This is a genomic window from Bradyrhizobium sp. (assembly GCF_052389815.1).
Taxonomy (GTDB): domain Bacteria; phylum Pseudomonadota; class Alphaproteobacteria; order Rhizobiales; family Xanthobacteraceae; genus Bradyrhizobium.
On the sequence record NZ_JBQTHN010000148.1, the window covers coordinates 1 to 55,433 of the forward strand.

Genomic DNA, 55,433 nt, shown 5'->3' on the forward strand with positions numbered 1-55,433 from the left:
TCCGGGTGCCCCCGGCGCGCCGCCGCCGGCCGCGGGCGCACCTCCGCCCGGCGCACCCAGTGCCGCACGACCGCCCGCGCCTCCGCCCGGCGCCCCCGCGCCAAGCGTCGTTCCCGGCACGGCAGCCGCAGCGCCGCCGCCCGACAAGGCGCAATACGCGCCGCCGACGGTTGCACCGGCCTTCCGGGCCGCGCCTCAGGTCACAGCGCCGCTGCCGCCACCGCCGCAGCCGCGGCGGGAGAATTTGACGCCGCTCGCCATCGGCGCAGGCGTGGTGGCCGGCGCTGTCGTCGGCGCGACCATCGCCAACATCCACAACCAGCGGCGGGAGGTCGTCGAAGGCGGCCGCACGGTCTACTACGAGCCGGACCGCGTCATCATCCGCGACCCGGGCGGGCAGCAATACGTCCGCGGCAACGATCTCTATCGCTTCCGCTACGGAGCCCGCGACATCCGCACCGAGACGATCGGCGGCGAAACCCGCACCGTGGTGATCCGTCCCGACGGCACGCAGGTCATCACCGTGGTCGGCTCCGACGGGCGGCTGCTCCGCCGCATCCGCCGCGACGACCGCGGCCGCGAGATCATCATCATCGACAACAGCTATCGCGACCCGCGTGCGATCGGCGGCTTCTATGTCGACCTGCCGCCGCCGGTGGTCCGCATTCCCTACGATCGCTACATCGTCAGCGCGGAGGAGGCGCCGCCGGAGGTGATCTATGAGACGATGGTGGCGCCGCCGGTGGAGCGCATCGATCGGCGCTACTCGCTCGACGAGATCCGCTACAGCCCCAACGTCCGCATGCGGATGCCGAGTATCGACGTCAACACCATCAACTTCGCCAGCGGTTCATGGGAGATTCCGCCGGACCAGGCCGCGAAGCTGCAGGCGATCGCCGACGGCCTCAACCGGGCGATCCAGGCCAACCCGCGCGAGGTGTTCCTGATCGAAGGCCACACCGACAAGGTCGGCTCCGACGTCGACAATCTCTCGCTGTCGGACCGCCGCGCCGAATCGGCCGCCACGCTGCTGACGCAACAGTTCGGCGTGCCGGCGGAGAACCTGACCTCGCAGGGCTATGGCGAGCAGTATCCGAAGGAGCAGATCGACGGGCCGAGCCTGATCAACCGGCGCGTCACCGTCCGCCGCATTACCCCGCTGCTCAATGGCGGCCAGGCCTCGCTGCCGCCGCCTCCGCCCGGCGTCGGGCCCGGGGGCCGGTAGCGCAAGGCACGCAGCAAATGGAAAATGGCCGGGAGCGATCCCGGCCATTTTTTTTCCGCGCCGCCGTCTTCCTGACGGCGCATCGGGCGCCCGGCGACGCTACCGCCCCACCGCGGCCAGGCCAAGCGCCTCCGCCATCACGCGAAAGACTTCGGTGTTGTCCATCGAACCCTTGACCCGCTCGCTGCCGGGCCCGATCGCGGTCAGGATGACGTCCTCGCCGGAATGCACGCTGGCGCCGACCATGGCCGGCAGGTTGCCCGGCCGCAGCACGGCGCCGGGAACGTCCTTGTACTTTTCATTGGCCTTGAACGTCGCGGAATCGTCGCCCTTCACCGTCGGCTCGTTGGGGCCGTCGAGCTTGGGCCGGAAGGTCTCGTAGTGGTCGGGCAGGCTGGCCGAGAAGATGGCGAGCCGACGGCTGACGTCGACGCGGGACGGATAGCCCTCGGCATCCGGCGCCGGATAGTTGGGGAAGCCGGCCCTGGCGTAAACGCCGACGCGCTCGCGGAACGGCACGTTCGGCGTCGCGCTCATGTCGTCATTGATGGTGCCGACGAGGCTGTTGGGGTGGCTGTGATCCGCCACCACAAGGATCAGGGTGTCATCACCGCGCTTGCTCGCCCAGTCCTTGGCCAGGCGCACGGCGTTGTCCAGCATGATGGTGTCGTAGACCGCACGCTCCATATCGAGCAGATGGGCGTATTTGTCGATCATGCCGGACTCCACCATCAGGAAGAAGCCGGCGTCGTTTCGCGACAGCACGTTCAAGGCGGCCTGAACCTGTTCGGTCAGGTCCGGCTGCTCGGGGAATTTGTTCACGCCGCCGCCCTTGAGGAACTTGCGGTCGAGCGCGCCATCCATGTTCCCGGCCGCGAACAGGCCGAGCAACCGGCGCGTCTCCGCCCTTGCCGCCACGGCATTGAGCTCGCCCGCGGTCATCGTCACGGGATAGCCGGCGTCGCGGAAGCGGGCGATGTAGTCGACGTCGTCCTTGCGCTTGCCGGATGCCGCCTTGGGCAGGAAGTTCGCGCTGCCGCCGCCCAGGAGCACGTCAGGCTTGGCTGCGAAATACTGCTCGACGATGGGGTCATACTCGGCGCGGCGGCGGGTGTGTGCGACCATTGCCGCGGGCGTTGCATCCTCGATTTCGGTGTTGCTGACGATGCCGACGGCCATGTTGAGCCGGCGCTTGACCAGGCTCGAGATGGTTTCGACCCTGGGATCGTCGAGCGGGTCCTTGGTGCGGTCGGCATAGACGCCCATCGCATTGACGGCGCTCTTGTGACCGGTGGCGTAGGCGCTGGCCGAGTTCGCGGAATCGGTGATGATGGAATCGGAGCCGGCGGTCGCCACCAGCGCCATATGCGGCATCTCATCCATCGCGAGCTTGCCGAGGCTCTTGCCTTCGGCGATGCCCTTGGAAAGCAGCCGCGCCGCGACGCGATGCGATAGCGACATGCCATCGCCAATGAACAGGATGACATTCTTCGCCTTGCGCGGGCCGGTGTCGTAGACGGTCCATGTCACCTTGCGGCTGCGCGTGCCGTCACTGGCTTCGACCACGACGGGACCGGGCGCTGACAGCGCGACGTCGCGCAGCAGCAGCGCCGACTGGTCCTTGCCATCCTCGCGCTCGACGAAAGTTCCAGCCCGGCCGAAAGCGGCGGCATAGTCCTGGCCGTTGACCGTCACCTTCAGCTTCGCCGGATCGACCTTGTCGGGGAATTCGACCTTGAAGTCGAACTGCGCGCCGGAAAGGATCTCGGCGCGGTCGATCGGGTAGATCGTCTGGGCAGCGGCCGCCGATGCCGAAAGCAGGAGACCGAGGGCGATGGTGACTGGCTTGATCATGGTGGAGGCTCCGCAACAAATTCCAGGCAAGCTAGCCGTTCCAGATGACGTGTCCATAACGGAGCCGCGACCACGCTGTCGTCGCCCCGGCGCAGGCCGGGACCCATAACCACGAGTGGATGTTGTGGAGAGAAAGCCGTCGCCCAGCGCGGTTCAACAATGTCCGCCGCGGCGTATGGGTCCCGGCTTTCGCCGGGACGACAGTTAGCCCTTATCGCTATCCAGCTTCGGAATGTACGAGCCTTCGCCGGCCGACAGCAGACCTGTGTCGGTGTAGAGCTTCAGCTTGGCGCGGGTGTCGGCGATGTCGAGGTTGCGCATGGTGAGCTGGCCGATGCGGTCGGCCGGCGTGAAGGCGGCATCTTCCACCTTCTCCATGCTCAAGCGCTCCGGCGCATAGGTCAGGTTCGGGCTTTCGGTGTTGAGGAGCGAGTAGTCGTTGCCGCGGCGCAGCTCCAGCGTCACCTCGCCGGTGACGGCGCGGGCGACCCAGCGCTGCGCGGTCTCGCGCAGCATCAGGGCCTGCGAATCGAACCAGCGGCCCTGGTAGAGTAGGCGGCCGAGCTTCATGCCGCTGATGCGGTATTGCTCGATGGTGTCCTCGTTGTGGATGCCGGTGACGAGGCGCTCATAGGCGATGTGCAGCAGCGCCATGCCGGGCGCCTCGTAGATGCCGCGGCTCTTGGCCTCGATGATGCGGTTCTCGATCTGGTCGCTCATGCCGAGGCCATGGCGGCCGCCGATCGCGTTGGCCTCGAGCAACAGCGCGACGGGATCGGCGAAGGTTTTTCCGTTGAGCGCGACGGGCTGGCCTTCCCCGAAGCGCACGACGACCTTTTCGGCCTTCACTGCGCAATCGTCGCGCCAGAACGGCACGCCCATGATGGGATTGACGATCTTGATGCCGCTATCGAGCTGCTCGAGGTCCTTGGCCTCGTGGGTGGCTCCTAACAGGTTGCTGTCGGTCGAATACGCCTTCTCCGCGCTCATCTTGTAGGCAAAGCCGTTGGCGGTCATGAACGCCGACATCTCGGCGCGGCCGCCGAGCTCGTCGATGAACTGCTGGTCGAGCCAGGGCTTGTAGATGCGCAGGGCCGGATTGGTCATCAGGCCGTAGCGATAGAAGCGCTCGATGTCGTTGCCCTTGTAGGTGGAGCCGTCGCCCCAGATGTTGACGCCGTCCTCCTGCATCGCTGCGACCAGCATGGTGCCGGTCACTGCGCGGCCGAGCGGCGTGGTGTTGAAGTAGGACAGCCCACCGGTCGAGACATGGAAGGCGCCGGCCTGGATGGCGGCGATGCCCTCGTGGACCAGCTGGGTGCGGCAATCCACCAGGAGCGCCTTCTCGGCGCCGAACTCACGCGCTTTACGCGGAATTTCGTCGTAGTCGGCTTCGTCCGGCTGGCCGAGATTGGCGGTGTAGGCAAAGACGCGCGCGCCCTTTTTCTTCATCCAGAGCAGCGCGGCGCTGGTGTCGAGACCGCCCGAAAAGGCGATGCCGACTTTCTCGCCCTTGGGCAGGCTCTTCAGGATCGTGGTCATCAAACGTCCAATCGGTCGAAGGTGCTGATCATCGGTGGTGGCTGGAGTGGGCGGATAACAAATTTCGCCGGTTTGAGCACGCGTTTTTGGGCACGGCTTCAATGGCGTTCCGGCAGCGCTCAGACGGTTTGGGCCGGACCTGCTTCGCGCCCCATCCAGCGCTGGCGGAGGCGGTAGCCCGGCCAGAACAGCTTGGTCAGCGCCGCGTCGATCCGCTCGTCGGACAGGCGGGTGCGCGGCCAGCGGTAGACAAGCGCATGGGCGAGCCAGATCACCAGGAAGGTGACGAGGCCGGCAATCGTCACGTCGGTGAAGAAGTGGCCGCCAAAGGCCATTCGCAGGCCCGAAGTGACGATGCCGAACACGGTGGCCGCAGTGTAAGCCAGCGGCCGCCATGGCGGCGGCGCCAGCGACGCCGGGGCATAGGTCCAGAAGGCGGTGGCGCCCTCGCCGGAAAAGAAGGAGCAGTTGCGGGCGCAGGTACCGCGAGGATCCCACCACGGCACGAACTCCTGGGGGCCGCTGAACTGCACCACCACGACCGGGCGCGGCCGGCCCCAATAGGTCTTGAAGGTGAGATTGGTGAGCACGCCCGCCGACAGCGCCAGCGTCGCCACCAGGAAGACGATGCTGCGGCCTTTCACCAATAGCGGCCGGTCCGGCCGGAACGCCTTCCAGATCAGCGCCGCGAAGGACGGGATCACGAAAGCCCAGGCGATCCACATCGCCGCATCGCGCGCAAAGGCCGCCACGCCGTTGACCTTGAGCGGGAAGGTTCTCGTGGCGACATCGTAGAAGGCCGCCGCCAGTTTCAGGTCGAGCTCAGGATAGAGCCCGAACAACAGGCCGATGACGAGGAAGAGCCCCAGCGCGATGAAGAGTCCGGTCCGGTTCATGGCGCGCGGTTTAGCCGAGGGAGGCGGGGATGAAAACCCCGTCATTGCGAGCGAAGCGAAGCAATCCATGGCGCCGCGAACGAAGCTGGATTGCTTCGTCGCGGAGCCTGTCATCGGGCGGCGCTTTGCGCCGACCCGTTGGCTCCTCGCAATGACGGAAATGGCCCCTACAGCGACGGCGGCCGCAAATTCGACGGCACGGGCGGCGGCGGACGGCGCGGCGGCGGCATGCGCCAGGCGCCGGCGTTGCGGCCGGCAATCATCCAGTAGACGAGGCCGGCGACGATGCCGGCGCCGGTCATGATCTCGAGATGGCGACGGACGATGCCGTCGAAATGCATGGTTTCGGGATCGAAGGGGATGAGGCCGAGATAGCAGGCTGCGCCGACCAGCCCGCCACCGACGGCATATACCAGCACGCTGCGGATGGAGAAGGCCTCGGTGATGACGGCGACGATCATCGCCGGCAACAGCGCAAAGCCGGAAATGAAGATGAAGCCGAGGCCGATGATGACGTTGATCGCCGGATCGACCTCACCGATGCCGAAATCGGTGAATTCCGGAAACAGCACCGCGCCGACCACGATCATCCCCGCCACGAGGCATGAGGCGAGGAAGGCGAAGAGGATGACTAACAGGCGGCCGATCAGGGCCATGGCGTCAGACTCCCGTCATTGCGAGGAGCCAACGGGTCGGCGCAAAGCGCCGCCCGATGACAGGCTCCGCGACGAAGCAATCCATCTATCCCCGCGCGGAGAGGTGGATTGCTTCGCTTCGCTCGCAATGACGGCGGAGGTGCGGCATCGCCTCATGTTCAATCCGTCATCGCCATGGCGCGCAGGGCCTGGCGCTCGCGCACCGAAAGCTTCTCCGTCTCCGACTTCAGCTGGCCGCAGGCGGCGAGGATGTCGCGGCCGCGCGGGGTGCGGACCGGCGAGGAGTAGCCGGCGTTGAAGATGTATTCGGAGAATTTTTCGATTCTATCCCAATCGGAGCATTCGTAAGCCGTGCCCGGCCACGGGTTGAACGGGATGAGATTGATCTTGGCCGGAATGCCCTTGAGCATCTTGACGAGAAGCTTGGCGTCGTCGAGGGAATCGTTGACGCCCTTCAGCATCACATATTCGAAGGTGATGCGGCGCGCATTGGAGGCGCCGGGATAATCGCGGCAGGCCTGCAAGAGTTCCGCGATCGGATATTTGCGGTTGAGCGGCACGAGTTCGTTGCGCAGCTCGTCGCGCACGGCGTGCAGCGAGATCGCCAGCATCACGCCGATCTCCTCGCCGGCGCGCACGATGTTCGGCACCACGCCCGAGGTCGACAGCGTGATGCGGCGGCGGGAGATGCCGACGCCCTCGTTGTCGGCGACGATCAGCAACGCATCGCGCACCGCGTCGAAATTGTAGAGCGGCTCGCCCATACCCATCATGACGATGTTGGTGACGAGGCGGCTGCCGTTCTCGCGATCGGCCCAATCATTCAGACGATCCCGCGCGACCATGACCTGGCCGACGATCTCGCCGGCGGTAAGGTTGCGCACCAGCCGCTGCGTGCCGGTGTGGCAGAACGCGCAATTCAGCGTGCAGCCGACCTGTGAGGAGACGCACAGCGTGCCGCGGTCGGTCTCGGGGATGTAGACGCACTCGACCTCGTGCGGCCTTTCGACATTGTCGCCGCTCGGCAGGCGCAGCAGCCATTTGCGGGTGCCGTCACTGGAGATCTGCTCGGCCACCACTTCGGGGCGGTCGACGGTGAAATGCTTCTCGAGCTCGGCGCGCATGTCCTTCGAGACGTTGGTCATCTCGGCAAAGGAACTTGCGCCACGAAAATACATCCAGTGCCAGAGCTGCTGGGTTCGCATCTTGCGCTGCGCCGGCGCGACGCCGATCTCGCCGAGGCGCTCGGCGATCTCGGCGCGCGATAGCCCGATCAGCGACGGCTTTGCCGGCGGCACGTAGGTTTCGAGCGGCTGCTTTTCCAAAGGCGCAGTGGCCGCAGTAATGGTGTCGGTCGAGGTCATCTGTCTTCTTGCGAGCTGCGAACCTGAGGGCTGTCGTTCCGGGGCGCGCGAAGCGCGAACCCGGAACCTCGAGATTCCGGGCTCGATGCTGCGCATCGCCCCGGAATGACGGGTGAAGCAATAGCCTTCAAATAGGCCTTCCACGGGCTCCAAACAACGCCGTTTTTGGCGTTACCGCCGGCAGTCCTGCGCGATGCGGTCGAGGGCCTGCGACAGGCCCTTCAGCGAGAAGATGTCCGTGGTCTCGGTGCCCTTGGCCGACATGCCCTTGACGGTGACGTCGGCGCCCTTGCGCATGGCGTCGACCATGCGCTCCTCCTCGGCGGCGTTCTTGATCCAGATGCCGTCGCCCTGGGTGTACATGGCGTAGCTGGCGCCGCCGACTTCGAGCGTGGATTCTGAGCCGGGCTTGAGCTGGTAGCCGATCATGATCGAGACTTCGTTGGTGACCTTCTCGGCCGGCCGGGTGGAGACGAAGGCATAGGCGGGATCGCGCGGGCGATTCGGCGGATTGGTCTTCGAGGAAGCGGGCTTTGCCAGGGCAAAGCACACCCGTTTGCCGTTCGGGGTCGCGGCGTAGGCGCCCCAGGTGCCGTATTGGCCGAGCAGGGTCGGCTCGGCGCCGCCGGCGGCCGCAGGCGGCGGTTTGGGCGCCTCCTTCTTGGCGGCCTTGGGCGCTGCTTGTGGCGCCGTGCCCTGTGCCAGCGCGAGGCCGGCGCCTGCGCATGCGAAGGTGACCGCCAACAGCGATGTGAGGATGTGCCGCACCATGATCCGGTCTCGTTCCCCCATCATTGTGACCTGAAGATGGCCCCGCCCCGCCATCATCGAAGCCGAGATGGATAGCCGGGAAAGACGTGTTTGGGAAGGCAGTTAGCCCGGCTGTACACGCCGTTCCGCACTCTATCGTGCCAAACCGCTGCCTCAGTTTTTCGCGCGGGCGGCGCGCTGATTCTCCCATTGCGCCTCGGTCCATTGCAGCAGGTCTTCGGCGCCGGAACTGCGCAAATGCGAACCGCCGTCCTGCACCACCATCTCGCCATTGATGAAGCCGGCCTGGTCGGAAATCAGGAAGCTGGCGAGATTGGCCAGTTCGGCGTGGTCGCCATGGCGGCCGAGCGGATTGCGGTCCGCCCAGCTCTCCTCGCGGCCCTTCGGGCGAAGCTGGCCGGTGGCTCCCGGCGTCGGAAAGGCGCCTGGCGCGATCGCAACCGTGCGGATGCCCTTCGGCCCCCACTCCACGGCGAGGCTCTTGGTCATCGCCAGCACTGCGGACTTCGCCATCGCCGAGGGCACGGTGAAGGCGCGGCCCGTGATGGTGGAGGTCGAAAGGATGGAGAGCACCACGCCCTTGTGCCCGCGTTCGATCCAGCGCCTGCCGGCCGCGAGCGTGCAATACATCGCGCCGTGCAGAGTGGGAGCAAGGATCGCGTCGGCGGCGCGGAACGACAGATGCTCGCTCTGCGCGATGAAGGTCGCAGCGGCGTTGTTGACCAGCACGTCGAGCGGCGCCGCGCCGAACACCCGATCCATCATCGCATCGACCGCGCCGCCGTCCCGGATGTCGCATCTTTCGACGCTGACGGTTGAGCCGTAATCGCTGCGCATCGCGGACGCCGTCTGCTCCAGCAATTCCAGCCGGCGGCCGCAGATGATCAGTTCGCCGCCGAGCTCGGCAAAGCGCCGCCCCATCGCCGCGCCAAGCCCCGAGCCGCCGCCGGTGATGAGGATGCGCTTGCCCTTGAGCAGGTTCTTTTCAAACATTGTTTCACTCCCCTCTTGCCCCCGTCATTGCGAGGAGCGCCAGCGACGAAGCAATCCACGCCTGCGCTTGCAGCAGTATGGATTGCTTCGCTTCGCTCGCAATGACGCAGGCTAGACCTGCAAGCAGCCAAAAACAGCCGATTCGGATTGTAGCCCGGCTTCAAATCCGGCATGAAGCAGGCAACCAATCAATCCAGCAAGCCCAGGGGTATCCATGAAGGCCATTCTCTGCTCGCAATACTGCCAACCCGACGATCTCGTGCTGGCGGATGTGCCCGATCCGGTGGCGGGGCCGGGCGAAGCCGTGATTGCGATCAAGGCGGCGGCGCTGAATTTTTTCGACATCCTGATGATCCAGGGCAAGTACCAGATCAAGCCGCCCTTCCCGTTTTCGCCGGCCGCGGAAGTGGCAGGCGTGATCGAGAGCGTCGGCGCCGGCGTGACCGATCTCAAGGTCGGCGACCGCGTGGTCGCCTCCTGCGGCCATAACGGCGCGCGCGAGAAGATCGCGCTGCCGGCGGCCTCCATCGTGAAGATCCCCGACAATCTCGACTACGACCGCGCCGCCGGCATCATCATCATCTACGGCACCGCGCTGCATGCGCTGGAAGACCGCGCCAGCCCGAAGCCCGGCGAGACGCTCGCGGTGCTCGGCGCGGCCGGCGGCACGGGGCTCGCCGCCTGCGAGCTCGGCAAGCTGATGGGGCTGAAGGTGATCGCCTGCGCCTCTTCCGACGAGAAGCTCGAATTCGCAAAACACCATGGCGCCGAGCTGACGCTGAACTATTCGAAGGAGGATCTGAAGGAGGGCCTGCGCAAGCTGACGGGCGGCAAGGGCGTCGACATCGTCTTCGATCCCGTCGGCGGCAGCTATGCCGAGGCTGCGCTGCGCTCGATCGCCTGGGAGGGCCGTTTCCTGGTGATCGGCTTTGCCGCCGGCGACATTCCGAAGATGCCGCTCAACCTCGCGCTGCTGAAGGGCTGCGACATCCGCGGCGTGTTCTGGGGCGCATGGACGCGCGTCAATCCGCAGAAGAACCGCGCCAATCTCGAGAAGCTGGTGAAGTGGACGGCGGAAGGAAAAATTTCGTCGCATGTCGACCGCACCTTCCCGCTGGCGCAGACGGCGGACGCGCTGAAAGTGCTCGCCGGGCGCAAGGCGATGGGCAAAGTGATCCTGCATCCCTGAAATCCGTGGGTTCCCGGTGCATCCGTAGTGTACCGGGGGCAGCACAAATTTCGCCGGAATTGAAACGACGTGGATGGTTAATCGCCGGCACGCCGCGCGATCGCGATCACCCGGATTCCACAGGCGTTAAACGTCGCGAGTCGGAATCAACGCGGCGCCAACAATGCATTTTTATGTGATTGAATTGGGCGAACACGCCTCAATCAAAACAAAATGTTTCCCGATTCGCGCCGATGAGCGTCGTTTTTTCAACCTAATCGCGAGGAGATTCATGACCCCAGTAGCGGGCGCTTGGGGCAGCAACACTACAACAAAATCGATGCCCCTCTCGTTCCCGTCGTTGCGTGTCAGTAGCGGGGAAGCATCACCATGGTGGAGAGTACCAAGCAGGTCCGGACGAGCGATCCGTTTGACCGCTTCGACGAAGCCATCAACGACCCGGGTCTTTATCCGACCTATCAGTACGAGCGTCCCGAATCGCGACAACTGGAACCGCTGCCGCAGGATCGGGTACCGCTCTTCCTCTCGGACTACGATCAGCAATACGAGCAGCCGCGTTACGAGGACGAGGCGGCGGAATACACGTTCGGCAGCAAGCGGGACAAGCCGCGCACCTCGCGCGTCGTGACCGGCGCAATCGCCGCAACCGCAGTGGCCGCAACCGTCGGTTTTTTCGCGATGGACGCGACGCGCTCGGTGTTCGTCAATGCCAAGGCTTCGCTTGCCGGCCTCGCGCCGGCCTCGTTCGGCGGCGGTGCGCCGCCTGAAGCCGCGCCGCCGCGCATCGCGCAGACCGCCGCACCCGAACCGCGGATCGCCGCGCCGGAAGCGCAGGCCGTCTATCGCGGACGTCCGGCGGAAGCCACCGTCGCGCCGGCCGCATTGGCCCCCGCCGCACCGGCTGCAGCAGCCGCGGTCGTCGCCAGGCCGGCGGATCCGGCCTTTGCCACGTCACCCTCGCGGCAAGACATCTCCGCCGCCTATCAATCGGCCATCAAGGGCCAGGTGGCTGCGCTCGCGCCCGCCGCGCCGCTTCCAGCAGCGCCGGCGCCGCAAATACGCCGCATCGACCCGGACGAGCTCGCAGGGCTGCTCACGCGCGCCAAGAGCCTGCTCGCGGTCGGCGATATCGCCTCTGCACGGCTGCTGCTCGAACGTGCCGCCGACGCGCAGGAAGCGGAAGCCGCGCTGATGCTGGGCACCACCTACGATCCGCAGGTGCTGGGCAACCAGGACATGCGCAGCGTCACGCCCGATGCCGCCAAGGCGCGGCATTGGTACCAGAAGGCCGCGACGCTCGGCTCCGCCGATGCCCGCCGGCGGCTGTCACAGATCCAGAACTAGAGCCTGATCCCCGAAAAGTCGGCACCGGTTTCGGAGAGGATCATGCTCGAAGATTAAGAGGCGCAAACGCGGGCGGAAGAATTCCATCCGCACAAAATTCTGGCGCGGGCTGACGGGTGGAAGACGCGCCGTCTCGCACCAGCAATCACCCGAAACCAAACCCGACCAGCAGGGGACTTTTATTGATGCGACGTTTGTTTGCGATGGCACTCGTTGCCGCGACCATGACATGCGGGCCTTCGGCACGCGCCAACGAAGCCGATACGGAATCGGCCAAGGTCAGCGACAGCCTCAAGGCAATCTTTCAGTTCGGTTCGGCCGCCACCAAGCAGGCGCTGAACGCGAACACGGTGACCGTGATCTCGGGAACGATCGGCGGCACCTATGTGCAGTTCGGCGCCGATCTGGCCTCCGTGCTCGACGACGGAAACAAGTTGCGCGTACTTTCGATCGTCGGGCGCGGTTCGGTCCAGAGCGTCGCCGACATCCTGTTCCTGCAGGGCGTCGACCTCGGCATCGTCCGCTCCGACACGCTCGACTATCTGGAGCGGCGAGGCTTCGCCAAGGACATCAAGAAGCAGTTCACCTACGTGACGAAGCTCTACAATGAAGAGATGACGGTGCTGGCGCCGAAGACGATCAGGAGCCTGAAGGACCTCAACGGCAAGCGGGTCAGCGTCGACCTGCCCAACGGCGGCACCTTCGTGACCGCGCACACCGTGTTCGAGCGGATCGGGGTCAAGCCCCAGTTCTTCTACATCGAGCAGCGCATCGCGATGGAGAAGCTCCTCAAGGGCGAGCTCGACGCCGTGATCGTCTGCGGCGGCAAGCCGTACAAATCGGTCAGCAACTTCAAGAACGACGGCCGCTTCCATCTCGCCAAGGTCGACTACGACAAGCCGCTGCAGAAGGACTACCTGCCCGCAACCTTCAGCTCGAAGGACTACCCGAACCTGATCGCCGAGGGCGAGACGGTGGACACCATCGCGGTGCCGGCGGTGCTGGCGGCCTACAACTGGGCGCCCAACACCGAGCGCTATCGCAAGCTCTCCACGTTCGTCGAAGCCTTCTTCACCAAGTTCCCGGCGTTCCAGAATCCGCCCTTCCATCCGAAATGGAAGGAAGTCTCGCTGTCCGCGCCGCTCGCCGACTGGCAGCGCCTGCCCTACGCCGAGCAGTGGCTGAAGTCGCACAATGTGGAAGCCGTCACCCGCACCCGCTTCGACGAATTCCTGAAGCAGGCGCCGGCAGCCGCCGCGACGATCAAGAGCGACGGCGATCGCGAGGCGCTGTTCAAGCAGTTCCAGGCGTGGGACGCCGAGCGCAATGCGCGGGCGCAGGTCCGCCCGGCGCAGGCGGCGAAGTAAGGCGGCAGCAAGTCCGCACGGCAAGTCCTGCAGGCGTGATCGCGATATCCGCGGTCACGCCTGTTGCTTTTGGCTAGACCAGGCGGACGGATCGGCGGCCTCGACGCCGCGCTTGAGCGCGGCCCGTGCCGCCTCGCGATGCTCGGAAGTGATGTTGCCGGCGACCATGCGGATGGCGGCGGCGAGCACCGCGGCATCGTCGGTGAAACCGAGGATCGGCAGCATGTCCGGCATGAAGTCAAACGGCAGGACGAAATAGGCGAGCGCGGCCAAGAGGGCGACCTGGACATGCCGCGGCGTCTGCCGGTCGAAGGCGCAGTAATAGGCCGCAAGCAGATCCTCGGCGAAAGGCAGCTGCGCCACCACCTTCTTGAACTTGATCCAGAACCGCCGGCGCACGCTGTCGCGATCCTGCGCCAGTCTGTCGGCCGGCTCGAACCCCACACCGTGTTCGCTCGTTGCCATCGCTCCAGCCCTCACGATGCGGCGGCCGGATCGCCGCGATCCGGATTCAGGTAGGGACAGCAAACGGCCGGCGCAAGCGGCTTTCAGAACACGCCGAGCTGGCGGGCGATGCCGTTCATCGCCTTGGCCAGCTCGATGTCGAGCCTGGTGACCCCGCCGGCGTCATGGGTCGCCAGCACCACCTCCACCGTCTTGTAGACATTGCGCCATTCCGGATGGTGGTCGTGTTTCTCGGCGACCAGCGCGGCGCGCGACATGAAGCCGAACGCCTCGTTGAAATCCTTGAAAGTGAAGGTGCGCTCGATCGCCTCGCGGCCGGATGCCTCCTCCCAGCCCGCCAGCTCGGTCAATGCCGCTTGCCTCGCCTCTGCCGATAACCGCTCCGCCATGTGCGCCTCCTCGTTTCACGGGAACTTTACCCTAACACCGGCCGCGGCCTCGCGATCCATGCCACAATCGGCCCCGTGTCGTGCGCCGGTAACCATGACCGCGAGGCCCCGCGCGCCGGCAACAAAATTTTGCTAAAATTTGCTGTCTAATCGCTTTCGTACTCATGAAATTGTCTTTGAAACGGTTGTTTGCGCGATCCATGGCCGGCGGACCCGACCTCGCTTATTCGACGATCCCTTCGCCGCGCTCATCGCGCTCGGTGAAGCGCCGGCTCGCCTTCGTCACGCTGGCCGGTCTGATGGCCGTGCTCGGCATTGCCGCCGCCGCCTATTATTTCGCTGTGCGACCGGTGATCCTGAAGGTCGCGGTCGGCCCCGCCAACAGCGACGATCTCAGGGTGGTGCAGACGCTGGCGCAGGCCTTCAACAACCAGCGCAACAACCAGATCCGGCTGCGGCCGCTGCCGACCGAAGGCGCCATCGCCAGCGCACAGGCGCTCGCCGACGGCAAGGCCGACCTTGCCATCATCCGCGGCGATCTCGATGTGCCGAAGAACGCGCAGGCCGTCGCCACGCTGCGCAAGAACGTCGCCGTGCTGTGGGTGCCGCCCACGACGAAGGCGAAGGGCAAGAAAACGCCGCCGAAGATCACCCGGATCGCGCAGCTCGCCGGCCACCGCATTGGCGTGATTGGCCGCACCCAAGCCAACGTCAACCTGCTGAAGGTGATCCTGAAGCAATACGGCGTCGATCCGAACAAGGTCGAAATCGTCCAGTTCCCGGCCAACGAGGCGGCGGAAGCGATCCGCAACCAGCGGGCCGACGCCTACATCGCCGCAGGTCCCGTCAACAGCAAGATCACCACCGACGCGATCCTGGCCTCCAGCCGCGACGGCGGCACGCCGACCATTCTCGCCCTCGACCTCGCAGAAGCGATCGCGCAAAACCATCCGGCCTATGAGGCTTCCGACATCCCCGCCGGCTCCTTCGGCTCGGTGCCGGAGGAAGAGGTCAAGACCATCGGCTTTGCGCATCACATCGTCGCGCGCAAAGGCTTGCCCGAATCGACGGTTGCCGCGTTCACCCGGCAGCTGTTCTCGATCCGCCAGGCCCTGAAGAACGAATTCCCGCTCGCCGCCAAGATCGAGACGCCGGATACCGACAAGGACGCCACCCTCCCGGCGCATCCCGGCGCCGCCGCCTTCGTCGACGGCGAGGAAAAGACTTTCCTCGACCGCTACAGCGACTTCATCTGGTGGGGGCTGATGGCGTTCTCGGCGATGGGTTCGGCTGGCGCGTGGTTTGCCGGCTACCTGAAGAAGGATGACCGCAACAACAACTCCTCGCTGCGCGATCGGCTGCTGGACATGATCGCCGCCGCCCGCAAGAGCGAATCGACCGACGAGCTCGACCAGTTGCAGTCCGAGGCAGACGACATTCTGCGCGAAACGCTGCAATGTTTCGAGCACGGCGCAATCGAGGAAGGCGCGCTGATCGCCTTCAACATCGCGCTCGAGCAGTTCCACAACGCGGTCGCCGACCGCCGCACGTTGCTGGTGAGCCTGCCGCAGTATTTGCAGCGCACGGCGCAGCTCCGCGCCACCGGGACGATTTGAGCGTTCCGGTGGCGTTGTTGCGCCGTCATGCGTTCGTCCTATAGCCTCGACCGACCGTTCGGTTCGCTCCGGACCATCCCCCGTCATTGCGAGCGAAGCGAAGCAATCCATGGTGCGGCAAGCACAAAGCTGGATTGCTTCGTCGCTTTCGCTCCTCGCAATGACGGGAAAAAGACGGCGAGGCCCCCATGACTGTGCGAATAACCCGCCGCCGCTTCGTCTTGACCGCCAGCGCCGCCGCGCTCGGCACGATCGCGATGCCCTATCTCAGCCGCGCTGCGGACCGGCCGCAGATTCCGCAAGGGGTGCAGTCCGGCGACGTCAGCACCGGCAGCGGCGTGGTGTGGGCGCGCGCCGACCGGCCCTCGCAGATGCTGGTCGAGGTCTCCACCACCGAATCCTTTGCCGGCCTTCGCGCGCTGCCGCCGGTCGCGGCGCTGCCCGAAAGCGACTTCACCGCAAAGATGCTGCTGGAGAATCTCCCGGCGGGGCAGGATATCTTCTATCGCGTGCGATTCCGCGACCTCGCCCATCCCACCATCCTCGGCGAGGCGGTCGTCGGCCGCTTCCGCACCGCGCCCGCGAGCAACCGCGACGTCAGCTTCGTCTGGGGCGGCGACGTCGCAGGGCAAGGCTGGGGCATCAACCCCGACGACGGCGGCATGGCGACCTTCGCCACCATGCGCAAGCACAACCCGGATTTCTTCCTGCATTCCGGCGACACCATCTATGCCGACGGCCCGCTGAAGCCGGAGGTGACGCTCGCCGACGGCGGGACCTGGAAGAACGTTCTGGTTCCCGAGAAGATGAAAGTCGCCGAGACGCTCGACGAGTTCCGCGCCGCGCACAAGTACAATTTCCTCGACGACAACCTGCGCGCCTTCAATGCGGAAGTGCCGATCTTCGTGCAATGGGACGACCACGAGGTCGTCAACAACTGGTCGGCGTCGAAGCAGCTGCCGCAGGCCTACAAGGTGCGCGACATCAACCTGCTCGCGGCGAGAGCCAGGCGCGCCTTCCACGAAATGTATCCGACACGCGAGAACCTTAGTGAGCCCGGCCGTATCTACTGCAACATCGGCTACGGCCCGCATCTCGAAGTGTTCATCCTGGACGAGCGCAGCTATCGCGGACCGAACGGCGAAAACCAGCAGACGGAATACGGTCCGGAGGCGTATTTCCTCGGTCCCGATCAGCTCGGCTGGCTGAAGCGCGCGCTCATCAACTCGCGCGCCACCTGGAAGGTGATCGCCTCCGACATGCCGCTATCCATCATCGTGCACGACGACTGGTCCAGCAAAAGCGGCTCGGAAGCGGTGGCGCAGGGCGATGGCCCGCCGCGCGGCCGCGAACTCGAGATCGCAGATCTGCTGCGCTTCATCAAGACGGCAGGGATCGTCAACACGGTGTGGCTGACCGCCGACGTGCACTACACGGCCGCGCACTACTACAATCCCGACAAGGCGCAATTCCCTGATTTCGAGCCGTTCTGGGAATTCGTCTCCGGCCCGCTGCATGCCGGCACGTTCGGCCCGGGCGAGCTCGACAACACGTTCGGACCCGAGGTGAAGTTCGTCAAGGCGCCGGGACCGGGCAGGCAGAACCTGCCGCCGTCCGCCGGCATGCAGTTCTTCGGTCATGTCCGCATCGATGGCGCGACCGGCCGGATGACGGTGACGCTGCGCGACCGCGCCGACACCGCGCTATGGTCGACGACGCTCGAACCGAAGCCGGTGTAGAACCGCATCTATCCGCGCTGCATGTGCTGACGCAGCGCCGTTATCAGAACCTCTCTGGTGCAGGGTTTCGGCAGCTTCGGCGTACCCTTCAACGCGGGCGGCAAGGCGATCTCGCCGTCATAGCCCGTGACGAAGACGAACGGTATCTGCATCGCATGCAACCGCTCGGCCACCGCAAAACTGTTTCCGCCGGCGAGGCCGACATCGAGCATGGCGAAATCAGGCGCGCGATCGGCAATCAGCTCCAATGCCCGCGCCACGCTGCCGGCGGTGCGCACCGTCTTCACGCCAAAACCGAGAATCGTATCCTCGAAATCCAGCGCGATGATCGCATCGTCCTCCACAATCAGGACGTCGTTCGGCAATCCCTGGGAATCGGCAGGTTCCATGATCTCTGGGTCAGGTTGGATTGGATGCCCCCGGCGGACGCCCGGAGGGGGCCCTGATGGCGGCGCCTCGATGGAAGCGCGCCGCCGGTTCCCTGCGCGAAGCCATCACATCCCATGTGTTGTTGTCTGTGCACTAGTGGACATAAAGCAGGAACTCTATCGCCTATCGTCGCTTATCGCTTGGAGGGAATCTGCGATGCTGATGCGACGCGACGAAAAAGCCGAAGTGGCCGACCGTCCGTTCAATAATCTGTTGCGGCGGCTGAATGCCGGTGACTACGCGCTGCTTGAACCACATCTTGCCGCCAACGAAACGAAAGCCGGCGACCTTCTCTACAACCCCGGCGACAACGTCCATACCGTGCACTTCCCCTGCGGACCGACGCTCGTCACCTACATGGTCCCGAACGAGGACGGCCGCGATGTGGAGACGATCCTGATCGGCCGCGAAGGCGCGGTCGGCGGCATCGTCAGCCAGGGTTTTCTGCCGGCCTATACCCGCATCACCGTCAAATTCGGCGGGCCGGTGATGCGGCTCGGCATTGCCAAGCTCGAATCCGCCAAAGCCGCCTCGCCGAGCCTGCGCAACATCTTTGCCCGTTACGCCGATTGCTTGCTGGCGCAGATGTTTCAGTCGACCGCCTGCAACGCCATCCATTCGATCGAGCAGCGCACGGCGAAGTGGATCCTCTCCGCAATGGAGCGCACCGATGGCGACCATATGGTGCCGCTCACCCATGAGCAGCTCGCCACCTTGCTTGGGGTCGGCCGCTCCTATGCCAGCCGGGTGATCCAGACCTTCAAGGCCCAGGGCGTGCTCGAGACCCGCCGCGGCGCCATTGTGGTGCGCGAGCCCGACGCATTGCGCCAGCACGCCTGTCTCTGCAACGAGGCCGTCAAATCCCACTTCGAGGAGGTCTTGCGGGGGGTCTATCCGGACCCGGCGATGGACAATTGAGCGGGCTTGGGCCCAAAAATGAGCTAACCAAACCCCCGAAAGACCGTTGTTTTTTGCCGTTTTCTGAATATATTGCGCCGCAACGAGCAAGGAGTGCCCGGTCGATTTGGCCGGGCTTCCTTTTTGGGGCCTAAGCCCCTCGAATTTCAAAGGTTTTGAGCGTCATCCGAAACCGGCGTCCCGGATTTTCCGGCGAGAGCGCCCATCACCTTGCATGACCTGACAAAGAAACGGCCCATGAACCTCCGCAACGTCGCCATTATCGCCCACGTCGACCACGGCAAGACCACCCTGGTCGACCGCCTGCTGCAGCAGTCCGGCACCTTCCGCGAAAATCAAAAAGTAGCGGAGCGCGCCATGGACTCCAATGACCTGGAGCGCGAGCGCGGCATCACCATCCTGGCCAAGGCCGCCTCGGTGCAGTGGAAGGACACCCGCATCAACATCGTCGACACGCCCGGCCACGCCGATTTCGGCGGCGAGGTCGAGCGCATCCTCAACATGGTCGACGGCGCGCTGGTGCTGGTGGACGCCGCCGAAGGCCCGCTGCCGCAGACCAAGTTCGTGGTGTCGAAGGCGCTCAAGGTGGGCCTGAAGCCGATCGTCGTCATCAACAAGGTTGACCGCCCCGACGCGCGGCCGACCGAAGTGATCAACGAGGTGTTCGATCTCTTCGCAGCGCTCGATGCCAGCGAGGAGCAGCTCGATTTCCCGATCCTCTACGGGTCGGCCAAGCAAGGCTGGATGGCGGAAAGCCCGGAAGGTCCGAAGGACAAGGGCATGCAGCCGCTGTTCGACCTGATCGAGCGCCATGTCGCGCCGCCGCAGGTCGAGGACGGGCCGTTCCGCATGATCGGCACCATTCTGGAAGCCAATCCCTATCTCGGCCGCATCATCACCGGCCGCATCACCTCGGGCTCGATCAGGCCGAACCAGCAGATCAAGGTGCTGAGCGCCGACGGCAAGGTGATCGAGCAGGGACGCCTCACCAAGATCCTCGCCTTCCGCGGCATCGAGCGCACGCCGCTGGAGGAAGCCGAAGCCGGCGACATCGTCGCCATCGCCGGCCTTACCAAGGGCACTGTCGCCGACACCTTCTGCGATCCTTCCGTCGAGACGCCGCTGCCGGCGCAGCCGATCGATCCGCCGACGGTGTCGATGTCCTTTATCGTCAACAACTCGCCGCTCGCCGGCACCGAGGGCGACAAGGTCACCTCGCGCATGATCCGCGACCGCCTGCTGCGCGAAGCCGAAGGCAATGTCGCGCTGCGCGTGGTGGAAGCCGCCGACAAGGACGCCATGGAAGTGTCCGGCCGCGGCGAATTGCAGCTGGCGATCCTGATCGAGACCATGCGCCGCGAGGGCTTCGAGCTCTCGGTGTCGCGTCCGCGCGTCGTGCTCAGGAAGGACGAGGCGACCGGACAGACGATGGAGCCGATCGAGGAGGTCGTCATCGACGTCGACGAGGAGCATTCCGGCGTCGTCGTGCAGAAGATGAGCGAGCGCAGGGCCGAGATGATCGAGATGCGTCCCTCCGGCGGCAACCGCCTGCGCCTGGTGTTCTACGCGCCGACCCGCGGCCTGATCGGTTATCAGGGCGAGCTGCTCACCGACACCCGCGGCACCGCGATCATGAACCGCCTGTTCCACGGCTATGCGCCCTACAAGGGCGAGATCCAGGGCCGCCGCAACGGCGTTTTGATCTCCAACGACCAGGGCGACGCGGTGGCCTACGCCATGTTCAAGCTGGAAGACCGCGGCCCGATGATGATCGAGCCGGGCTGGAAGGTCTATCGTGGCATGATCGTCGGCGAGCACACCCGCGACAACGACCTTGAGATCAACGTGCTCAAGGGCAAGCAGCTTACCAACATCCGCACCACCTCGAAGGACGAGGCGGTGCGCCTGACCCCGCCGATCCGGATGACGCTGGAAAAGGCGCTCGCCTATATCGAGGACGACGAGCTGGTCGAGGTCACCCCGAAGTCGATCCGCCTGCGCAAGAAGTTCCTCGACGCCAACGACCGCAAGCGCGCGGAAAAGGCCAAGGAAGCGGTGGCCTGATCAGGTCTCTTGCCCCGGACGCAGTGCAGCGCGTAGCGGTGCACTGCTGAGCCGGGCCCATGCCTCGGAAAAGACTGGGTCCCGGCTCTGCGGAGCAGCGTTCCGGGACACGATAGTATTGTCTTCGTTGCGCTGTCACAGCCGCTTTTGCGCGGCTTCTGGCACGGCGTCGAACGTGCTAGAGCGCTCGCATGACCTCCCTCCCCTCCACCGTTGATGTCGCCATCATCGGCGCGGGCGCCGCCGGCCTTGGCGCGGCGAACGCGCTGAAGGATAGCGGCCTCTCCGTGATCGTGCTGGAGGCGCGCGAGCGCGTCGGCGGGCGGGCGCACACGATCCAGGCCTCGCCCGACGTGATCTTCGATGTCGGCTGCGGCTGGCTGCATTCGGCCGACGAGAACTCGTTCGTTCCCATCGCCGAGCAATTCGGCTTCGAGCTCGACAAGACGCTGCCCCCCTGGCGCGAACGCGCCTATGGCAACGCGTTTCCGCAAAAGGAGCGCAACGCATTCATCCGCGCGTTGGACGAATTCTATGACCGCGCCGAAGAGGCCGCAGAGAAAGCGCGCCGCGCCGGGCGCGACGAGCCGGCCAGTCGATATCTCGAGCCCGGCAACCGCTGGAATCCGATGATCGATGCGATCTCCACCTACATCAACGGCAGCGAGCTCGACCGCGTCTCCATATCAGACATGGACGCCTACGAGGACAGCAACATCAACTGGCGCGTCCGACGCGGCTATGGCGCGCTGGTGGCCGCCTACGGCGCCGCCTGCCCGCTGGCGCTGAACTGCGCCGCGACGCTGATCGACCATTCCGGCAAGCGCGTGCGCATCGAGACGTCGCGCGGAACGCTCAGCGCCGACAAGGCGATCGTCACGGTGCCGACCAACCTGATCGCCGACGAGACGATCCGCTTCCATCCTGCATTGCCTGCCAAGCTCGACGCCGCCCGCGGCCTGCCGCTCGGCCTCGCCGACAAGGTCACAATCGCCCTCGCCGGCCCCGAAACCCTGCCGATCGAGGGCAACCTCCGCGCCGCCACCATGCGCACCGAAATGGGGACCTATCATCTGCGCCCGTTCGGCCAGCCCTGCATCGAAGGCTTCTTCGGCGGCCGTTTTGCCCGGCAACTGGAAGACGCGGGCGACGGTGCAATATGCGCCGCGGCGATCGACGAGATCGCGGGCATCCTCGGCAACGACTTCCGCCGCAAACTGAAACCGCTCGCGGAGTCGCGATGGGCCCACGATCCATGGGCGCGAGGATCGTATTCACATGCGCTGCCGGGACATGCCGGCGATCGTGCGGCGCTAGCTGCGCCGGTGGACGGACGGCTGTTCTTCGCGGGGGAGGCGACCTCGCCGGACTTCTTCTCGACGGCGCATGGGGCGAGGGACAGCGGCGAGCGGGCGGCCCAGGAAGTCATGGCTAGTTTGAAGCCAGGACAGGGCTAGACGGCCGCTGCCATTTCATTCATTTTTTCGAAATGGCGGACGGGGAACGCAACGAGGACTGGACGGCCAAGGAGCTCGACCTGATCGTTGCTGACTACTTCGCGATGCTAAATGCCGAAATACGGCGGGCATCCTACGATAAGACCCAGCATCGGAAGGCTCTCATGGGCCAAATTGATCGCAGCAATGGCTCGATCGAATTCAAGCATCACAACATTTCAGCGGTGTTGCAGCTACTCGATCTACCCTGGATCAATGGATACAAGCCGAGAGCACACTTCCAGAAGTCCATCGTAGATGCGGTCGAGCGATACATACTGAAGCATCCGGCCGCCCAGCGTCCGGAAGCGCTGGCTCAGGTCTTTTCAGAAAGACCCCACCTTTTTGTAGAGCCTCCGCCTCAGCTCGAACCCAAGAAGGATCATCCGGAATTTGTTCAGCGTCTCGTTCGGAAGTTTAACCCCGCCGATAGAGACTTCTTGAATCGCCAACTCGGTTACAATGGCGAAGAAATGGTCTTCAAGTTTGAGCAGCAGCGCTTGAAACAAATGGATAGATCCGATCTCGCCAGGAAGGTCCGATGGATATCCCAAGAAGATGGTGATGGCGCCGGTTACGACATCTTGTCCTTTGATCAAAAAGGCAGCGAGCGATTTCTCGAAGTCAAGACAACGGTGGGCTCGCAGACGGCTCCTTTCTATCTAACGAGGAACGAACTTTCCTTTTCGAAGGAACGGCCGCGGGAGTTCCGAATTTGCCGCCTGTACGACTTCTCCAAAATCCCGAAGATGTTCGAGCTTGCTCCTCCTCTGGATGAGTTCGTTCACCTTGAGCCGCTTTCATTTGAAGCGTCCTTCAAGTAGGGAACACGGTCTCTACTCCAGCACCCGCGCCCGCATATCCTCGTCCGGCACGAAGCACTCGTCGTACTTGCCGAAGATGCGATAACGGTTGCGGGCGATGAGGTTGTAGACGAGGTCGCGCAAGGGCCTCGGCACTGCGAACAGGACCATCACCCATTGCCAGCCCGGCAGTTGGCTCACCACCGTCAACGCGGCGTCGGACTTGAACCAGGCGACGCCGCCATGGATCACGGCGTTGGTAGTGGGGGCGGCCGGCTTGATGCCGAAGGCCTGCGCCAGGCGCGTGCCGTAGGGCGACTGGATCGCGGTGAAGCGGAATTTCTGGTTGACGTCGCGCGTGGCCACGAAGCGTACCCAGCGCGAGCAGAACACGCAGACGCCGTCGTACAGGATCACGTTATCGTCCGGCCAAATGCTCATCGGTTGTCCAACGTCAGCAGCGCGACCAGCATCAGCACGATCGCGGGACCGGTCTTCACCAGCGCGCCGAGCGGCTCGATCCAGAGATCGGGCGTCAGGACGGCGGCGCCGGCCATGTAGCCGAGGGAGGCCATCATACCCGCGACGAGCCCGAAGGCACAGGTGCGGCGGAAGGCGATGAGCACGCCGATCGACATATCCATCAGGCTGGTGGCGATGGTGAGGGGATCGACGAGCGCCGGCGGGAAATTGTGGGTGCGCAGGATATTCGCGGCGGCCTCGTAGGACACCACGAGCGCGATAAAGCCCGACATCAGCCAGAACAGCACCAGGCTGGCGATCACCAGCGCCTTGACCAGGAACAGCCGGGAAAACCACTTGTCCTGGATCGTGGCCGTGCCGCTGCCCACCATCTGCCCGATGGTCCTCGGCGCAATGCCAGTCGCCGCGATCCAGCCTCCGGGATCGCCGGCGACGCCGCGGCGGAGTTCCGCAATCGCCGTGCTCCGCATCGGCGGCATCCAGCCGAGGAGATTGGCGAGATCGCCGAGCCTGGCGCCGAGATCGAGCAGGAAGGCAGGCAGCCGCAACCTCGGCCATGCCGCGGTGCCGAAGGCATGGCGGAACTGCTTGATGACGCCGCCGAGCGTGACCGGCTCCTTCTGCATCAGGTCCCACGTCACGGCAGGCGCTTCGCTCCCATCGCGCCCGGCGAGCCAGGCGATGGTTTTCGCGATGTCTTCCACCGCAACCGGCTGGAACGGCGCCGCCGCCTCGCGCGCCGGCAGATCGACCGGCAGCGCCGCCAGCGCGCGCAGCATGGCGCTGCCGCCATAGGCTGCGGGCGCGACCACAAAGCCGGGGCGCAGAATCGCGTAGGCGATGCCGGACGCCGCGATCAGCCTTTCGGCCTCGCGCTTGCTGGACGCAAAGGCGGTGCGGTCGGTCTCGGCGGTGCCGGGGATCGAGATGTGAACGAGGCGAATGGCGCGGCCGCTCTCGCGGATGGCCCGCAGCAGCCGCGCGACGAAATCGCGGTGCACGGCAGCGGTGTCGCTGCCGGGGCCGTCCTGCAGCACGCCGAGGCAGTTGACGACGACGTCGATGGCACGCTCTCGCAGCAGTCGCGCAAGCGCCGAGGCGTCCATGGACATGACGGGCAGCTCCAGGTCGAGCGGGCCGTTCGCTTGCGAGGCGGAGAATTTCCGGGCGACGCCGACCGCCACGAAACCTCGCACGCGCAGATCGTCGGTGACGAAGCGGCCGATCAGGCCGGAGGCGCCGAGGACGAGAATCTTGCGCGAAGTGCCCATCGAAGCTCATCTAGTTGTTTGAGCATGATCTTGTCCGAAAACCGGTTCCCACTTTTCGGGATCATGCTCTAGAACGGCTTTGCGATCATCAGCCAGAGGATCGCCATCACCGAGCCGAACCCGGGAATGCCGAACAGGAACCAGCGGCGATACAGCGCAAAATAGCGCGGCGGCAGCGGGGTGCCGCCGGTGACGGCGACCCGGGCGAGATCGCGCATCTCGATCTGCATGAATACGACCGGCACCCAGAACGCGCCGGCAATCACGTAGAGCGCGAGCGCCGTCATCAGCCAGCCCTCCGTGGTCGAGGTCGAGGACAACCACATCAGCAGACTGCCGGTGACGGGCTGCAGCAGCGCAGCGGACAGCGTGAAGATGAAATCGGCGATGACGACGACGTCCGCCGTCCTGGCGATGAAGGCGGCATCGCCCGTGCGGTGCGCCATCAGCATGAAGAAGGCGATGCCGGTGCCGGTGCCGAGGATCACGATGGCGCCGAGCACGTGCAGATATTCGATGAGGAGGAACGGCATCAGCGTTTTCCCGCCGCCGCCCGGATCGGCTTCAGCGCGCGCTCGAGTTCGGACGCGGCAAGTCTGACCCCGCTTTCGCTCTCCGGCAACCAGTGCCCTTCGCCGCCATGCGCGGCAAGCGCGGCAAAACTCACCTTGCCGCCGGCGCCGCGAAAGGCATCGGCCAGCTGCTTCGAGAAGGCAGGCGCAAAATAGCTGTCATTGGCGGCGACCAGCCAGGTCACCGGGACGCGCGCGCCCTTGCCGAACTCCGCCGCGACAGCCTTCAGCATATGGGGCGCGCAGACCTGGTTCGGAAAGTCGTTGGCCCGGCCGCCGCGCCCGGCGGCGAACGCGACGATGGCCGAGACGTCGGTCCGGCCGGCAAGCGCCAAAGCACCCCAGCCGCCGGCGGAATGGCCGACGACGACGACGCCATCGGGCTTGATGAAGGGCTGCCGGCGCATGAAATCCATTGCCGCGGCGATCGCCTGCCCCGTGGCGCGGCCGCTGCGCGCGTAGTCCGCCTCGTCGCAGCCGCCCTGGTCCTCCAGATACTTGCCGCCGGTCGCACCATGGCCCGGACGTTCCGGCACCAGCACTGCAAATCCGCGCGCGACCAGAAAGGCTGCGAGCGCGCGGTACTCCGGCTGCTTCATCTGCGCCCGGCGCAGCACGTTTTGCGTCGTCGCATGCGCGATCACGGCAAGTCGAAACGGTCCCTCGCCCGCGGGGCGAAACAGCAGCGCGTGCGCGGCGACGTCCGCCAGCGGCGTCGGCACCCGCCATGGCTGCATGCGGTGGGGCCCGGCCTCGTCGCCGCCAGGGCCGAATCGGCTCTGCGCGAGCGCGGCATGCAGGGAGACGACCGCAAGCACGACCAGCAATAACAGCGATTTGACCGCGCGCATGAAGCTGCCGGACAGAGCGGGGGAAAACCGCCCGCAGAATACCGACAACGAATCACTTTGCGCGGATTTTCCGGGAGGTTTTGCTCGCCATGAGCGAAGCGATGAGGCCGTGCTGATTGCTGATACATCAGCGGAATCCGGGTTAGGTCAGCAACCTGTCCTCTTTCGGCACACGGTTAACGAAAGACTGATGCAAAAAGTCCACAGGTTAACCGATAATTAACGATGGACCTTGAAGCGAAGGCGGCGACTTGCTTTGATCGGCGCATGAGCACAACCCTGATCGAGGTACGGCCTGCCAAAGCTGCGGATGCTACCGCGGTGGCGTCCACGCATGACGAAGCCTGGCGCTCGGCCTATCAGGGCATCATCCCCGGCGCGGAGCTGGAGAAGCTGATCAATCGCCGCGGCCCGCAATGGTGGGACAGCGCGATCCGCAAGGGCAGCCGCGTCAGCGTGCTGGTGTTCGGCGACAAGGTCGCCGGCTACGCCAATTACGGCCGCAACCGCGCCCGCAGCCTGCATTTCGACGGCGAGATCTACGAGCTCTACCTGCGGCCGGAATTCCAGGGGCTGGGCTTCGGCCGCCGCCTGTTCAACGCGGCGCGGCGCGACCTCATGCAGAGCGGCCTGAAGAGCATGGTGATCTGGGCACTGTCCGACAACGAGCCGGCGACCGAATTCTACCGCGCGCTCGGCGGCCGCATGGTGGCGCGTTCTTCGGAAAAGTTCGGGCCGAAGTCGCTCGACAAGGTCGCCTTCGCCTGGACCAACTGAGTCTCCTCTGCGGTCATTGCCGGGCTTGACCCGGCAATCCATCTTTTCCTAAAGCGCTCCTTGAAAGTGCGATGGATACGCGGGTCAAGCCCGCGTATGACAGTCAGACTGACCTCGCAACGGCGGAGCCACCCATGCGCATCGACGCCATTTCGATCGGAAAGAACCCGCCGCACGACGTCAATGTCATCATTGAGGTGCCGGTCGGCGGCGAGCCGATCAAGTACGAGATGGACAAGGAAGCCGGCACGCTGGTAGTCGACCGCTTCCTCTACACGCCGATGCGCTATCCCGGAAACTACGGCTTCATCCCGCACACGCTGTCCGGCGACGGCGACCCTTGCGACGTCCTGATCGTCAACACCCGCGCCATCGTGCCGGGCGCCGTGATGAGCGTGCGCCCGGTCGGCGTGCTCTTGATGGAGGACGAAGCCGGCGGCGACGAGAAGATCATCGCCGTGCCGTCGTCGAAGCTGACCCAGCGCTACGACAAGATCAGGAATTTCGGCGACCTGCCCGAGATTACGCTGCAGCAAATCCAGCACTTCTTCGAGCACTACAAGGATCTCGAGAAAGGCAAATGGGTAAAGGTGCTGAAGTGGGGCGATGCCGCCGAAGCGCAGCAGCTGATCATGGAAGGCATCGAGCGGGCGAAGAAGAAGTAGGGATCTTGGCTCCTCATCCCGAGGAGCCCGCACTTGCGGGCGTCTCGAAGGATGAAGGCCCGAATGCCGACAGACCGATGGCCTCATGGTTCGAGACGCGCGAAGACGCGCTCCTCACCATGAGGGGAGAGCCAGCATGCGACGCCTCATCGAAATCATCCGCAACGTCTTCCTGGTGCTAATCGCGGCGGCCGTCGTCCTCGCTGCCGTGCTCGCCTTCAACGTCGTTGGCCACGGCTCGCGGCAGCTGCAGGTCGCGGCCGTGCCGAAGGCGCAGGTCGATGCGCAAGGCGCGGCGGGGCGGCTCGCCGAGGCGATCCGCTTTCGCACCATTTCCTCCTACGAGAAACCCGAGCAGCACGCCGATGCGCTGCGCGACATGCACGCGCATATCGAAAAGAGTTTTCCGGCATTCCATGCCGCGGCGAAGCGCGAGCTGGTCGCCGAACTGAGCCTGCTCTACACTTGGGAGGGCTCCGACCCCAAGGCCCAGCCGATCGCGCTGCTGGCGCATCAGGACGTCGTTCCGGTCGCGCCGGGCACCGACAAGGATTGGCAGCATCCGCCCTATGACGGCGTCGTCGCCGACGGCTTCATCTGGGGGCGCGGCTCATGGGACGACAAGGGCAACCTCTATTCCATGCTGGAAGCCGCCGAGGCGCTGGCGAAAGCCGGCTTCAAGCCGAAGCGCACCATCTATTTCGCCTTCGGCCATGACGAGGAGATCGCGGGCCTGCGCGGCGCGAAGAACATCGCGGGCCTGCTCGCCTCGCGCGGGGTGAAGCTCGACTTCGTGATCGACGAGGGCTTGCTGATCACCGACGGTCTCCTCAAAGGTCTCGACAGGCCGGCGGCGCTGATCGGGCTCGCCGAGAAAGGCTATGCGACCCTGGCGTTGCATGCGGAGGCCACCCCCGGACATTCCTCGATGCCGCCGCGCGATACCGCGATCGGCATGATGGCCGCGGCGCTGGCGCGGCTGGAAGATCACCGCCTGCCGCTGCAAATCCGTGGCACGGTGGCGGAGATGTTCGACACGCTGGCGCCCGAGATGCGCGGCGTCAACCGCGTGGCGCTGTCCAATCTCTGGCTGTTCAAGCCGCTGCTGCTGCGCGAACTCGCCAAGACCGGGCCGACCGAAGCCGCCGTGCGCACCACGACGGCGCTGACCATCTTCAACGCCGGCGACAAGGACAATGTGCTGCCCGGCCATGCCGATGCGACGGTGAATTTCCGCCTGCTTCCCGGCGATACGCAGGCGAGCGTCACCGAGCACGTGCGCGAGACCATCCGGAACGAGCGCATCGCGATCAAGCCGTTCCCCGGCAATTTCGATCCGCCCGCCGCGACGGGTACCGCGAATCCGTCCTACCGGATGCTCAACCGCACCATCCGCGAGATCTTTCCCGACGTGATCGTCGCGCCCGGCCTGATGGTCGGCGCGACGGACTCGCGGCACTATGCCGGCGTCGCCGACAAGATCTTCCGCTTCTCGCCGGTGCGCGCCAATGGCGAGGACCTGAAGCGCTTCCACGGCACCAACGAGCGGCTGTCGATCGAGGGCTATGCCGACATGATCCGGTTCTATCGGCGGCTGCTGGAGAATGCGGCGGGGTGAGACTCCCGCTTCCGTCATTGCGAGCGAAGCGAAGCAATCCATTGTGCAGCAAGCACGAAGCTGGATTGCTTCGTCGCTTCGCTCCTCGCAATGACGGCGGAGACTAGACTCCCGGCGCGGGCAGCTTGTGAATGGCACACGCCGCGCGCAGCGTGTTCACCAACAGGCACGCCACCGTCATCTGGCCGACGCCGCCGGGCACCGGCGTGATGGCGCCGGCAACGCCGAGCGCTTCCTGGAAGGCGACGTCGCCGATCAGCCTGGTCTTTCCTTCGGCCGTCGGGATGCGGTTGATACCGACATCGATCACGGTGGCGCCGGGCTTCAGCCAGTCGCCGCGCACCATCTCGGGTTTGCCGACGGCAGCGTAGACCAGGTCGGCCTGCGCGCACAGCTTCGGCAGGTCGCGCGAGCGCGAATGCGCGATCGTCACCGTGGCGTTCTCGTTGAGCAGCAGCTGCAATAGCGGCCGTCCGACCAGGTTGGAGCGGCCGATCACGATCGCGTTCATGCCCTCGAGCGAGGGATGCACGCTCTTGGTCAGGATGATGCAGCCGAGCGGCGTGCATGGCGACAGCGCGGCAAAACCGCCGGCGAGGCGCCCGGCATTGTTCGGATGCAGGCCATCGACGTCCTTGGCGGGGTCGATGGCGTTGATGACGGTCTCCGTATGCAAATGCTTCGGCAGCGGCAATTGCACGAGAATGCCGTGCACGGCGGGATCGCGGTTGAGTTTTCCGATCAGCGCCAGCAGATCGGCCTGCGACACCTCGGCCGACAGCTTGTGCTCGAAGGAGGCCATGCCGGCGGCTTGGGTCTGGGTGTGCTTGCTGCGGACATAGACCTCGCTGGCGGGATCGTTGCCGACCAGCACCACCGCAAGCCCCGGGGTCAGGGAATTCTCGCGCTTGACCCGCGCGACCTCGTCGGCGACGCGGGCGCGCAGGTCGGCGGCAATGACTTTTCCGTCGATGATGCGGGCGGTCATCTCAATCCTTCCGTTCAGAACTTTTGGCGGTTAGCGCACGCAGGGCTTCGCCTAGCGATTTGGGGTCGCCGTCGACCGCAACCTGCTTGAGGCGCGAGGTCGCCCCCGACAGGATCTTCACGTTTCCCTTGGGCACGCGCAGCGCTTTCGCCAGCAATTCCGTCACCGCCTTGTTGGCGGCCCCGCCGTCCGCAATCGCCCGGACGCGGACCTTCAGCACCGACCGGCCGTCGGCCAGCGTCTCGATGCCGTCGACGTCGTCACGGCCGCCGCGCGGGGTCACGCGCAAGGCGATGCTGATGCCGGTGCCCGAATAGCGCCAGGGTTCAACCAACGACCCGCTCAGACGACGTTCGGATAAACGTAATAGGTGATCACCCGCTGGATGAACATGATGGCCAGGATCGCGATGATCGGCGAGATATCGAGCCCGCCAAGCGACGGGATGAACGAGCGTATCGGGCGCAGCACCGGCTCGGTGATCCGCCACAGGAACTCGGAAACCGCCGCGACGAACTGGTTGCGGGTGTTCACGACGTTGAAGGCGATCAGCCAGGACAGGATCGCCGAGGCGATCAGCAGCCAGACATAGAGGTCAAGGACGATCAGGAGGATGTCGAGAACAGCGCGCATGGCGGGGGGAGCTCGCGAGGTGTGATGCCCTGCTAAATATCGGTTCGCCCCCCGGCAAACAAGGGAAGTTCCCGGCAAAATAGTGCGGAAAACCGCAGATTGACCGTCCTTGACTTGGCATGTCCGCAGCAGGTAAATGGCGCCGATTGTCGACCGCCTTCAAAGGCGGTCGCGACGGGGCCATAGCTCAGCTGGGAGAGCGCGTCGTTCGCAATGACGAGGTCGGCGGTTCGATCCCGCCTGGCTCCACCAGCCTTCGCTGGCTTCGCCAGCTACGGCTCGGCAAGCCCGGTACCCTCTCTCGTAGCGAAGTGAGCGAAGGCTGCCCGCCATAGCCCGACTCGTCACGCCGAAGCTCGCTGAGCGGAGGCGGAAGGGCGACGGCGGGCCTGGACAGGCCTTGACCCCTCTCCCCCCTCACTTCCCCGTAAACCTTGGCGGCCGCTTCTCCATGAAGCTCGCCACGCCTTCCCGGAAATCGCTACCCCTGAGCGCGATCACCATTTCCCGATTCGCATCGATCGTCGCCTCCGCCAGCGTCTGGAACGGCACGTCGTAAAGCTGCCGCTTGATCACGGCGATCGCGCTCGGCGAGACGAAATCGGCGAGATCGCGGGCGTAGGCATAGGTCTGCTCGGCCAGCTGCTCCGGCGGATAAATCCGGTTCACGAGCCCGATGCGCAGCGCCTCGTCGCTAGTGACGCGGCGCGATGACATCAACAGGTCCAGCGCGTTGGCGTGGCCGACGATGCGCGGCAGCATCCAGCTGATGCCGTGCTCGGCGATCAGGCCACGGCGGGAAAAGGCCGTGGTGAACACCGTGTTGTCGGCCGCAAAGCGCAGGTCACAATAGAGCGCGTGCACGAGGCCAATGCCGGCGGTGGCGCCATTGAGCATGCCGATAACAGGCTTTGCGATCGACGGGTAATAGCCGTAGCGCGTCTGCCAATCCGGCCCGCGGTTCATGTCGAACGGCGGCAGGGTCGCGGCGCGCCTGATGTCGTCGGGATCGAGCGTCTTCAGCGCATCCATGTCGGCGCCGGCGCAGAAGGCGCGGCCCGCGCCGGTGAGCACGACCACCCGCACATTGTCGTCGGCCGCTGCCGTCTCCATCGCCTGGCGGACGTCGCGCTCCATGACCGGCGTCCACGCATTCATGCGGTCGGGCCGGTTCAGCGTGATGGTCGCGATCTTGTCCTTTGCTTCATAGAGGATGTGCTGATAGGTCATCTCGTCTCCCTTGCTCGCGCCTTGGCCGGCGCGCGTTTCATTGATTTCAGGATTTCGCGCGCGAGCCCTTCGGCCGCGTCAGATAGTCCTGCGTTTCCGGACGCTCGATCAGCCAGCCGGTCCAGCGCCTGAAGACCTTCGCCATGCGCTCCGGCTCGACGCCGAGCTGCGACATCGCAACGCCTCCATTGACGGACTCGCGGTACTCCGCAATCAGCCCGTCACGGACGATGAACCGGCTCATGCCGTCGATCACCACGCGCTGCCCCTTGAATTGCGGGACCGTGGAGGTGAAGCTCGACAGCGACCAGGCATAGCCCATGCTGCCGTCGAACACGGGATCGAACATCTCCCAGCGATAGTCCGTGGCGTCGCGGTGAAACAGATCCTGCATCATATGCGCGATGTCGGCGCGGCCTTTGTGCGGGCCGTAGATGTAGTCGTGATAGATGCCGTCTTCGGTGAAGTTTCGCGCGAAGCGCGCACCATCGCCGCTCTCCGCCGATAACGTGAAGTCGCTCAGGAGTGTTGCGAATTCCTCGCGCGTCATGCCGCCTCCCAATTTCTTTTGGGAGCGAGATTAGCACAGCTGCGGAAACGACAAGCCGTCTCCGCCTTCGCTCTGCGGGCTCTAGCGGACAGGCTGCACGAGGCGGATATTTTGCGTCGCGGACTATTCCGCGGCTTGCGCCAGCATCGGATGCGGCCGGCGCGCGAGCCAGCCGTCGATGAACCGCTTGAGCCAGGCGCGCTCGGCGAAATCGTACACGGCGCGATCGGCAAAATGCTGATGCCGCGCCCGCGCGCCCGGCGAATCCATGTTGTCGTAGCCGCGCGTGGTCCAGCAATGCATCATCGCGTAGGTCACATCGGGATGAAACTGGAAGCCGAAGGCGTGGCCGCTCCGGAACGCCTGCACGGGGAAGTCGTCGCCTTCGGCAAGCAACTCGGCGCCACAGGGCAGCTCGAAGCCCTCGCGATGCCAGTGATAGACGTGAGCGGGCCAGTTCGGGCACACGGCCTCGCCCGCCGGCGTGGGGCGGATCGGATAGTAGCCGATTTGCGCAACGCCTTGCGGATGCGGCGCGACCATCGCTCCGAGCTGCGTGGCGAGCATCTGGGCCCCGAGGCAGATGCCGAGGAACGGCCGTTGCTCGCGTAGCGCAATTTCGATCCAGTCGATCTCGCGGCGAACGTAGTCGTCGGGATCGTTGGCACTCATCGGTCCGCCGAAGAAGACGGCGCCGGCATGCGCATCGAGCGTCTCCGGCAGCGGATCGCCAAAGCGCGGACGGCGGATGTCGAGGGTATGGCCGAGCGCCCGCAGCGCATTGCCGACGCGGCCGGGCGTGGAGGTTTCCTGATGCAGGACGATCAGCACGGGAAGCAGGTCGCTAGTCGGCTCGACGGCGCACGCCGCTTGGCCCGGAAAGGGCAGGACATTGGCGCTCAGCGTGGCCGGCCGAAAAGACATGGTCCTTGCTTCTGACAGCACTCGGGTGAAATCGTACCTAAGTGGTCGTTAATTTGAGGTGAGTTCGGTCACACCCGGAAAAATCCAAGCAAATCACGGGCCAGTGATGTGGGAGGAGCCGATAGCGGTCGGATTTCAGCGGTTTCGCAGCTGGAAACCACCGACCGCCGCCAGGATGAACGAGCGGGGAAAGAGCCGTAGCAGGAAGGGCACCATCTTGATGCCGAACCCGGGCAGCACTGCCCGCTTGTTGGCCATCAGGCCCTCATAACCCTGCCGCGCGACCTCGGCGGCGGAGACGTTCAGGATGGCGGAGTCATAGCCGGGCGCGAACCCAGCCCGGGCCTGAAACTCGGTCAAGACCGGGCCGGGGCAGACCACGGTGACACGCACACCCAGCGGCGCCAGCTCGTGACGCATCGCTTCGGTAAACGAAAGTACGTAGGCCTTGGTGGCGTAGTAGACCGCCATGCCCGGCCCCGGCAGGAAGCCGGCGATCGAGCCGATATTGAGTATGCCACCACGGTTGCGGATGAGCTGGTCGGCAAAGCGCAGCGTCAGGTCGGTCAGCGCACAGACGTTGACGGCGATGATCCCGAGCTGGTCGTTGCGGTCGCGCTTGATGGCATGGCCGAAAACACCGAAGCCGGCGTTGTTGACGAGATATTCGAGCTCTGCTCCCGCCGCGGCCAATGCGCGCTCGATGGTGTCGCAGGCGTCCGCCCGTTGCAGATCGCAGGGAATGACGAGGGGCTGCTTGCCGCCGGCCGCAACGATCTCGGAGGCAAGCTGATCGAGTCGCTCCGCGCGTCGCGCGGTCAACGCCACGCGATGACCCTTTGCAGCGAAGATACGCGCAAGTTCCTTGCCTATGCCGGCCGAAGCACCGGTAACCAGCGTCACACGATCGGTCACGATCCAAATCTCTTATTCAAAATCAGGGAAGCGTCGCGGTTGCGGGCGGACAAGACCATAGGCGGAAAGCGCGGGCAAGCCATCCGCCGCATGGCCGGCATCGGCAGTGCGGCGCGCGACGGCGCCAAGCGGGGCATTTGGTGGCCGGTTGCACGCCCGGGCCACGTTAAATTTTGGTCATGTGCAAATGGGCAGCAGCGGTTCCCGGTCCCGCGAGATCAGACGGCCGCGCCGGCACTGTCCTTGTCGCCTCCGGTACGGGCCGCCTGGCGCTCCTGCACCAGGTGCTTTAGCTCGACGCGATCGCGCCCGGAAATGCCGAGCAGGTCGGCCGCGCGCCACAGCACATTGTCCTCGAATTCGGTGACCTTGCCGTCGGCGAACACCATCTCCCACATCATCTCGACGATGCGGCGCCGGCCTGCCTCGTCCAACTCGCGCATGATCACGCTGGTGAAGCTGTAGAGATCGACGGCATCGCTCTCGGCATGCGTAGCCGAGACGATCAACCGATCGGCGGTGCCGGGATCGAGCTTGAAGCTGGTTTCGATCAGGCTGTGCAGCTTGCGCCTCTCGACCGCCGTCGGCTCGCCGTCGAGCGAGACGATGTGGATGAGCAGAGCCGTCGCGGCAAGACGGTAATCGGCCTCGTCGAAAACACGCTGCTGGGCGTCCGGAGAAACGATCTCGGTGATGAATTGGCGAAGTCCGTCGAGCATCAATTCTCTCTGGGGAACATTGTTGAGGCTGCTTGCCACTATATGGGCGGGAACGCGCGGGCTGCAATCGGCCAAAAGTCCCCGCCGGGGATTACGTTTTGGCAATCCGGCACTGTTAAATGCCGTCATTGCGAGGAGCAAAGCGACGAAGCAATCCATCTTTCGTCTCGCGGAGATATGGATTGCTTCGCTGCGCTCGCAATGACGGAGAGAGAGCGCGCGAACTCACTACGGTATCTCGTACACCACCATCTTGTCGGCGATGCCGCGCAGCGCGGCCTCCTTGCGGATCGGGTTGATCGCCTCGCGCTCGATGATGGCGGCGACTTCCGGCGCACCGATCACCGGCTGGGTGATGTGGATCTCCTGATTGGTCGAAAGGCTCTGCACGCGTGCCGCGACATTCACGGTCTGGCCGAAATAATCCTGCCGCTCGTTCAGCATCACCGCGAGGCACGGCCCTTCGTGCAGGCCGATCTTGACGATCAGGTCTTCGGTTCCGCGCGTCCTGTTGAGTTCCTTCATCGCCGTACGCATGCGCAAGCCCGCCCTCAGCGCGTGCTCGGGACGGATGAAGGTCGCCATCACGGCATCGCCGATGGTCTTGACCACGGCGCCCTTTTCCGCGGCGATGATCTCGAGCAGCGCGCGAAAATGCGCGCGAACCAGATCGAAGGCGGCGAGGTCGCCGACGCGCTCATATAGCGCGGTCGAGCCCTTCAGGTCGGTGAACAGGAAGGTCAGCGAGGTGATCTTCAGCCGCTGGTCGATGTTGAGGTTGTCGGCCTTGTAGAGATCGCGGAACGTCTGGTTGGAGAGCATCCGCTTGGCCGTGAGGATCGGCTTGCGCTTGCCGATCATGTCATGCATCGCGTCGCCGGCGATCCAGACGCCCGGCAGCACACGGACGTCCGACTGGTTGTCCAGCGTCAGGCGAAGCGGGCCCGGGCGCATCACCGTCGTGCCGGTCGGCGCGTGCACCTTGTTGAACACCATGGATAGCTGCTGGCGCTCTTTGATGGGCTCGCCCTGCACGTCGATAAAGTGCGCGGCATGCGTGACCGGCTCGAACACGATGACGAATTGCTTCGGCAGTTGCAGCGACAGGACCGCCTTCTCGCCCGGCGGCAGCTCGATCGCCTCCAGCGTTACCTCTTCCGTCAGGCGCGTGAACGATTCGTCGTCGACGTCGACGCCAGAGCTCCAGAAAATCTGGCGGTAGTATTCCCAGATCGGCAGCGTGTTGGGATCATGCGCGGCGATGCGCCGCACGCGCGGGCTGACGGTGAAGGCAACCTCGACCAGCTCATCGACGGAGGCCTCATAGCCCGCGGCACACAGCGCGCAATTGTAATCGTCGGGCCGAAGCGATTTCAGCGTGGCGTGCGCATCGAGCACGCCACCACAGCCGGGACAAAGCACATTCCAGCCGAGATCGAACACACCGAGCCGGGAGGCGTGCAGGAAGCCGGAAATCACCTTCTCTTCATCGAGGCCGGTCTTGCGCGCGAAATCCAGCAGGTTGATGCGGTTGAGCTCGCGGTCCTCGCCCTTCTCGACCAGATCCTTGATCGCATCGACCACGTCGGCGTCGGCGGTCTGCTTCAGCACCGAGAACAAGGCCTGGGTTTCACTCATGATTGATGGCCTCGATGAGATCAACGCGGAGAGATCGCGAACATCGGCGAGCGGTCGGGTTGCGTGGTGACGACGCCGATCGGCATCACCGGCGCCATGTCGAGCAGCGTGATACGGAATTTGCCGATGATCTGCGCCAGCGCCAGCGTCGCCTCCACCAGCGCGAAATGCGCGCCGATGCAGATGCGCGGGCCGACGCCGAACGGCAGATAGGCGAAGCGGTCCGGCGGCGGCGCCGGCGTCATGAAGCGCGCGGGGATGAAGGCGTTCGGATCCGGCCACAGCTTTTCGTGGCGATGCAGCAGCCATGGCGAGATCAGGATCACGTCACCTCTGCGCACGGGACGGCCGGCGACGACGTCGGGCCCCGCGGCGGTGCGCGCGATCAGGAACGCCGGCGGATAGAGGCGCATGACCTCGTCGAGCGCGGCGCGGGTGAATTTCAGCCGCTCGAGCTCGAGCCCGCCGCCTGCGACGGCCTCACGCGCTTCCGCTGCCACCTGCTCCTGCGTCGCCGGATCGAGCGCGAGCAGATAGAGCGACCAGAACAGCGCGGTCGCAGTGGTCTCGTGACCGGCCAGGATCATGGTGGCGACTTCGTCGCCGAGCTGCTCGTCGTTGAACGCCTGTCCCGTCTCGGGGTCGCGCGCCTCGCCCATCAGGTCGAACAGGTCGCGCGGCGGCGCGCCGTCCTTCTTGCCGGCGGCGCGCCGTTCCACCATCAGCATGGCGACGAACTTCGTCCAGCGCTTGCGGAAACGAGCGCGCTGGAAGTCCTGCGGACTCAGCCAGTTCAGCGGCAGCAACAGATCCAGGAAATGCGGCCGCGCCAGCCGCTCGCCATATTCCATGACATAGTCGCGCAAGGCGGTGCCGTGCTGATCCATTCCGAACGAGAACATGGTGCGGCCGGCGATCTCCAGTGTCATGCGCTGCATCACCTCGCGCAAGTCGACGGGTGCATTGCTCGCGGCCATCAGCTTCGCCACGGTCTCGTCGATGGCTCCGGTCATATGCGGGATCAGCGTGCCGACCGCACGCGGCGTGAAAGCCGGCGCCAGCGTGCGCCGCTGGTGCTTCCAGGCGCGGCCTTCCGCGATCAGGACACCGTTGCCCAGAATCGGGCGCAGCACGCGGATGCCGGCCGGGGTGCGGGTATAGTTCTCGTAGTTGTCGACCAGGACGTGCTTGATGGCGTCGGGCGTGTTGAGGATGAAGCTGCTGCGGCCGACGAAGCGGCCCTGGACGATGTCTTCCGCGTAGGCGCGATTGCCCCAGGTCTGGATCGGGTTGACGCGCATGGTCCGCATGCGGCCGAACGCCGTCATGCTGTCGGGCGCGCGCGGCGGGGTCGGCGGCACCAGGGGCCGGCGGGTGAGCGGCGGATCGATGATTTCGGCAATGCTCATGATGCCTCGCTGGGGCTCAAGGTCCACCCCCAATGTAGGTCCGCAATCCCGCCGCTTCAAAGGCCGCGCCTGGCGGCAACAGCTAGTAAGTCAACTCGGCCATCACAATCCGGTTTTCGGAGACCGGCCAGGCTCTCGCCACGATACGCTCCTGGTTGAACATTGCTACCACGGGCCGTCCCACCTCCGCTGCCGGAAGCCGCAAGGTGGCGGTGGAATCGGTCGGCACGCCCGGTTTCACATCGGCCGGCTCCTTGCCGTCCAGCAGCACGACGTCGCGCGGCAGGCCGAAAAAGCCGCGCGGCCGCGTGAGGATCACGACGCTGCCGGCATTTGCATCGGCCGGACCCGGCGCCCTGGCGGCGCGCAGATGCACGACGTCCGACGAGCGCGGAAAGGGCGAGCGGTAGAAATGCGTGATCGGCGCGCCCGGCGAGGTCAAGACCATCTCCAGATACCAGGCGGGATCGACCTTCGCCGGCCCCCAGCGCCCGTCCGCGCCAGTCTGCGAGGAATGGACCGGACCGCCGAGCCGCTCGCCGCTATCCGGCGACACCCGATAGATCTCCACCGCAGCACCGCCCACCGGGCGATTGGTCTGGACGCCGCCGGGCGTCGCCGTGACGAGCCCGCTCAGCCTCACCTCGGCCTCCGGCACGATCTCGATGCGTGACGGCTCGCGGCCGGCGACGAATTTGTAGATCTCGCGGAAGCCGCGCGGATGGAACGCGGTCTCGCGATGATCGACCGCTCCCAGCATCAGATTGGTCGCGCCCTTCAGCGCCGGACCGTCGTTGGTGACGTTGGTCGGCGTGCCCGGCTTGCCGACGAAGCGGCCGTCGGCTTGCGCGTATTTGTCCATGCCGTCGCTGCGCAGCGTGAGGAACGCCGTTCCCGGTGTGACGTCGCTCTCGCCTGCGTTGAGTCCTCGCAGGAACGGAGCGCGGCCGTTGAACTCGTTGCCGGGATTGGCTTCCCAGTCGAACACGCCGTGATTGGGCACGCCGCACAGCACCGCGTGGCTGACATCGGCGCCGCCCCCGGTCTTGACGACGTTGCGGATGGCGTAGCCGCCGCGCGAATTGCCGATCAGCGCGACGCGCGAGGCCCCGGTGCGGCGCTTCAGCTCCTTGATGGCCTCAGTGAGCTCGCGGCGCTGGTCTTCGGTCGAGGAGCGGTTGCTCTGCGCGACCGCATCGTCGCTGCGTGCGAGCGGATCGGTGAAGTTGATGGCGTCCATACGCTGGCGCGGCACGCCGTTCGATTCCATCCGCCACAGCGTCGTGATCCACAGGGCGGCATGATCGCCGTTGCCGTGGACGAACAGGATCGGCGGAATTTCGGACGCCGGCGGGCTCGCCGGCGCGGTCTGGGCAAAAGCGGAATCCGCCACGCCGCCAGCCCACAAGGGCAGGGTTCCCGCAGCTCCCAACAGCGTCCGCCGTGAAATGCCCATCTTGTGATCTCCCTCGTGTTTTCAGCAGTTTAACGGAGCCGAATGAGCGCGGAAAGCACGCTTTAGGCACTGGACAGGAACGCGCATTCGCAGGCATCTCTGGTGCCGGTGGCGCCTGAGCTGCCTGCCATAGCAAGCCAGACGGAACGGGATATGACGAAATCGCCGCCACGTACGACAGCCGATCACGGCATCATCGCGCCGCTGAAGTTCTCGGTCTTTCGCCGCATCTGGCTCGCCAGCCTGCTGTCCAACCTCGGCCTGCTGATCCAGGGCGTCGGCGCGGCCTGGGCGATGACGCAGATGGCGTCTTCCGCCGACAAGGTAGCACTGGTGCAGACCGCGCTGATGATGCCGATCATGCTGATCTCGATGCCGGCCGGCGCCATCGCCGACATGCACGACCGCCGCGTCGTCACCATGGTGGCGCTGTCGATCTCGCTGGTCGGCGCCACCGCGCTGACCGTGCTGGCCTGGCTCGGCCTGATCACGCCCAACATCCTGCTCGCGTTCTGCTTCGTCGTCGGCACCGGCATGGCGCTGATGGGCCCGGCCTGGCAGTCCTCGGTCAGCGAGCAGGTGCCGCCGGAAGCCCTGCCCGCCGCGGTGGCGCTCAACGGCATCAGCTTCAACATCGCGCGCAGCGTGGGACCTGCCGTCGGCGGCGTCATCGTGGCGACCGCGGGTGCCGTGGCGGCCTTTGCCGTGAACGCCATCATGTACGTGCCGCTGCTGATCGTGCTGTACCTGTGGAATCGCGTCAGCGAGCCGTCGCGGCTGCCGCGCGAGCGGCTCAACCGCGCCATGGTGTCCGGCGTGCGCTACATCGCCAATTCGCCGTCGATCCGGATCGTGCTGACGCGCACCCTCGTCACCGGGGTCATCGGCGGCTCGGTGCTGGCGCTGATGCCACTGATCGTGCGCGACCTCCTGCTCGGCGGCGCGCAGATGTACGGCATCATGCTGGGCGCCTTCGGCATGGGTGCGGTGGTCGGCGCGCTCAACATAACCGAGGTGCGCAAGCGGCTGAACGGCGAGAGCGCGATCCGCGCCTGCACCATCGCGATGGCGGGCGGGATCACGGCGGTGGCGCTGAGCAAGCAACCGGTGCTGACCGCCGCCGCGCTGGTGGTGACGGGCGCGGCATGGATGCTGGCGGTCGCGCTGTTCAATATCGGCGTGCAGCTGTCGGCGCCGCGCTGGGTCGCCGGCCGCTCGCTCGCGGCGTTCCAGGCCGGAATCGCCGGAGGCATCGGTGTCGGCAGCTGGTTCTGGGGTCACCTCACGGATTACGCCGGCGTCGAGATCGCGCTGCTCACTTCGGCCGGGCTGATGTTCCTGTCGCCGCTGCTGGGGCTGTGGCTGCGCATGCCGCCGATCGGCGCCCGCAACGAGCCGGCGGCAGAATTGCTCGCCGATCCCGAGGTGAAGCTGTCGCTCACGGGGCGAAGCGGCCCGCTGGTGGTCGAGATCGAGTATCGTGTCGCAACGGACAACGCGCGGGCGTTCCACAACGTGATGCAGGAGGTGCAGCTCAGCCGGCAGCGCAACGGCGCCTATGGCTGGTCGATCGCCCGCGACATCGCCGACCCCGAATTGTGGACCGAGCGCTATCACTGCCCGACCTGGCTCGACTATCTGCGTCAGCGAAATCGCGCCACGCAGTCCGAGCGCGAATTGCATCAGCAGGCGATCGCCTTCCATCTCGGCCCGGAGCCGGTGCGGGTGCGCCGCATGCTGGAGCGGCCGTTCGGCTCGGTGCGCTGGAAGGAAGACACGCCGGACCGCGCCGCCGAGGAAGTGCTGCCCGTGGTCGCGCAGGCGGCGGGGAGCAGTACGTAAAATCTACCTTCCGTGCGAGGCAAGCGTCGCCTGGCAGGCCTTGCTGAGCTTTGCGCGATGCTGCTGCAGGCAAGCGAGCACGACCTGATCGCCCTCGCTGAGATGGGCGCGGCAGAAGCGCGAAGCATCCCGTCCGCAGGCATCCTGGCCCGGCCGCTGCTGCGCCGAGGCGCTTGAAACGGCCAACACGACAAAGGGAATAACAACAAGAAACCGAAGCATCGCCGTCACCTTCATACCCAGCGATCAGGGTTCTAAGGCTGCTCTCACGGCATCGCAATGGGCATGTCGGGAAACGACGATCCGGCGCGGGCGTTCCCGCGCCGGATCGCATGACCGCAAACTGGGAGGATTAGTCCGCGGCCGAAACCTTGCGCGTCTTCTGGGCCGCGAGGTCCTTGTCCATCACGGCGCGGCAACCCGGAGAAAGCGAAGCGCGGTTCTTGAACATGCAGGCAGTGATCTTCGGGATGTTCGGGATCTCGCTGCTGCAGAGGCGGAACGCGTCGCCCGTGCACTGCTGCTGGGCTTCGGCGCTGTAGGCGAAGGTCTGGGTCGAGGCCATTGCGCCAAGCGTGGTCGCGATGGTGAGGGCGAGAACGGCCTTGCGAATGGTCCTGGTGAAAGCGGCGGTCATGGTCGGCTCCTGTTGGCCCCTCCGTGGGGCCCGTTGACTGTTGGTGCCACTGTGGCCCGATCCAGTTCCAGGCACCGTGATACCCATCACAGAGCAGATCACACAAGCAACCCGTTGATAATGTTACCGTATTGGAAGTACGGCGAACAGGAGCCGCAGTTTCGCACGGTGCGCCAAATTTCCTTGTGTGACCTGCGATTCGTTGGTGGGGCGTTAAGACCTCATTGGCATTAATGCGCCGTTACGGAACTGGCGCGTTTTCGAGCGAAATGGTTTCGCGTGAAGAGAACGCGTCACGACAAGTTCAGTGGGAATTGTAACGATGCGTAATGCGTTGGGCCTGATGCTGGCCAGTGTTGTTGCGGCGGTCGTGATCGCCGGAGTGTGGTTCTGGACTTCCTCGCCGCGCGCTGACGTGGCGCCCCCGCAAACCATCGCCGCCCGCAAGGCCGAGCCGTTGCCACCGGCCGCGAAGGACGATGTGCAGGTCACGGCCTCGCTGACGAGGCCGGCGCCGCTGCCTGCGGCCGCCCCCGCGCCCGTGCAGCAAAAGCAAGCTTGCGCCAATCCCAACGCGCTCGGCGTCGCCCGCACCGTCGTCATCGACACCTCGGGCGGCCCGGGCTTCGGCTTCGAGCATTTCAAGCAGCTCGATTTCCTCGCCGACAAGGAAGTGGTGCTCACCTTCGACGACGGCCCCTGGCCGAACAACACCGCAGCTGTGCTGCGGGCGCTCGCGGAAGAATGCACCAAGGGCCTGTTCTTCTCGGTCGGCAAGCACGCCAGCTATCATCCGGAGATCCTGAAGCAGGTTCTGGCCGCCGGCCACACCGTGGGCACGCACACCTTCTCGCACGTCAACCTCAACAGCAAGAAGATGACCGAGCAGCAGGTCCGCGACGAGCTCGAGAAGGGATTCAGCGCGGTGAAGATGGCGCTGGGACAGGCGCCCGCGCCGTTCTTCCGCTTTCCCCAGCTGCAGCACAATCCGGCGGCGATGGCCTATCTCGGCACGCGCAATGTCGCGATGTTCTCGGCCGATCTCGATTCCTTCGATTTCCGCTCGAAAAATGCCGAGCAGATCGTCAACACCGTCATGACCAAGGTCGACAAGCTCGGCAAGGGCATCATCCTGATGCACGACTTCCAGAGGCTGACCGGCGAGGCGCTGCCGACGCTGCTCGCGCGCCTGAAGGCCGGCGGCTACAAGGTCGTGCACATGAAGGCGAGGACGCCGTTCGAGACGCTGCCCGAATACGACGCGATGATGGTCAGGCACGACAAGCTGCCGCAGATCTCGAGCCGCCCGGTGAGCGCCGTGGTGCAGACGGTGACGGATTAGACTTAAGCGATCCGTATCGACCGCAGGCTATACGTACTCTCTTCGTCATGCCCGGGCTTGTCCCGGGCATCCACGTCTTACTTCCATGCTAGCCCAAAAACGTGGATGGCCGGGACATCCAGCGTGAAGACGCGCTTCGCGCTTTTGCCCGGCCATGACGTCGAACTTGTGACTGGCGATGCGGCTCACCAGCCGCCGATCATCCCGGCGTAGCCGCCGTAGCGATAGATCTCGCGCATGATGCGCGCCTCGTCCCAATGCACGCGTTTGCGTTTGGGCTTTTCGCTCTTGGCCTGTTTCGCTTTCTCCGGTGCGGTCGTCGTCGCAGGCGCAGCCGGCACCGGCTTGCTCTCGTCGAACGTCACCTGGCCTTCCTTGGCCTCGCCGGGCTTGGCGCCGACGACGGACGGCCGCTGCACGAAGGCCGGCGGCTCGGCCTGTTGCACGGGCGCAGGTGCGGCGGCAGGCTGCGCCTCGGCCGCCTTCGGCGTCTCGGGCGGCCTGGGCGGATCCGGCGGCTTCGGCGCCTCCACGACCTTCGGCGCGACCGCCGCCTTGCCGAGCGCGCCCGGCAATTTCTGGTCGACACCGTTCAGCGACAGGCTGCGGCCCTCGCCGGCCTGCGCCGTCGCGGACACGAATACGAAGGCGGATGCGGCAATCAATGCGAATAAGCGCATGGGAAGTCTCCCCCGGGGATCAACGCGGCAAAATAACCGACGCGGGCAGATCGTTATGTGAGTTAGATCACGGACAATGGATTCGTCGAACAGGCGCTGCGATGCGTTCAACGGTTCAATCACCCAGGGGTACGACCTGTTACCTATGTGTCCGGGCTGGACAAGCCGAGCACTGGTGCCGCAAGAGGGACTCGAACCCCCGACCCCGTCATTACGAATGACGTGCTCTACCAACTGAGCTATTGCGGCGGACCCATGCAAGACGCGACCGGACGAGGGCCGGAAACGCGTCGCGCACCTGATATCGGGCACGGCCCCGATTGGCAAGGAAAAGCAGCCCTTTCCATAGCGTTTTCAAGCGAGAGCCTGTCCCGCACCTGATGCGGGATGGGGCCGGTTCGCATGAAGAAAACGCGTCAAAACAAAGGCCGGACTCAGCTCCCCCAGCGGGACAGGAATCCGCGCCAGCCGCCGGCCTGCGCCTTTGGCGTGCCTATTTGCTCGGAAAATTCGTCGGTTGGCGCTTCGTCGTCGACGCCGGGATCGTCGGGGGCGCGGACGATCGGGATGACCTGTGGAATGGTTTTGGGGATGTCCTGGCGGGCGCGGAACAATGGCGCCGGCTGGGCCGGGGCCGATTCGGGTTTCGGCGGCGCCGGGGCTGCCGAGGCCGCAGGCGCTGCCTGCTCTGCGGCGGGCGCAGGAGACGGCGCGGGCTCGGCGGAGGCGAGAGAAGCGGGCGTATTGTCCTGCGCGGCCGGCGCGAGCGGCACCACCACGTCGTCGCGCGGCGGCTCGACCTCGGCCGGAGCCTTGCTCCCGGCTTCGATGCGCTTCGGCGGCGGGGCGGCGAGCATCGCATCCTCGAACGGCGAGGATTCGATCGTGCTGCCCTTGTCCGAGGGCAGGCTTGCCACCGGCGTCTGCCACTGGAATGCGTCGAGCTTGCCTGACACCGGCGAGACCGGACGCCAGCGGTCGCTGACATAACCGTCAGCGGTCCAGGCCGGATCGTGCAGCGCGCGCACCGCGCGCATGGCCCAGACGCGGGCACGGCCGCTGTCGCCATGCTCGGTGCGCTCGATCTCCGCCATCAGCACCGCGACACGCTGCGTCGGCTTGTCGATGAAGGGCGCCAGCGCCTCGCGCGCGCGGGCAAATTCCGACGCGTCGATCGCAGCCCGCGCCACCGCCAGCGCGCCCTCGATATGGCCGGGCATCTTGGCCGACAGCGTCTCGACCCGCACCAGGCGCTGCCGCGCGGAATCGCCGAGCTTCACATGTGCATAGGCATCGGCCAGGTCGGGATGCGGCTGCGACAGCCAGGCGGCCTCGACGAGGCGCATCGCGCGGCGCACCTGATGCGCCTCGCTCTCGAATTTGGCGGCGAGCACGGCGGCCGGCACCAGCGTCGGCGCCAGCTTCACCGCCTCCACCACGCTGTCGCGCGACAGATCGCGATCGACCTTCTCCAGCTCCAGCGCCCGCGCGGTGAGCAGCACGCCGCGCTGGCGGCGATAGGTCGCCTTGTCGATCAGGCCGGAGGAAAGATTGTTGTCGAGGATCGACAGCGCGCCGTTCCAGTCGCCCTTGGCGCAGCGGAAGCCGAGCACGGCATGCGAGGCCCAGGTCGAGGACGGCGAAATCTTCAGCGCCTCGTCCGCGATCATCACGGCGGAGACCGGATCGTCCGCGCGCTGCGCCTCGATGAACAGGCCGCGCAGGCCGAGCAGGCGCGTATCCTCGCGCTCGGCCATGGCGCGGAAGGCGCGCTGCGCGCCATTGCGGTCGCCTTCGAGCTGCGCCGATTGCGCCGTCAGCAATAGCGCCAGCGGATCCTGCCCGGCGTGACGCTGCGCTTCGCCGGCATGCCGGCGCGCGGCGGACGCATCGCCGTGACCGACCGCGAGCAATCCTTGCGTGATGGCGTGACGGCCGCGCGCCTGGCGCCGTTGGTGACGCCGCCGGCGCATGCGCTCCGGCGTTCGCCACAGCCCGCGCAGGATCGACCACAGCATCATCGCCACCGCGACGACGATGCCGATCCCCAGCACGAATACCGGAAGCGACGTCTCGGCGCGCCAGCCGCTCCAGGACAGCACGACGTCGCCGGGCTGGTCGGCAACCCATGCCGCGCCGGCGGCCAGCGCTGCGATCAGGGCCAGGAACAGGATGATGCGGATCATGGAATTCCTACTTGGCTGTCGCGAGCGCGGCCATGGCGTCGGAGGCGAATTTGCGCGAAGCGGCGAGCGCAGCGTCCCGGCTATCTGCCCTGTCGAGCCAGGCTTGCGCGGCGGCGCGATCGGCCGGAGCAAGCAGGTTCAGCTCGCGCCGCGCTTCGTTGAGGTCGTTGCGCAACGCAGCCGTTGTGACACGCGCCACCACGCTGGCGCGATCGGTGCCGGTGGCGTCCGCGCGCTGGACGCGCACCAGCTTTGCCGCGCCGGCCTGCAGGCGATCGACGATGCCGCTGCCGGTGGTCTCGGCCTCCGGCGCCGACGGCGCAAGCTTCGGCACGATGGCGACGAGCTCGCGGCACAGCGCGGGCGCGGAGGGAACGCCGGAGGCCGCGAACGCTTCCAGCGGCTTCAGCGCGTCGGCACTCGGCGCGAGCGGTTTCGCTGCTGAAAGCTGCGCGGCAAAGCCATCGCCATGGCGCACCGCGACGTCGAGCAGCGAGGCCGCCACCACGCGGCGCAGCGTGGCATCATCCGCCGGCTTTTCATTCGCAGGCTTGGCCTCGGCGGACTTGATCGCGGCTATTTCGCTCTCCTGCGCCTTTGCCGCGCGCTCGATCTGCGCAATGCGCTCGTTGATCGGCGACAAATCGACCGAAGCTGCCGCCGGCGCCGAGCCGTCGCGCGGCTGCGCGCGGATTTCATTGACGGCGGAGGCAAGCTTGTCGGCCTGGGCACGGGCAGCGGCGAGTTCGCTGCGAAGCGCCGTGACGGCCTTTTCGACACCGTCGATCCGCGCAGCGGCGGCGGGATCGGCCGTCGGCTTGCTCGCCTTCGATTCGAGGCCGCCGATCCGCGCGGTGAGATCGTCGATCGCGGCGGCATTAAGCTTCGGCGCGGGAGTAGGCGCCTGCACCGCCGGCCAGCCCAGCACCCAGCCGACGCCGATCACGAGCGCCGCCGCCACTGCGCCCGAGATCGGCGCGATCGCCCAGGGCGAAACCGGCTGCGGAACTGTTTGCGAGGCCTGCGGCGCAGGCTCCGGGGCCGGCTCCGCCGCGGCATGCTCGGCCTCACCGGCGGCCTTGGCCTCCTGCTTCGGCGCCTCGGAGACGTCGGTGGCCTTGAGGTCGATGGTCGGCGGCTCGCGCTTGGGCCGGCTGGATTCGGCTAAAGTCGCATCTTCGGGCCTATCATCGACCATCGCAAGTACCTCTGATTCCGACCGAACTTAGCAGAACAGGACCGCTCTCTTTAAGCCAGTCGGGCCGGCAAAGCACGCTTCAATGCCTCGAATAAGGCATTTTCGTCCGGCCGGGCCGCGACCGTAACCTGGGTCGCACCGGCTTCGCGGACGATTTCGGCCACCGCCGCCGACAGGCAGCATTGCGGCAGCGCCAGCGCCGATATCTCCACCCCGCCGGCCCGTGCCGCCTCGACAAAGGCTCGCGCGCTGCGGCGGGAATAATGCAGCACCGCCTCGATCCGGCCGGCGGCAAAGCCGTCAACCACCTCGCCCGGCAGGCTTTTGGCGGGAACCATGCGGTAGGCGATGTGGGTGACGACCTCAAAGCCCTGCTCGCGCAATTCGCCCGCCAGATCGCGCGAGATCTCCTCGCCGGCGAGATAGAGCAGCGGCGATTTCCTCTTCAGCTTTTTCGCTTTCGCGCTCTCAACGACGAGGTCGCGCAGGGCAGCCGCGTCCCCGTCAGCCGAAAGCACCTTGGCAAAGCCCGCAGCACGTGCGGCCGCCGCCGTGCGTTCACCCACCGCAAACAGCGGCAGTTTCAAGAGCGGGCTGCTGGCCAGTTGCGATTCGACCGCGCGCACGGCGTTGACGCTGGTGACGACGATCCCGCCATAGGGCGTCTCCGCCTCGTCCTTGAAGCCGAACGGCTCGAAGCGCAGCATTGGGGCTGTAACAACCTCGACCCCCCGCGCGCGCAAATCCGCAGCGGTGGTCTCGCCGTCGGGCAACGGGCGGGTGACGAGAACGGCCATACCAGGTCTCCGCGAGGGGATTTGCCGCTGGCGTGGCGATTGCACGCAGCGACCTCGCAATGCTACCGAAGCAGCAAAACGCCTCTTTGACAGATCATGCAAGGGATCACATTGACTAACGACGCACCGATGCTGGTACTGGGGATCGAGACCACCTGCGACGAAACTGCCGCGGCCGTGGTCGAGCGCCAGAGCGACGGCAGCGGCAAGATTCTTTCCAACATAGTGCGCTCGCAGACCGACGAGCACGCCCGCTTCGGCGGCGTGGTGCCGGAGATCGCCGCGCGCGCCCATGTCGACCTGCTCGACGGGATCATCGACCGCGCCATGAAGGACGCCGGAATTTCCTATGCGCAGCTTTCGGCGGTGGCGGCGGCGGCCGGCCCCGGCCTGATCGGCGGCGTCATCGTCGGGCTGACCACCGCCAAGGCGATCGCGATGGTGCACGATACGCCGCTGATCGCGGTCAACCATCTCGAGGCGCATGCGCTGACGCCGCGGCTGACTTGCGCGCTCGCCTTTCCCTATTGCCTGTTCCTCGCTTCCGGCGGCCACACCCAGATCGTCGCCGTGGTCGGCGTCGGCAATTATGTGCGGCTCGGCACCACCGTTGACGACGCCATGGGCGAAGCTTTCGACAAGGTTGCCAAGATGCTGTCGCTGCCCTATCCGGGCGGCCCGCAGGTCGAGATCGCGGCGGGCGCGGGCGATGCGAAGCGGTTCGCCTTCCCGCGGCCGATGCTGGGTCGGGCGGACGCGAACTTTTCGCTGTCGGGCCTGAAGACGGCCGTGCGCAACGAAGCGAGCCGCATCACGCCGCTGGAGCCGCAGGATGTCAGCGATCTCTGCGCCAGCTTTCAGGCCGCGGTGCTCGAGTCCACCGCCGATCGATTGACCGTGGGCTTGAAGTTGTTCCGCGAGCGATTCGGCCCGCCGCGGGCGCTGGTCGCGGCCGGCGGCGTCGCCGCCAACCAGGCGATCCGCGGCGCGTTGCAGGATGTCGCCGCCAGGGCCGAGACCACGCTGATCATTCCGCCGCCCGCGCTGTGCACCGACAACGGCGCGATGATTGCCTGGGCCGGCGCCGAGCGGATGGCGCTCGGCCTCACCGACAGCATGGAAGCCCCGCCCCGCGCGCGCTGGCTGCTCGACGCCAATGCGAAAGCGCCGGCCGGCTACGCCAACAGCCGCGCGGGTTATTGAGATGGCGGAATTGAACTCAGTCGCGGTGATCGGCGCCGGCGCGTGGGGCACGGCGCTCGCCGGCGTCGCCGCGCGCGCCGGCCGCAGCGTGACGCTCTATGCCCGGAGCGCCGCGAGTGTGGCGCGGATGAAGGCGACGCATGAGAATCTGCGCCTGCCCGGCATCCGGCTCGAAGCCGGCATCGACATCACCGGCGATATCGCGCGCGCGGCACGCGCCGATGTCGTCCTGATCGCGACGCCCGCGCAGAACCTGCGCGAAGCGGTGGGCGCCATCGCCGCGCATTTGAAGCCATCGACGCCGGTGGTTGCAACCGCAAAAGGCATCGAGCGCGGCACGCACAAATTCATGACCGAGGTGATCGCGGAAGCGGCGCCGAATGCCGTTCCGGCCATTCTCTCCGGCCCGAGCTTCGCCGACGATGTCGCACGCGGATTGCCGACGGCGGTCACGCTGGCGGCGAAGGACGAGGCGCTTGCGGCAGCGCTGGTTCAGGCGCTGGGCTCTTCGACTTTCCGCCCCTATCACACCACGGATATTCGCGGCGTCGAGATCGGCGGCGCGGCCAAGAACGTGCTGGCGATCGCGGCCGGCATCGCCGTCGGCCGCAGGCTGGGTGCTTCCGCCCAGGCGGCGCTGACCACGCGCGGCTTCAGCGAACTTGCGCGCCTCGGCCGCGCCTGCGGCGCGCGCGCGGAAACGCTGGTGGGCTTGTCCGGACTCGGCGATCTCATCCTGACCTGCTCGAGCCCACAATCGCGCAACTTTGCACTCGGCATCGCACTCGGCCGTGGCGAGGCGCCGCCGACAGGCAAGCTCGCCGAGGGCCAGTTCACCGCGCCGGTGCTGGCGGAACTTGCCGCTTCGCAAGCCGTCGATATGCCGGTATCAAATGCGGTGGCCGCGATCCTGGCCGGCAAGATCACCATCGACGCCGCGATCGAAGGCCTGCTGACGCGGCCGTTCAAGGCGGAGGAATGACATGGCGTACTGGCTGGTGAAATCGGAACCGTCGACCTGGTCGTGGGACCAGCAGGTCGCCAGGGGCGCGAAGGGCGAAGCCTGGACCGGCGTGCGCAATTTCACCGCGCGGCAGAACCTCGTGAACATGAAGAAGGGCGACAAGGCGTTCTTCTATCATTCCAACGAGGGCAAGGACATCGTGGGGATCGCCGAGGTGATCAAGGAGGCCTATCCCGATCCCTCCGACAAGACCGGAAAATTCGTCTGCGTCGACATCAAGGCCGACAAGCCGCTGCCCAAGCCCGTGACCATGGCCGCGATCAAGGCGGAAAAGAAGCTCGCCGCCATGGCGCTGGTGAAATACTCGCGGCTGTCGGTGCAGCCGGTGACGCCGGAGGAATGGAAGCTGGTCTGCAAGATGGGCGGGCTTTAACTCGGCATTAAACAGCCGTCATCTCCGCGGGTGGACGGTTCCGGCTCCGTAAGGTCCCGGCCCCTAGCCGCAGGGGAAATTTAGCATTTCGGGCTTACTCCTCTACCGCAACGAGCGGGAGAAGGGAGTGCGAAAGCCTTGAGACCGGCCGCCGGTAGCCTGAACGCTGTACCACTCGACGACATGGTCGGCGTGGCGATCACGCCTGCGCTTGAAGCCGAGACCGAGCGGCTGCTGTCAGGCCGCACGCGCGACATTCGCTTCTCGCCCGAGATGATGCGTGCCTATCGCCAGAAGGACTGGCCACAGCGCAGCAAGATCGCCCGTGCCTGGATGGTCTGGGTTGCCCTCATCAGCATGATGTTCGTGCCGGTGAGCCTCCTGCTCGCCCCGGAATTGCTTTGGCTCACCGTCGCCACCAGCGGGCTTATCGTCCCGGCACTGCACGCCTGCGCCTGGCTGGTCTGGCGCAAGCCGCGCAGCGCCGTCGTCGAGGGGCTGTCGCTGGTGCTGCTGATGAGCTGCGTCATGATCGCCTACGGCTTCCTCGCCGCGGCCGCCGGCGGCGCCAGCTATGAGCGCTTCCTCATCTGCATCCTCTACGCCAACGCGATCGCGATCGTGGTGTTCAATGTCGAATACATCTGGTCGCTGTCGCTGATGATCTGCGCCATGGCGATTTTCTTCGGTTTCGACGTCCTCAATCCCGCGGTGAGCTTCAACGAAGCGCTGGGAACGTCGATCTTCTATGCGATCGGAATGTATGCGGCGACGATTGCGCGGAAGACCCAGTCGATCCTCGGCAAGAAGGCCTTCCTGCTGGCCGTGCGCAACCGGTATCGCAGCGACGCGCTGAAGGAAGCCAATCATCAGCTCGAGATATTGGCGACGCGCGACCCACTCACCGGGCTCGGCAATCGCCGCTCCGCCACCGATCTGATCGACCGGCTGTGGCGCAATCCCGACATCGCGAAGGCCAGCATCGCCTTCATCATGGCCGATATCGACCGCTTCAAGCAGCTGAACGACACCGCCGGCCACGCCGCCGGCGACGACTGCATCAAGCGTGTCGCCAAGGCGATCGAGCATTCGGTGCGGATGGGCGAAGACGCCGTGTTCCGCTATGGCGGCGAGGAATTCCTGGTGGTTCTCACCCATGCCTCGCCGGATCTCGCCTGGACGATCGCCGAACGCATCCGCAACACCGTGGAAGCGCTCGGCATCGTCAATCCAGGAATCAAGCGTGCCGCCGGTTCCGACGACCTCGTCACGATCAGCCTGGGCATCGCGTTCGCCCGGCAAGGCATCGCGCCGGAGACCGTCGCCAAATGGGCGGACGATTCCCTGTACGATGCCAAGCGCAACGGCAGGAACGTCGTATTCCTGTCGAACGCGCAAGCTCCCGCGGACGATGCGGATCCCGCGCCGCCGGTTGCCGGCCGACGCGAAGCTTCGGCCCGATCTGCGGGTTAGGAGGATGCTACGCCGCGGCGGCCAGCACCACTTGCGCCAGCAGCTGCTCGCGCTTCTTCTGGGTGCGATAGCCCTTCATGGTCGCCGCAAAGCGCTCGAGGATGCCGTCCTCGAAGGCGGTGACGATGGTGTCGTGGACGTAGCTCTTGCGGCAAATCGCCGGCGTGTTGGAGAGTTCGTCGGCCGCGGCGCGCACCGCGTCGAGCACCTGCTTCTTGCGGCCGCGGGCGCTCGCCGCCGGCGAGATGCGCGACAGCGATTCCAGCACCACGGCCGAAGCCATCAGGGTGCGGAAATCCTTCAGCGAAATCTTGATGCCGGCGATCTCGCGCAGGAAGCCGTTCACCGTCGTGGTCGAGACGGTGCGGATCGTGCCGGAAGCGTCGCGATACTGAAACATGCGCTTGCCCGGCAACGTGCGCAGAATGCCGATGGCGCGCACGAGCTTCGCGGCGTCGCATTCCTTGCGAACGGCCTTGCCGCCCTTGGCCTTGAAGGTCAGCACGAAGCTGTCCTCTTCCAGGGTGACGTTGGACTTCAGCAGCGTGGTGGCGCCGCGGGTGCCGTTGAGCTTGGCATAGGATTCGTTGCCGGGCCGGATCGCGGTGCGCGCGATCAGCTCGATCACAGCCGACAGCGCGAACTCGCGAGTCGGCGCCTCGCCCGACAGATGCGCCGAGACGTTGCGGCGGATCTTCGGCAGCGCGCCGACCAGCTTGGCCAGGCGATGGGCCTTGCGCTGCTCGCGCACCTTCTCCCAATCGGCGTGGTAGCGGTATTGCAGCCGGCCGGCGGCATCGATGCCGACCGCCTGCAAATGCGAGTTAGGGTCGGCCGAATAGCGCACTTCGCGATAGGCCGGAGGCACCGCCATCCGATGCAGCCGCCGGATGGTCGGCTCGTGGCGGACCTTGGTGCCGTTGGCACGAATGAATGAATAGCCGCGGCCGCGCTTGATGCGGCGGATGGTGAGCGCGTTCTGGTCGCCGAGCTTGAGGCCGTGGTGCTCGGCGAGCTCCGCGACGGAGGTCTTGGCTGCAACCGGCTTCGGCTTTTCGACCGAAACTTTCGGCAGCTGGCCGAGCATCTCCGCCAGCGCGACGGCAGAATCGGCGGAAGCGGGCCTGGGGGCCTCGAAATTCTGCTGATCCATCATCGTCCTGAACGCCTTGCTCCGCTGTTTCTCCGGCAATGCCGATTGTTGAGGCTTCGTTCCGGGAGGGCAGTCCGGCCCCGGGGCAGCCATTTAGGGGGTACCGATCGAGATTGCGAGTCCCGAATCGGCAGGAAGCGGTTTCTAAATACCGTTCATGGGTGCCATTCGGCCGATAACGTTGATTTTGAGCTGCCTCAATACGCCAAACGAGCCTCCATAGCTGGTGCCCAAGACCGGCGGGGAGAGCAAGCCAAACCAAGGTCGGGGGTCGCGCCGCTTGTCCCGATGCGGTCCGGCGACGCATAATCGCGCCAACAATTGAAGCCGGCTTGCGATCGTTTTCGCTCGCGAGACGCGGGTAATGTTGAGTGGAGGGAAAATGTCCGAGAAGATTTACGATGTGCCCGCAGATTGGTCGAAGCGCGCCTGGATCGACGACGCCAAGTACCGCGAGATGTATGCGCGTTCGCTCTCGGACCCCAAGGGGTTCTGGGCCGAGCAGGCCAAGCGTCTCGACTGGATGAAGACGCCCACCAAGGTCGACAACTGGTCGTTCGCGCCGGGCAATATTTCGATCAAATGGTTCGAGGACGGCGTACTGAACGCCGCTTACAACTGCATCGACCGCCACCTCCCCAAGCGCGCCAACCAGACTGCGATCATCTGGGAAGGCGACGATCCCTCACAATCGAAGCACATCACCTACAAAGAACTGCATGACGAAGTGTGCCGGATGGCGAACATCCTGCGCACGCGCAACGTCAAGAAGGGCGACCGCGTCACCATCTACCTGCCCATGATTCCCGAAGTGGCGTGCGCGATCCTCGCCTGCGCGCGCATTGGCGCGATCCATTCGGTGGTGTTCGCGGGCTTCTCGCCGGACAGCCTTGCCCAGCGCATCAACGACTGCGACTCGAAGGTGATCATCACCGCCGACGAAGGCCTGCGCGGCGGCCGCAAGGTGCCGCTCAAGGCCAATGTCGATGCTGCGCTCGAGAAGACCAATGGCGTCGACTGGGTCGTGGTGGTCCGGCATACCGGCGGCGCGGTCAACATGAGCCCATCGCGCGACTTCTGGTACCACGACGCCGCCAAGGTCGTGACCACGGAATGCCCGTGCGAGCACATGCATGCCGAGGACCCGCTGTTCATCCTCTACACCTCCGGCTCGACCGGACAGCCCAAGGGCGTTCTGCACACTACCGCTGGCTATCTCGTTTACGCGGCGATGACACACCAGTACGTCTTCGACTACCACGACGGTGACATCTACTGGTGCACCGCCGACGTCGGCTGGGTCACCGGCCACAGCTACATCCTGTACGGACCGCTCGCCAACGGCGCGACGACGCTGATGTTCGAGGGCGTGCCGAACTATCCCGACAACTCCCGTTTCTGGAACGTGGTCGACAAGCACAAGGTCAACATTTTCTACACCGCACCGACCGCGATCCGCGCGCTGATGCAGGGCGGCGACGAGCCGGTGAAAAAGACGTCTCGCCAAAGCCTGCGCCTGCTCGGCACGGTCGGCGAGCCGATCAATCCGGAAGCGTGGGAATGGTATTATCGCGTGGTCGGCGAGAACCGCTGCCCGATCGTCGATACCTGGTGGCAGACCGAAACCGGCGGCATCCTGATTACGCCACTCCCCGGCGCGACCAGGCTGAAACCCGGCTCGGCGACGCAGCCGTTCTTCGGCGTGG

At 65.6% G+C, this 55,433-nt stretch carries 53 protein-coding genes and 2 tRNA genes (1 of these 55 running past the window's edge); 22 read left to right on the plus strand and 33 right to left on the minus strand.

Annotated elements, in window-relative coordinates; translation table 11 throughout:
• The coding region (locus tag ACT4OC_RS22720; protein WP_444841278.1) for an OmpA family protein at positions 1–1,225 on the plus strand (1,225 nt) is incomplete at its 5' end.
• Between the two features lie 99 nt (positions 1,226–1,324).
• Here ACT4OC_RS22720 and ACT4OC_RS22725 read toward each other — a convergent pair.
• From ACT4OC_RS22725 to ACT4OC_RS22755, 7 genes are all read right to left on the minus strand, one after another.
• Positions 1,325–3,079 carry an alkaline phosphatase gene (locus tag ACT4OC_RS22725; protein ID WP_444841279.1) on the minus strand — a complete coding sequence of 585 codons (1,755 nt, stop codon included), beginning with the start codon at positions 3,077–3,079 and terminating at the stop codon, positions 1,325–1,327.
• Between the two features lie 204 nt (positions 3,080–3,283).
• A complete protein-coding gene (gene argG / locus ACT4OC_RS22730) occupies positions 3,284–4,621 on the minus strand; it encodes an argininosuccinate synthase (RefSeq protein WP_444841280.1) in 1,338 nt (445 codons plus the stop codon).
• A 119-nt stretch (positions 4,622–4,740) separates the two neighbouring features.
• On the minus strand, positions 4,741–5,517 hold the full coding sequence (locus tag ACT4OC_RS22735; RefSeq protein WP_444841281.1) for a phosphatase PAP2 family protein: 777 nt from the start codon (positions 5,515–5,517) through the stop codon (positions 4,741–4,743).
• Between the two features lie 167 nt (positions 5,518–5,684).
• On the minus strand, positions 5,685–6,173 hold the full coding sequence (locus tag ACT4OC_RS22740) for a hypothetical protein (RefSeq protein ID WP_444841282.1): 489 nt from the start codon (positions 6,171–6,173) through the stop codon (positions 5,685–5,687).
• A gap of 158 nt (positions 6,174–6,331) precedes the next feature.
• On the minus strand, positions 6,332–7,537 hold the full coding sequence (gene rlmN, locus ACT4OC_RS22745) for a 23S rRNA (adenine(2503)-C(2))-methyltransferase RlmN (protein WP_444841283.1): 1,206 nt from the start codon (positions 7,535–7,537) through the stop codon (positions 6,332–6,334).
• Positions 7,538–7,708: 171 nt separating this feature from the next.
• Positions 7,709–8,308 (minus strand): invasion associated locus B family protein, encoded by a 600-nt coding sequence (locus ACT4OC_RS22750; RefSeq protein WP_444841284.1) that lies wholly within the window; start codon positions 8,306–8,308, stop codon positions 7,709–7,711.
• Positions 8,309–8,461: 153 nt separating this feature from the next.
• Positions 8,462–9,301, minus strand: a complete 840-nt coding sequence (locus tag ACT4OC_RS22755) for an SDR family oxidoreductase (protein WP_444841285.1) — start codon at positions 9,299–9,301, stop codon at positions 8,462–8,464.
• Positions 9,302–9,515: 214 nt separating this feature from the next.
• On the opposite strand from ACT4OC_RS22755, the gene ACT4OC_RS22760 reads away from it, so the two are divergent.
• From ACT4OC_RS22760 to ACT4OC_RS22770, 3 genes are all read left to right on the plus strand, one after another.
• Complete coding sequence (locus tag ACT4OC_RS22760) at positions 9,516–10,490, plus strand: NADPH:quinone oxidoreductase family protein (RefSeq protein WP_444841286.1); 975 nt, start codon at positions 9,516–9,518, stop codon at positions 10,488–10,490.
• A 369-nt stretch (positions 10,491–10,859) separates the two neighbouring features.
• Positions 10,860–11,834 carry a hypothetical protein gene (locus ACT4OC_RS22765; RefSeq protein ID WP_444841287.1) on the plus strand — a complete coding sequence of 325 codons (975 nt, stop codon included), beginning with the start codon at positions 10,860–10,862 and terminating at the stop codon, positions 11,832–11,834.
• Positions 11,835–12,019: 185 nt separating this feature from the next.
• Positions 12,020–13,201, plus strand: coding sequence for a TAXI family TRAP transporter solute-binding subunit (locus ACT4OC_RS22770; RefSeq protein WP_444841288.1), 1,182 nt, complete (start codon positions 12,020–12,022; stop codon positions 13,199–13,201).
• Between the two features lie 54 nt (positions 13,202–13,255).
• Here ACT4OC_RS22770 and ACT4OC_RS22775 read toward each other — a convergent pair whose 3' ends face one another.
• Together ACT4OC_RS22775 and ACT4OC_RS22780 are read right to left on the minus strand one after the other, a co-directional pair.
• Positions 13,256–13,666 (minus strand): YkvA family protein, encoded by a 411-nt coding sequence (locus tag ACT4OC_RS22775; RefSeq protein WP_444841289.1) that lies wholly within the window; start codon positions 13,664–13,666, stop codon positions 13,256–13,258.
• Between the two features lie 83 nt (positions 13,667–13,749).
• Entirely contained in the window at positions 13,750–14,055 is a 306-nt protein-coding gene (locus ACT4OC_RS22780) for a 4a-hydroxytetrahydrobiopterin dehydratase (RefSeq protein WP_444841290.1), read from the minus strand.
• A 164-nt stretch (positions 14,056–14,219) separates the two neighbouring features.
• On the opposite strand from ACT4OC_RS22780, the gene ACT4OC_RS22785 reads away from it, so the two are divergent.
• Positions 14,220–15,671 (plus strand): TAXI family TRAP transporter solute-binding subunit, encoded by a 1,452-nt coding sequence (locus ACT4OC_RS22785; RefSeq protein ID WP_444841291.1) that lies wholly within the window; start codon positions 14,220–14,222, stop codon positions 15,669–15,671.
• Between the two features lie 188 nt (positions 15,672–15,859).
• Positions 15,860–17,410 (plus strand): alkaline phosphatase D family protein, encoded by a 1,551-nt coding sequence (locus tag ACT4OC_RS22790; protein WP_444841292.1) that lies wholly within the window; start codon positions 15,860–15,862, stop codon positions 17,408–17,410.
• A gap of 8 nt (positions 17,411–17,418) precedes the next feature.
• Here the strand turns inward: ACT4OC_RS22790 and ACT4OC_RS22795 are convergent, their stop codons facing one another.
• Positions 17,419–17,799 carry a response regulator gene (locus ACT4OC_RS22795; protein WP_444841293.1) on the minus strand — a complete coding sequence of 127 codons (381 nt, stop codon included), beginning with the start codon at positions 17,797–17,799 and terminating at the stop codon, positions 17,419–17,421.
• Between the two features lie 196 nt (positions 17,800–17,995).
• Between ACT4OC_RS22795 and ACT4OC_RS22800 the strand changes: the two genes are divergently transcribed.
• The 4 genes from ACT4OC_RS22800 to ACT4OC_RS22815 all read left to right on the plus strand — a co-directional run bounded on the left by ACT4OC_RS22800 (position 17,996) and on the right by ACT4OC_RS22815 (position 23,141).
• The gene (locus ACT4OC_RS22800) at positions 17,996–18,757 is read left to right on the plus strand and encodes a Crp/Fnr family transcriptional regulator (RefSeq protein WP_444841294.1); all 762 of its coding nucleotides are present in this window, start codon (positions 17,996–17,998) and stop codon (positions 18,755–18,757) included.
• Positions 18,758–18,994: 237 nt separating this feature from the next.
• Positions 18,995–20,821 (plus strand): translational GTPase TypA, encoded by a 1,827-nt coding sequence (typA, locus tag ACT4OC_RS22805; RefSeq protein WP_444841295.1) that lies wholly within the window; start codon positions 18,995–18,997, stop codon positions 20,819–20,821.
• A gap of 191 nt (positions 20,822–21,012) precedes the next feature.
• Complete coding sequence (locus ACT4OC_RS22810; protein ID WP_444841296.1) at positions 21,013–22,278, plus strand: flavin monoamine oxidase family protein; 1,266 nt, start codon at positions 21,013–21,015, stop codon at positions 22,276–22,278.
• 32 nt (positions 22,279–22,310) lie between these two features.
• Positions 22,311–23,141, plus strand: a complete 831-nt coding sequence (locus ACT4OC_RS22815) for a DUF3883 domain-containing protein (protein WP_444841297.1) — start codon at positions 22,311–22,313, stop codon at positions 23,139–23,141.
• 12 nt (positions 23,142–23,153) lie between these two features.
• Here the strand turns inward: ACT4OC_RS22815 and ACT4OC_RS22820 are convergent, their stop codons facing one another.
• From ACT4OC_RS22820 to ACT4OC_RS22835, 4 genes are all read right to left on the minus strand, one after another.
• Positions 23,154–23,561 (minus strand): thiol-disulfide oxidoreductase DCC family protein, encoded by a 408-nt coding sequence (locus ACT4OC_RS22820; protein WP_444841298.1) that lies wholly within the window; start codon positions 23,559–23,561, stop codon positions 23,154–23,156.
• On the minus strand, positions 23,558–24,874 hold the full coding sequence (locus tag ACT4OC_RS22825; RefSeq protein WP_444841299.1) for an SDR family oxidoreductase: 1,317 nt from the start codon (positions 24,872–24,874) through the stop codon (positions 23,558–23,560). The genes ACT4OC_RS22820 and ACT4OC_RS22825 overlap by 4 nt, the downstream gene beginning before the upstream one ends.
• Before the next feature lie 68 nt (positions 24,875–24,942).
• Positions 24,943–25,407: a DUF2269 family protein gene (locus ACT4OC_RS22830; protein ID WP_444841300.1), complete on the minus strand. Its 465-nt coding sequence runs from the start codon at positions 25,405–25,407 to the stop codon at positions 24,943–24,945.
• On the minus strand, positions 25,407–26,297 hold the full coding sequence (locus tag ACT4OC_RS22835) for an alpha/beta hydrolase family protein (RefSeq protein ID WP_444841301.1): 891 nt from the start codon (positions 26,295–26,297) through the stop codon (positions 25,407–25,409). The genes ACT4OC_RS22830 and ACT4OC_RS22835 overlap by 1 nt, the downstream gene beginning before the upstream one ends.
• Between ACT4OC_RS22835 and ACT4OC_RS22840 the strand changes: the two genes are divergently transcribed.
• The 4 genes from ACT4OC_RS22840 to ACT4OC_RS22855 all read left to right on the plus strand — a co-directional run bounded on the left by ACT4OC_RS22840 (position 26,296) and on the right by ACT4OC_RS22855 (position 29,357).
• On the plus strand, positions 26,296–26,520 hold the full coding sequence (locus ACT4OC_RS22840) for a hypothetical protein (protein ID WP_444841302.1): 225 nt from the start codon (positions 26,296–26,298) through the stop codon (positions 26,518–26,520). The two genes, ACT4OC_RS22835 and ACT4OC_RS22840, sit on opposite strands and share 2 nt — an antisense overlap.
• A gap of 44 nt (positions 26,521–26,564) precedes the next feature.
• On the plus strand, positions 26,565–27,074 hold the full coding sequence (locus ACT4OC_RS22845) for a GNAT family N-acetyltransferase (protein WP_444841303.1): 510 nt from the start codon (positions 26,565–26,567) through the stop codon (positions 27,072–27,074).
• 134 nt (positions 27,075–27,208) lie between these two features.
• Positions 27,209–27,739, plus strand: a complete 531-nt coding sequence (gene ppa, locus ACT4OC_RS22850) for an inorganic diphosphatase (RefSeq protein WP_444841304.1) — start codon at positions 27,209–27,211, stop codon at positions 27,737–27,739.
• 136 nt (positions 27,740–27,875) lie between these two features.
• Complete coding sequence (locus ACT4OC_RS22855; RefSeq protein ID WP_444841305.1) at positions 27,876–29,357, plus strand: M20 family peptidase; 1,482 nt, start codon at positions 27,876–27,878, stop codon at positions 29,355–29,357.
• Between the two features lie 103 nt (positions 29,358–29,460).
• On the opposite strand, the gene folD is transcribed toward ACT4OC_RS22855, so the two are convergent.
• The 3 genes from folD to ACT4OC_RS22870 are packed head-to-tail and all read right to left on the minus strand — an operon-like array spanning position 29,461 to position 30,978.
• A complete protein-coding gene (folD, locus tag ACT4OC_RS22860; protein ID WP_444841306.1) occupies positions 29,461–30,345 on the minus strand; it encodes a bifunctional methylenetetrahydrofolate dehydrogenase/methenyltetrahydrofolate cyclohydrolase FolD in 885 nt (294 codons plus the stop codon).
• 1 nt (position 30,346) lies between these two features.
• Entirely contained in the window at positions 30,347–30,679 is a 333-nt protein-coding gene (locus ACT4OC_RS22865) for a DUF167 domain-containing protein (protein ID WP_444841307.1), read from the minus strand.
• An 8-nt stretch (positions 30,680–30,687) separates the two neighbouring features.
• Positions 30,688–30,978, minus strand: a complete 291-nt coding sequence (locus ACT4OC_RS22870) for a YggT family protein (RefSeq protein ID WP_444841308.1) — start codon at positions 30,976–30,978, stop codon at positions 30,688–30,690.
• A 176-nt stretch (positions 30,979–31,154) separates the two neighbouring features.
• Between ACT4OC_RS22870 and ACT4OC_RS22875 the strand changes: the two genes are divergently transcribed.
• A tRNA-Ala gene (locus ACT4OC_RS22875) sits at positions 31,155–31,230 on the plus strand.
• A gap of 165 nt (positions 31,231–31,395) precedes the next feature.
• Here ACT4OC_RS22875 and ACT4OC_RS22880 read toward each other — a convergent pair.
• From ACT4OC_RS22880 to ACT4OC_RS22915, 8 genes are all read right to left on the minus strand, one after another.
• Positions 31,396–32,208, minus strand: a complete 813-nt coding sequence (locus ACT4OC_RS22880; RefSeq protein ID WP_444841309.1) for an enoyl-CoA hydratase — start codon at positions 32,206–32,208, stop codon at positions 31,396–31,398.
• Between the two features lie 46 nt (positions 32,209–32,254).
• Positions 32,255–32,758, minus strand: coding sequence for a nuclear transport factor 2 family protein (locus tag ACT4OC_RS22885; protein WP_444841310.1), 504 nt, complete (start codon positions 32,756–32,758; stop codon positions 32,255–32,257).
• Positions 32,759–32,881: 123 nt separating this feature from the next.
• Entirely contained in the window at positions 32,882–33,682 is an 801-nt protein-coding gene (locus ACT4OC_RS22890) for a glutamine amidotransferase (RefSeq protein ID WP_444841311.1), read from the minus strand.
• 135 nt (positions 33,683–33,817) lie between these two features.
• Positions 33,818–34,597, minus strand: coding sequence for an SDR family NAD(P)-dependent oxidoreductase (locus tag ACT4OC_RS22895; protein WP_444841312.1), 780 nt, complete (start codon positions 34,595–34,597; stop codon positions 33,818–33,820).
• A 218-nt stretch (positions 34,598–34,815) separates the two neighbouring features.
• Positions 34,816–35,316: a tellurite resistance TerB family protein gene (locus ACT4OC_RS22900; protein ID WP_444841313.1), complete on the minus strand. Its 501-nt coding sequence runs from the start codon at positions 35,314–35,316 to the stop codon at positions 34,816–34,818.
• A 228-nt stretch (positions 35,317–35,544) separates the two neighbouring features.
• Complete coding sequence (locus ACT4OC_RS22905) at positions 35,545–36,954, minus strand: adenylate/guanylate cyclase domain-containing protein (RefSeq protein ID WP_444841314.1); 1,410 nt, start codon at positions 36,952–36,954, stop codon at positions 35,545–35,547.
• 20 nt (positions 36,955–36,974) lie between these two features.
• Positions 36,975–38,363: a cytochrome P450 gene (locus tag ACT4OC_RS22910; RefSeq protein WP_444841315.1), complete on the minus strand. Its 1,389-nt coding sequence runs from the start codon at positions 38,361–38,363 to the stop codon at positions 36,975–36,977.
• Between the two features lie 82 nt (positions 38,364–38,445).
• Positions 38,446–39,819 carry a hydrolase gene (locus ACT4OC_RS22915; protein WP_444841316.1) on the minus strand — a complete coding sequence of 458 codons (1,374 nt, stop codon included), beginning with the start codon at positions 39,817–39,819 and terminating at the stop codon, positions 38,446–38,448.
• Between the two features lie 153 nt (positions 39,820–39,972).
• Between ACT4OC_RS22915 and ACT4OC_RS22920 the strand changes: the two genes are divergently transcribed.
• Positions 39,973–41,661: an MFS transporter gene (locus tag ACT4OC_RS22920; RefSeq protein ID WP_444841317.1), complete on the plus strand. Its 1,689-nt coding sequence runs from the start codon at positions 39,973–39,975 to the stop codon at positions 41,659–41,661.
• A 3-nt stretch (positions 41,662–41,664) separates the two neighbouring features.
• Here ACT4OC_RS22920 and ACT4OC_RS22925 read toward each other — a convergent pair whose 3' ends face one another.
• Entirely contained in the window at positions 41,665–41,883 is a 219-nt protein-coding gene (locus ACT4OC_RS22925) for a cysteine rich repeat-containing protein (protein WP_444841318.1), read from the minus strand.
• 130 nt (positions 41,884–42,013) lie between these two features.
• The gene (locus ACT4OC_RS22930) at positions 42,014–42,298 is read right to left on the minus strand and encodes a hypothetical protein (RefSeq protein WP_444841319.1); all 285 of its coding nucleotides are present in this window, start codon (positions 42,296–42,298) and stop codon (positions 42,014–42,016) included.
• 322 nt (positions 42,299–42,620) lie between these two features.
• On the opposite strand from ACT4OC_RS22930, the gene ACT4OC_RS22935 reads away from it, so the two are divergent.
• Positions 42,621–43,640, plus strand: a complete 1,020-nt coding sequence (locus ACT4OC_RS22935) for a polysaccharide deacetylase family protein (protein WP_444841320.1) — start codon at positions 42,621–42,623, stop codon at positions 43,638–43,640.
• 185 nt (positions 43,641–43,825) lie between these two features.
• On the opposite strand, the gene ACT4OC_RS22940 is transcribed toward ACT4OC_RS22935, so the two are convergent.
• The 5 genes from ACT4OC_RS22940 to ACT4OC_RS22960 form a co-directional block, all read right to left on the minus strand.
• Positions 43,826–44,320: a hypothetical protein gene (locus tag ACT4OC_RS22940; protein WP_444841321.1), complete on the minus strand. Its 495-nt coding sequence runs from the start codon at positions 44,318–44,320 to the stop codon at positions 43,826–43,828.
• Between the two features lie 173 nt (positions 44,321–44,493).
• Positions 44,494–44,569, minus strand: a tRNA-Thr gene (locus tag ACT4OC_RS22945).
• Positions 44,570–44,754: 185 nt separating this feature from the next.
• Positions 44,755–46,506 (minus strand): heme biosynthesis protein HemY, encoded by a 1,752-nt coding sequence (locus ACT4OC_RS22950; RefSeq protein WP_444841322.1) that lies wholly within the window; start codon positions 46,504–46,506, stop codon positions 44,755–44,757.
• Between the two features lie 7 nt (positions 46,507–46,513).
• A complete protein-coding gene (locus ACT4OC_RS22955) occupies positions 46,514–47,704 on the minus strand; it encodes a COG4223 family protein (RefSeq protein ID WP_444841323.1) in 1,191 nt (396 codons plus the stop codon).
• 50 nt (positions 47,705–47,754) lie between these two features.
• Positions 47,755–48,501 (minus strand): uroporphyrinogen-III synthase, encoded by a 747-nt coding sequence (locus tag ACT4OC_RS22960; RefSeq protein ID WP_444841324.1) that lies wholly within the window; start codon positions 48,499–48,501, stop codon positions 47,755–47,757.
• 129 nt (positions 48,502–48,630) lie between these two features.
• Here ACT4OC_RS22960 and tsaD point away from each other — a divergent pair, with 129 nt between their 5' ends.
• From tsaD to ACT4OC_RS22980, 4 genes are all read left to right on the plus strand, one after another.
• On the plus strand, positions 48,631–49,704 hold the full coding sequence (gene tsaD / locus ACT4OC_RS22965) for a tRNA (adenosine(37)-N6)-threonylcarbamoyltransferase complex transferase subunit TsaD (protein ID WP_444841325.1): 1,074 nt from the start codon (positions 48,631–48,633) through the stop codon (positions 49,702–49,704).
• A 1-nt stretch (position 49,705) separates the two neighbouring features.
• Positions 49,706–50,686 carry an NAD(P)H-dependent glycerol-3-phosphate dehydrogenase gene (locus ACT4OC_RS22970; RefSeq protein WP_444841326.1) on the plus strand — a complete coding sequence of 327 codons (981 nt, stop codon included), beginning with the start codon at positions 49,706–49,708 and terminating at the stop codon, positions 50,684–50,686.
• A gap of 1 nt (position 50,687) precedes the next feature.
• Entirely contained in the window at positions 50,688–51,101 is a 414-nt protein-coding gene (locus tag ACT4OC_RS22975) for an EVE domain-containing protein (protein ID WP_444841327.1), read from the plus strand.
• Positions 51,102–51,239: 138 nt separating this feature from the next.
• Positions 51,240–52,574 (plus strand): GGDEF domain-containing protein, encoded by a 1,335-nt coding sequence (locus ACT4OC_RS22980; RefSeq protein ID WP_444841328.1) that lies wholly within the window; start codon positions 51,240–51,242, stop codon positions 52,572–52,574.
• Between the two features lie 7 nt (positions 52,575–52,581).
• Here ACT4OC_RS22980 and ACT4OC_RS22985 read toward each other — a convergent pair whose 3' ends face one another.
• The gene (locus ACT4OC_RS22985; protein ID WP_444841329.1) at positions 52,582–53,730 is read right to left on the minus strand and encodes a DNA topoisomerase IB; all 1,149 of its coding nucleotides are present in this window, start codon (positions 53,728–53,730) and stop codon (positions 52,582–52,584) included.
• A gap of 379 nt (positions 53,731–54,109) precedes the next feature.
• Here ACT4OC_RS22985 and acs point away from each other — a divergent pair, with 379 nt between their 5' ends.
• Positions 54,110–55,433 carry the 5' portion of an acetate--CoA ligase gene (gene acs / locus ACT4OC_RS22990; RefSeq protein WP_444841330.1) on the plus strand. Its footprint extends 629 nt past the window's final position, so the window shows 1,324 of its 1,953 coding nt (coding positions 1–1,324); its start codon is at positions 54,110–54,112; the stop codon falls past the right edge of the window.

What these genes read in the sequence shown, in the direction of transcription:
- ACT4OC_RS22725 (WP_444841279.1), bottom strand. Translation starts at nt 3,079, where the DNA reads ATGATCAAGCCAGTCACCATCGCCCTCGGTCTCCTGCTTTCGGCATCG.
- argG (WP_444841280.1), bottom strand. Translation starts at nt 4,621, where the DNA reads ATGACCACGATCCTGAAGAGCCTGCCCAAGGGCGAGAAAGTCGGCATC.
- ACT4OC_RS22735 (WP_444841281.1), bottom strand. Translation starts at nt 5,517, where the DNA reads ATGAACCGGACCGGACTCTTCATCGCGCTGGGGCTCTTCCTCGTCATC.
- ACT4OC_RS22740 (WP_444841282.1), bottom strand. Translation starts at nt 6,173, where the DNA reads ATGGCCCTGATCGGCCGCCTGTTAGTCATCCTCTTCGCCTTCCTCGCC.
- rlmN (WP_444841283.1), bottom strand. Translation starts at nt 7,537, where the DNA reads ATGACCTCGACCGACACCATTACTGCGGCCACTGCGCCTTTGGAAAAG.
- ACT4OC_RS22750 (WP_444841284.1), bottom strand. Translation starts at nt 8,308, where the DNA reads ATGGTGCGGCACATCCTCACATCGCTGTTGGCGGTCACCTTCGCATGC.
- ACT4OC_RS22755 (WP_444841285.1), bottom strand. Translation starts at nt 9,301, where the DNA reads ATGTTTGAAAAGAACCTGCTCAAGGGCAAGCGCATCCTCATCACCGGC.
- ACT4OC_RS22760 (WP_444841286.1), top strand. Translation starts at nt 9,516, where the DNA reads ATGAAGGCCATTCTCTGCTCGCAATACTGCCAACCCGACGATCTCGTG.
- ACT4OC_RS22765 (WP_444841287.1), top strand. Translation starts at nt 10,860, where the DNA reads ATGGTGGAGAGTACCAAGCAGGTCCGGACGAGCGATCCGTTTGACCGC.
- ACT4OC_RS22770 (WP_444841288.1), top strand. Translation starts at nt 12,020, where the DNA reads ATGCGACGTTTGTTTGCGATGGCACTCGTTGCCGCGACCATGACATGC.
- ACT4OC_RS22775 (WP_444841289.1), bottom strand. Translation starts at nt 13,666, where the DNA reads ATGGCAACGAGCGAACACGGTGTGGGGTTCGAGCCGGCCGACAGACTG.
- ACT4OC_RS22780 (WP_444841290.1), bottom strand. Translation starts at nt 14,055, where the DNA reads ATGGCGGAGCGGTTATCGGCAGAGGCGAGGCAAGCGGCATTGACCGAG.
- ACT4OC_RS22785 (WP_444841291.1), top strand. Translation starts at nt 14,220, where the DNA reads ATGAAATTGTCTTTGAAACGGTTGTTTGCGCGATCCATGGCCGGCGGA.
- ACT4OC_RS22790 (WP_444841292.1), top strand. Translation starts at nt 15,860, where the DNA reads ATGACTGTGCGAATAACCCGCCGCCGCTTCGTCTTGACCGCCAGCGCC.
- ACT4OC_RS22795 (WP_444841293.1), bottom strand. Translation starts at nt 17,799, where the DNA reads ATGGAACCTGCCGATTCCCAGGGATTGCCGAACGACGTCCTGATTGTG.
- ACT4OC_RS22800 (WP_444841294.1), top strand. Translation starts at nt 17,996, where the DNA reads ATGCTGATGCGACGCGACGAAAAAGCCGAAGTGGCCGACCGTCCGTTC.
- typA (WP_444841295.1), top strand. Translation starts at nt 18,995, where the DNA reads ATGAACCTCCGCAACGTCGCCATTATCGCCCACGTCGACCACGGCAAG.
- ACT4OC_RS22810 (WP_444841296.1), top strand. Translation starts at nt 21,013, where the DNA reads ATGACCTCCCTCCCCTCCACCGTTGATGTCGCCATCATCGGCGCGGGC.
- ACT4OC_RS22815 (WP_444841297.1), top strand. Translation starts at nt 22,311, where the DNA reads ATGGCGGACGGGGAACGCAACGAGGACTGGACGGCCAAGGAGCTCGAC.
- ACT4OC_RS22820 (WP_444841298.1), bottom strand. Translation starts at nt 23,561, where the DNA reads ATGAGCATTTGGCCGGACGATAACGTGATCCTGTACGACGGCGTCTGC.
- ACT4OC_RS22825 (WP_444841299.1), bottom strand. Translation starts at nt 24,874, where the DNA reads ATGGGCACTTCGCGCAAGATTCTCGTCCTCGGCGCCTCCGGCCTGATC.
- ACT4OC_RS22830 (WP_444841300.1), bottom strand. Translation starts at nt 25,407, where the DNA reads ATGCCGTTCCTCCTCATCGAATATCTGCACGTGCTCGGCGCCATCGTG.
- ACT4OC_RS22840 (WP_444841302.1), top strand. Translation starts at nt 26,296, where the DNA reads ATGAAGCTGCCGGACAGAGCGGGGGAAAACCGCCCGCAGAATACCGAC.
- ACT4OC_RS22835 (WP_444841301.1), bottom strand. Translation starts at nt 26,297, where the DNA reads ATGCGCGCGGTCAAATCGCTGTTATTGCTGGTCGTGCTTGCGGTCGTC.
- ACT4OC_RS22845 (WP_444841303.1), top strand. Translation starts at nt 26,565, where the DNA reads ATGAGCACAACCCTGATCGAGGTACGGCCTGCCAAAGCTGCGGATGCT.
- ppa (WP_444841304.1), top strand. Translation starts at nt 27,209, where the DNA reads ATGCGCATCGACGCCATTTCGATCGGAAAGAACCCGCCGCACGACGTC.
- ACT4OC_RS22855 (WP_444841305.1), top strand. Translation starts at nt 27,876, where the DNA reads ATGCGACGCCTCATCGAAATCATCCGCAACGTCTTCCTGGTGCTAATC.
- folD (WP_444841306.1), bottom strand. Translation starts at nt 30,345, where the DNA reads ATGACCGCCCGCATCATCGACGGAAAAGTCATTGCCGCCGACCTGCGC.
- ACT4OC_RS22870 (WP_444841308.1), bottom strand. Translation starts at nt 30,978, where the DNA reads ATGCGCGCTGTTCTCGACATCCTCCTGATCGTCCTTGACCTCTATGTC.
- ACT4OC_RS22880 (WP_444841309.1), bottom strand. Translation starts at nt 32,208, where the DNA reads ATGACCTATCAGCACATCCTCTATGAAGCAAAGGACAAGATCGCGACC.
- ACT4OC_RS22885 (WP_444841310.1), bottom strand. Translation starts at nt 32,758, where the DNA reads ATGACGCGCGAGGAATTCGCAACACTCCTGAGCGACTTCACGTTATCG.
- ACT4OC_RS22890 (WP_444841311.1), bottom strand. Translation starts at nt 33,682, where the DNA reads ATGTCTTTTCGGCCGGCCACGCTGAGCGCCAATGTCCTGCCCTTTCCG.
- ACT4OC_RS22900 (WP_444841313.1), bottom strand. Translation starts at nt 35,316, where the DNA reads ATGCTCGACGGACTTCGCCAATTCATCACCGAGATCGTTTCTCCGGAC.
- ACT4OC_RS22905 (WP_444841314.1), bottom strand. Translation starts at nt 36,954, where the DNA reads ATGAGTGAAACCCAGGCCTTGTTCTCGGTGCTGAAGCAGACCGCCGAC.
- ACT4OC_RS22910 (WP_444841315.1), bottom strand. Translation starts at nt 38,363, where the DNA reads ATGAGCATTGCCGAAATCATCGATCCGCCGCTCACCCGCCGGCCCCTG.
- ACT4OC_RS22915 (WP_444841316.1), bottom strand. Translation starts at nt 39,819, where the DNA reads ATGGGCATTTCACGGCGGACGCTGTTGGGAGCTGCGGGAACCCTGCCC.
- ACT4OC_RS22920 (WP_444841317.1), top strand. Translation starts at nt 39,973, where the DNA reads ATGACGAAATCGCCGCCACGTACGACAGCCGATCACGGCATCATCGCG.
- ACT4OC_RS22925 (WP_444841318.1), bottom strand. Translation starts at nt 41,883, where the DNA reads ATGCTTCGGTTTCTTGTTGTTATTCCCTTTGTCGTGTTGGCCGTTTCA.
- ACT4OC_RS22930 (WP_444841319.1), bottom strand. Translation starts at nt 42,298, where the DNA reads ATGACCGCCGCTTTCACCAGGACCATTCGCAAGGCCGTTCTCGCCCTC.
- ACT4OC_RS22935 (WP_444841320.1), top strand. Translation starts at nt 42,621, where the DNA reads ATGCGTAATGCGTTGGGCCTGATGCTGGCCAGTGTTGTTGCGGCGGTC.
- ACT4OC_RS22940 (WP_444841321.1), bottom strand. Translation starts at nt 44,320, where the DNA reads ATGCGCTTATTCGCATTGATTGCCGCATCCGCCTTCGTATTCGTGTCC.
- ACT4OC_RS22950 (WP_444841322.1), bottom strand. Translation starts at nt 46,506, where the DNA reads ATGATCCGCATCATCCTGTTCCTGGCCCTGATCGCAGCGCTGGCCGCC.
- ACT4OC_RS22955 (WP_444841323.1), bottom strand. Translation starts at nt 47,704, where the DNA reads ATGGTCGATGATAGGCCCGAAGATGCGACTTTAGCCGAATCCAGCCGG.
- ACT4OC_RS22960 (WP_444841324.1), bottom strand. Translation starts at nt 48,501, where the DNA reads ATGGCCGTTCTCGTCACCCGCCCGTTGCCCGACGGCGAGACCACCGCT.
- tsaD (WP_444841325.1), top strand. Translation starts at nt 48,631, where the DNA reads ATGCTGGTACTGGGGATCGAGACCACCTGCGACGAAACTGCCGCGGCC.
- ACT4OC_RS22970 (WP_444841326.1), top strand. Translation starts at nt 49,706, where the DNA reads ATGGCGGAATTGAACTCAGTCGCGGTGATCGGCGCCGGCGCGTGGGGC.
- ACT4OC_RS22975 (WP_444841327.1), top strand. Translation starts at nt 50,688, where the DNA reads ATGGCGTACTGGCTGGTGAAATCGGAACCGTCGACCTGGTCGTGGGAC.
- ACT4OC_RS22985 (WP_444841329.1), bottom strand. Translation starts at nt 53,730, where the DNA reads ATGATGGATCAGCAGAATTTCGAGGCCCCCAGGCCCGCTTCCGCCGAT.